57 protein-coding genes and 2 tRNA genes (2 of these 59 cut by a window edge) are annotated in these 54036 nt (G+C 71.1%); 28 read left to right on the top strand and 31 right to left on the bottom strand.

What is annotated here, in order from left to right; all coding sequences use genetic code 11:
* Together ACIBK1_RS23275 and ACIBK1_RS23270 are read right to left on the bottom strand one after the other, a co-directional pair.
* A protein-coding gene (locus ACIBK1_RS23275) for a hypothetical protein (protein ID WP_396737582.1) crosses the window boundary here: on the bottom strand, positions 1-64 show its 5' end (the start). It extends 74 nt beyond the left edge of the window; the window shows 64 of its 138 coding nt (coding positions 1-64); it begins with the start codon at positions 62-64; its stop codon lies off the left edge, out of view.
* Positions 65-290: 226 nt separating this feature from the next.
* Positions 291-367, bottom strand: a tRNA-Lys gene (locus ACIBK1_RS23270).
* Between the two features lie 160 nt (positions 368-527).
* Here ACIBK1_RS23270 and ACIBK1_RS23265 point away from each other — a divergent pair.
* Positions 528-890 carry a hypothetical protein gene (locus tag ACIBK1_RS23265; RefSeq protein WP_036405185.1) on the top strand — a complete coding sequence of 121 codons (363 nt, stop codon included), beginning with the start codon at positions 528-530 and terminating at the stop codon, positions 888-890.
* 149 nt (positions 891-1039) lie between these two features.
* On the opposite strand, the gene ACIBK1_RS23260 is transcribed toward ACIBK1_RS23265, so the two are convergent.
* On the bottom strand, positions 1040-1636 hold the full coding sequence (locus tag ACIBK1_RS23260; protein WP_363531045.1) for a nucleotidyltransferase family protein: 597 nt from the start codon (positions 1634-1636) through the stop codon (positions 1040-1042).
* A gap of 55 nt (positions 1637-1691) precedes the next feature.
* Between ACIBK1_RS23260 and ACIBK1_RS23255 the strand changes: the two genes are divergently transcribed.
* Both ACIBK1_RS23255 and ACIBK1_RS23250 read left to right on the top strand, forming a co-directional pair.
* A complete protein-coding gene (locus ACIBK1_RS23255; RefSeq protein WP_030505961.1) occupies positions 1692-2192 on the top strand; it encodes a DUF1360 domain-containing protein in 501 nt (166 codons plus the stop codon).
* A gap of 19 nt (positions 2193-2211) precedes the next feature.
* Positions 2212-2703, top strand: a complete 492-nt coding sequence (locus ACIBK1_RS23250; RefSeq protein WP_030505962.1) for a DUF6328 family protein — start codon at positions 2212-2214, stop codon at positions 2701-2703.
* A 54-nt stretch (positions 2704-2757) separates the two neighbouring features.
* On the opposite strand, the gene ACIBK1_RS23245 is transcribed toward ACIBK1_RS23250, so the two are convergent.
* Positions 2758-3720 (bottom strand): LLM class F420-dependent oxidoreductase, encoded by a 963-nt coding sequence (locus ACIBK1_RS23245; protein WP_363531049.1) that lies wholly within the window; start codon positions 3718-3720, stop codon positions 2758-2760.
* A gap of 120 nt (positions 3721-3840) precedes the next feature.
* Here ACIBK1_RS23245 and ACIBK1_RS23240 point away from each other — a divergent pair, with 120 nt between their 5' ends.
* Complete coding sequence (locus ACIBK1_RS23240) at positions 3841-3990, top strand: GPGG-motif small membrane protein (protein WP_167530303.1); 150 nt, start codon at positions 3841-3843, stop codon at positions 3988-3990.
* 83 nt (positions 3991-4073) lie between these two features.
* On the opposite strand, the gene ACIBK1_RS23235 is transcribed toward ACIBK1_RS23240, so the two are convergent.
* From ACIBK1_RS23235 to ACIBK1_RS23225, 3 genes are all read right to left on the bottom strand, one after another.
* Positions 4074-4802 carry a metallophosphoesterase family protein gene (locus ACIBK1_RS23235; RefSeq protein WP_197042432.1) on the bottom strand — a complete coding sequence of 243 codons (729 nt, stop codon included), beginning with the start codon at positions 4800-4802 and terminating at the stop codon, positions 4074-4076.
* Positions 4799-5044 (bottom strand): BON domain-containing protein, encoded by a 246-nt coding sequence (locus ACIBK1_RS23230; RefSeq protein WP_030505965.1) that lies wholly within the window; start codon positions 5042-5044, stop codon positions 4799-4801. Before ACIBK1_RS23230 ends, ACIBK1_RS23235 begins: the two co-directional genes overlap by 4 nt.
* A 338-nt stretch (positions 5045-5382) precedes the next feature.
* A complete protein-coding gene (locus ACIBK1_RS23225) occupies positions 5383-5514 on the bottom strand; it encodes a hypothetical protein (RefSeq protein ID WP_275409723.1) in 132 nt (43 codons plus the stop codon).
* A gap of 59 nt (positions 5515-5573) precedes the next feature.
* On the opposite strand from ACIBK1_RS23225, the gene ACIBK1_RS23220 reads away from it, so the two are divergent.
* Both ACIBK1_RS23220 and ACIBK1_RS23215 read left to right on the top strand, forming a co-directional pair.
* Positions 5574-6782 (top strand): glycosyltransferase, encoded by a 1209-nt coding sequence (locus ACIBK1_RS23220; protein WP_363531055.1) that lies wholly within the window; start codon positions 5574-5576, stop codon positions 6780-6782.
* Positions 6783-6807: 25 nt separating this feature from the next.
* Positions 6808-7737, top strand: a complete 930-nt coding sequence (locus ACIBK1_RS23215) for a glycosyltransferase family 9 protein (RefSeq protein WP_396737576.1) — start codon at positions 6808-6810, stop codon at positions 7735-7737.
* Here the strand turns inward: ACIBK1_RS23215 and ACIBK1_RS23210 are convergent.
* The gene (locus ACIBK1_RS23210; RefSeq protein WP_081903256.1) at positions 7697-8788 is read right to left on the bottom strand and encodes a DNA topoisomerase IB; all 1092 of its coding nucleotides are present in this window, start codon (positions 8786-8788) and stop codon (positions 7697-7699) included. The two genes, ACIBK1_RS23215 and ACIBK1_RS23210, sit on opposite strands and share 41 nt — an antisense overlap.
* A complete protein-coding gene (locus ACIBK1_RS23205) occupies positions 8785-9837 on the bottom strand; it encodes a glycosyltransferase family 9 protein (protein WP_030505969.1) in 1053 nt (350 codons plus the stop codon). The genes ACIBK1_RS23210 and ACIBK1_RS23205 overlap by 4 nt, the downstream gene beginning before the upstream one ends.
* Before the next feature lie 274 nt (positions 9838-10111).
* Between ACIBK1_RS23205 and rfaE2 the strand changes: the two genes are divergently transcribed.
* The 5 genes from rfaE2 to ACIBK1_RS23180 all read left to right on the top strand — a co-directional run bounded on the left by rfaE2 (position 10112) and on the right by ACIBK1_RS23180 (position 15140).
* On the top strand, positions 10112-11557 hold the full coding sequence (gene rfaE2 / locus ACIBK1_RS23200) for a D-glycero-beta-D-manno-heptose 1-phosphate adenylyltransferase (protein ID WP_036405083.1): 1446 nt from the start codon (positions 10112-10114) through the stop codon (positions 11555-11557).
* A 10-nt stretch (positions 11558-11567) separates the two neighbouring features.
* Positions 11568-11816: a hypothetical protein gene (locus ACIBK1_RS23195; RefSeq protein ID WP_143734538.1), complete on the top strand. Its 249-nt coding sequence runs from the start codon at positions 11568-11570 to the stop codon at positions 11814-11816.
* A gap of 10 nt (positions 11817-11826) precedes the next feature.
* A complete protein-coding gene (locus ACIBK1_RS23190) occupies positions 11827-12819 on the top strand; it encodes an SDR family oxidoreductase (RefSeq protein ID WP_030505972.1) in 993 nt (330 codons plus the stop codon).
* A gap of 77 nt (positions 12820-12896) precedes the next feature.
* Positions 12897-14735: a transketolase gene (locus tag ACIBK1_RS23185; protein WP_030505973.1), complete on the top strand. Its 1839-nt coding sequence runs from the start codon at positions 12897-12899 to the stop codon at positions 14733-14735.
* Positions 14736-14849: 114 nt separating this feature from the next.
* Positions 14850-15140 (top strand): hypothetical protein, encoded by a 291-nt coding sequence (locus ACIBK1_RS23180; RefSeq protein ID WP_396737571.1) that lies wholly within the window; start codon positions 14850-14852, stop codon positions 15138-15140.
* Here the strand turns inward: ACIBK1_RS23180 and ACIBK1_RS23175 are convergent.
* Both ACIBK1_RS23175 and ACIBK1_RS23170 read right to left on the bottom strand, forming a co-directional pair.
* A complete protein-coding gene (locus ACIBK1_RS23175; RefSeq protein WP_076438968.1) occupies positions 15100-15492 on the bottom strand; it encodes a ChaB family protein in 393 nt (130 codons plus the stop codon). The two genes, ACIBK1_RS23180 and ACIBK1_RS23175, sit on opposite strands and share 41 nt — an antisense overlap.
* Before the next feature lie 44 nt (positions 15493-15536).
* Positions 15537-15797: a DUF6458 family protein gene (locus tag ACIBK1_RS23170; protein ID WP_030505976.1), complete on the bottom strand. Its 261-nt coding sequence runs from the start codon at positions 15795-15797 to the stop codon at positions 15537-15539.
* Between the two features lie 87 nt (positions 15798-15884).
* Here ACIBK1_RS23170 and ACIBK1_RS23165 point away from each other — a divergent pair, with 87 nt between their 5' ends.
* A complete protein-coding gene (locus tag ACIBK1_RS23165) occupies positions 15885-16406 on the top strand; it encodes a shikimate kinase (protein ID WP_396737568.1) in 522 nt (173 codons plus the stop codon).
* 80 nt (positions 16407-16486) lie between these two features.
* Here ACIBK1_RS23165 and ACIBK1_RS23160 read toward each other — a convergent pair whose 3' ends face one another.
* The 3 genes from ACIBK1_RS23160 to ACIBK1_RS23150 all read right to left on the bottom strand — a co-directional run bounded on the left by ACIBK1_RS23160 (position 16487) and on the right by ACIBK1_RS23150 (position 18602).
* Positions 16487-16954, bottom strand: coding sequence for an ATP-binding protein (locus ACIBK1_RS23160; RefSeq protein WP_051761290.1), 468 nt, complete (start codon positions 16952-16954; stop codon positions 16487-16489).
* A 349-nt stretch (positions 16955-17303) separates the two neighbouring features.
* Positions 17304-18242: an aldose 1-epimerase family protein gene (locus ACIBK1_RS23155; RefSeq protein ID WP_030505979.1), complete on the bottom strand. Its 939-nt coding sequence runs from the start codon at positions 18240-18242 to the stop codon at positions 17304-17306.
* A 123-nt stretch (positions 18243-18365) separates the two neighbouring features.
* A complete protein-coding gene (locus ACIBK1_RS23150; RefSeq protein WP_030505980.1) occupies positions 18366-18602 on the bottom strand; it encodes a hypothetical protein in 237 nt (78 codons plus the stop codon).
* Between the two features lie 491 nt (positions 18603-19093).
* On the opposite strand from ACIBK1_RS23150, the gene ACIBK1_RS23145 reads away from it, so the two are divergent.
* Entirely contained in the window at positions 19094-20200 is a 1107-nt protein-coding gene (locus tag ACIBK1_RS23145; protein ID WP_231513737.1) for a cytochrome P450, read from the top strand.
* Here the strand turns inward: ACIBK1_RS23145 and nhaA are convergent.
* The 8 genes from nhaA to ACIBK1_RS23105 form a co-directional block, all read right to left on the bottom strand.
* Positions 20190-21530 carry a Na+/H+ antiporter NhaA gene (gene nhaA / locus ACIBK1_RS23140; protein ID WP_396737564.1) on the bottom strand — a complete coding sequence of 447 codons (1341 nt, stop codon included), beginning with the start codon at positions 21528-21530 and terminating at the stop codon, positions 20190-20192. The two genes, ACIBK1_RS23145 and nhaA, sit on opposite strands and share 11 nt — an antisense overlap.
* A gap of 542 nt (positions 21531-22072) precedes the next feature.
* Positions 22073-24742, bottom strand: coding sequence for an HNH endonuclease signature motif containing protein (locus ACIBK1_RS23135; RefSeq protein WP_396737560.1), 2670 nt, complete (start codon positions 24740-24742; stop codon positions 22073-22075).
* Positions 24743-25384: 642 nt separating this feature from the next.
* A tRNA-Lys gene (locus ACIBK1_RS23130) sits at positions 25385-25461 on the bottom strand.
* Between the two features lie 70 nt (positions 25462-25531).
* Positions 25532-26131, bottom strand: coding sequence for a hypothetical protein (locus ACIBK1_RS23125; protein ID WP_030505984.1), 600 nt, complete (start codon positions 26129-26131; stop codon positions 25532-25534).
* A gap of 1256 nt (positions 26132-27387) precedes the next feature.
* The gene (locus ACIBK1_RS23120; RefSeq protein WP_030505985.1) at positions 27388-27774 is read right to left on the bottom strand and encodes an OsmC family protein; all 387 of its coding nucleotides are present in this window, start codon (positions 27772-27774) and stop codon (positions 27388-27390) included.
* A gap of 4 nt (positions 27775-27778) precedes the next feature.
* Positions 27779-28852: a sensor histidine kinase gene (locus tag ACIBK1_RS23115; protein WP_076438983.1), complete on the bottom strand. Its 1074-nt coding sequence runs from the start codon at positions 28850-28852 to the stop codon at positions 27779-27781.
* A complete protein-coding gene (locus tag ACIBK1_RS23110; RefSeq protein WP_030505987.1) occupies positions 28849-29550 on the bottom strand; it encodes a response regulator transcription factor in 702 nt (233 codons plus the stop codon). The genes ACIBK1_RS23115 and ACIBK1_RS23110 overlap by 4 nt, the downstream gene beginning before the upstream one ends.
* Before the next feature lie 53 nt (positions 29551-29603).
* A complete protein-coding gene (locus tag ACIBK1_RS23105) occupies positions 29604-29879 on the bottom strand; it encodes a hypothetical protein (protein ID WP_030505988.1) in 276 nt (91 codons plus the stop codon).
* Positions 29880-30080: 201 nt separating this feature from the next.
* Between ACIBK1_RS23105 and ACIBK1_RS23100 the strand changes: the two genes are divergently transcribed.
* The 4 genes from ACIBK1_RS23100 to ACIBK1_RS23085 all read left to right on the top strand — a co-directional run bounded on the left by ACIBK1_RS23100 (position 30081) and on the right by ACIBK1_RS23085 (position 32651).
* The gene (locus ACIBK1_RS23100; protein ID WP_030505989.1) at positions 30081-30452 is read left to right on the top strand and encodes a phage holin family protein; all 372 of its coding nucleotides are present in this window, start codon (positions 30081-30083) and stop codon (positions 30450-30452) included.
* A 98-nt stretch (positions 30453-30550) separates the two neighbouring features.
* Complete coding sequence (locus ACIBK1_RS23095) at positions 30551-31450, top strand: amidohydrolase family protein (protein WP_030505990.1); 900 nt, start codon at positions 30551-30553, stop codon at positions 31448-31450.
* Positions 31447-31998, top strand: a complete 552-nt coding sequence (locus tag ACIBK1_RS23090) for a cysteine dioxygenase (RefSeq protein WP_030505991.1) — start codon at positions 31447-31449, stop codon at positions 31996-31998. Before ACIBK1_RS23095 ends, ACIBK1_RS23090 begins: the two co-directional genes overlap by 4 nt.
* A gap of 50 nt (positions 31999-32048) precedes the next feature.
* Positions 32049-32651 (top strand): Uma2 family endonuclease, encoded by a 603-nt coding sequence (locus ACIBK1_RS23085; protein ID WP_396737555.1) that lies wholly within the window; start codon positions 32049-32051, stop codon positions 32649-32651.
* On the opposite strand, the gene ACIBK1_RS23080 is transcribed toward ACIBK1_RS23085, so the two are convergent.
* Positions 32652-34004: an MFS transporter gene (locus ACIBK1_RS23080; protein ID WP_036405097.1), complete on the bottom strand. Its 1353-nt coding sequence runs from the start codon at positions 34002-34004 to the stop codon at positions 32652-32654.
* Positions 34005-34093: 89 nt separating this feature from the next.
* On the opposite strand from ACIBK1_RS23080, the gene ACIBK1_RS23075 reads away from it, so the two are divergent.
* Positions 34094-34885: an IclR family transcriptional regulator domain-containing protein gene (locus ACIBK1_RS23075; protein ID WP_396737551.1), complete on the top strand. Its 792-nt coding sequence runs from the start codon at positions 34094-34096 to the stop codon at positions 34883-34885.
* Positions 34886-35046: 161 nt separating this feature from the next.
* Positions 35047-36105, top strand: a complete 1059-nt coding sequence (locus ACIBK1_RS23070; RefSeq protein ID WP_363528409.1) for a LacI family DNA-binding transcriptional regulator — start codon at positions 35047-35049, stop codon at positions 36103-36105.
* Here the strand turns inward: ACIBK1_RS23070 and ACIBK1_RS23065 are convergent.
* Positions 36035-37468, bottom strand: coding sequence for an MFS transporter (locus ACIBK1_RS23065; protein WP_396737548.1), 1434 nt, complete (start codon positions 37466-37468; stop codon positions 36035-36037). The two genes, ACIBK1_RS23070 and ACIBK1_RS23065, sit on opposite strands and share 71 nt — an antisense overlap.
* Before the next feature lie 79 nt (positions 37469-37547).
* On the opposite strand from ACIBK1_RS23065, the gene ACIBK1_RS23060 reads away from it, so the two are divergent.
* Positions 37548-38552, top strand: coding sequence for an ArsR/SmtB family transcription factor (locus ACIBK1_RS23060; protein ID WP_396724074.1), 1005 nt, complete (start codon positions 37548-37550; stop codon positions 38550-38552).
* Positions 38553-38597: 45 nt separating this feature from the next.
* Here ACIBK1_RS23060 and ACIBK1_RS23055 read toward each other — a convergent pair whose 3' ends face one another.
* The 3 genes from ACIBK1_RS23055 to ACIBK1_RS23045 all read right to left on the bottom strand — a co-directional run bounded on the left by ACIBK1_RS23055 (position 38598) and on the right by ACIBK1_RS23045 (position 41736).
* Positions 38598-39491 (bottom strand): carbohydrate ABC transporter permease, encoded by an 894-nt coding sequence (locus ACIBK1_RS23055; protein ID WP_083744611.1) that lies wholly within the window; start codon positions 39489-39491, stop codon positions 38598-38600.
* Positions 39488-40372: a carbohydrate ABC transporter permease gene (locus tag ACIBK1_RS23050; RefSeq protein ID WP_231513740.1), complete on the bottom strand. Its 885-nt coding sequence runs from the start codon at positions 40370-40372 to the stop codon at positions 39488-39490. The genes ACIBK1_RS23055 and ACIBK1_RS23050 overlap by 4 nt, the downstream gene beginning before the upstream one ends.
* An 80-nt stretch (positions 40373-40452) precedes the next feature.
* Positions 40453-41736: an ABC transporter substrate-binding protein gene (locus tag ACIBK1_RS23045; RefSeq protein WP_030505999.1), complete on the bottom strand. Its 1284-nt coding sequence runs from the start codon at positions 41734-41736 to the stop codon at positions 40453-40455.
* 228 nt (positions 41737-41964) lie between these two features.
* On the opposite strand from ACIBK1_RS23045, the gene ACIBK1_RS23040 reads away from it, so the two are divergent.
* Positions 41965-43869 carry an ABC transporter ATP-binding protein gene (locus ACIBK1_RS23040; protein ID WP_396737545.1) on the top strand — a complete coding sequence of 635 codons (1905 nt, stop codon included), beginning with the start codon at positions 41965-41967 and terminating at the stop codon, positions 43867-43869.
* A 58-nt stretch (positions 43870-43927) separates the two neighbouring features.
* Here the strand turns inward: ACIBK1_RS23040 and ACIBK1_RS23035 are convergent, their stop codons facing one another.
* Complete coding sequence (locus ACIBK1_RS23035) at positions 43928-44320, bottom strand: MerR family transcriptional regulator (RefSeq protein ID WP_030506001.1); 393 nt, start codon at positions 44318-44320, stop codon at positions 43928-43930.
* Between the two features lie 155 nt (positions 44321-44475).
* On the opposite strand from ACIBK1_RS23035, the gene ACIBK1_RS23030 reads away from it, so the two are divergent.
* From ACIBK1_RS23030 to ACIBK1_RS23015, 4 genes are all read left to right on the top strand, one after another.
* On the top strand, positions 44476-46185 hold the full coding sequence (locus tag ACIBK1_RS23030) for a pentapeptide repeat-containing protein (protein WP_396737542.1): 1710 nt from the start codon (positions 44476-44478) through the stop codon (positions 46183-46185).
* A 45-nt stretch (positions 46186-46230) separates the two neighbouring features.
* On the top strand, positions 46231-47142 hold the full coding sequence (locus ACIBK1_RS23025) for an aldo/keto reductase (RefSeq protein ID WP_396737539.1): 912 nt from the start codon (positions 46231-46233) through the stop codon (positions 47140-47142).
* A 249-nt stretch (positions 47143-47391) separates the two neighbouring features.
* On the top strand, positions 47392-48147 hold the full coding sequence (locus ACIBK1_RS23020) for an ABC transporter ATP-binding protein (protein ID WP_030506004.1): 756 nt from the start codon (positions 47392-47394) through the stop codon (positions 48145-48147).
* Complete coding sequence (locus ACIBK1_RS23015; protein ID WP_051761294.1) at positions 48132-49868, top strand: hypothetical protein; 1737 nt, start codon at positions 48132-48134, stop codon at positions 49866-49868. The genes ACIBK1_RS23020 and ACIBK1_RS23015 overlap by 16 nt, the downstream gene beginning before the upstream one ends.
* A 28-nt stretch (positions 49869-49896) precedes the next feature.
* On the opposite strand, the gene ACIBK1_RS23010 is transcribed toward ACIBK1_RS23015, so the two are convergent.
* A complete protein-coding gene (locus tag ACIBK1_RS23010) occupies positions 49897-50487 on the bottom strand; it encodes a TetR/AcrR family transcriptional regulator (protein WP_030506006.1) in 591 nt (196 codons plus the stop codon).
* A 122-nt stretch (positions 50488-50609) separates the two neighbouring features.
* Here ACIBK1_RS23010 and wrbA point away from each other — a divergent pair, with 122 nt between their 5' ends.
* Both wrbA and ACIBK1_RS23000 read left to right on the top strand, forming a co-directional pair.
* Positions 50610-51218 (top strand): NAD(P)H:quinone oxidoreductase, encoded by a 609-nt coding sequence (gene wrbA, locus ACIBK1_RS23005; protein WP_030506007.1) that lies wholly within the window; start codon positions 50610-50612, stop codon positions 51216-51218.
* 8 nt (positions 51219-51226) lie between these two features.
* Positions 51227-51541 carry a YciI family protein gene (locus tag ACIBK1_RS23000; RefSeq protein ID WP_036405103.1) on the top strand — a complete coding sequence of 105 codons (315 nt, stop codon included), beginning with the start codon at positions 51227-51229 and terminating at the stop codon, positions 51539-51541.
* 139 nt (positions 51542-51680) lie between these two features.
* Here the strand turns inward: ACIBK1_RS23000 and ACIBK1_RS22995 are convergent, their stop codons facing one another.
* On the bottom strand, positions 51681-52325 hold the full coding sequence (locus ACIBK1_RS22995) for a TetR/AcrR family transcriptional regulator (RefSeq protein ID WP_076439026.1): 645 nt from the start codon (positions 52323-52325) through the stop codon (positions 51681-51683).
* A 76-nt stretch (positions 52326-52401) separates the two neighbouring features.
* Between ACIBK1_RS22995 and ACIBK1_RS22990 the strand changes: the two genes are divergently transcribed.
* Entirely contained in the window at positions 52402-53682 is a 1281-nt protein-coding gene (locus ACIBK1_RS22990) for a GH1 family beta-glucosidase (RefSeq protein ID WP_396737534.1), read from the top strand.
* Here the strand turns inward: ACIBK1_RS22990 and ACIBK1_RS22985 are convergent.
* Positions 53664-54036 carry the 3' end of a coiled-coil domain-containing protein gene (locus ACIBK1_RS22985; RefSeq protein WP_051761295.1) on the bottom strand. Its footprint extends 536 nt past the window's final position, so only the last 373 of its 909 coding nucleotides appear in the window; the start codon falls outside the window, past its right edge; it ends in the stop codon at positions 53664-53666. The genes ACIBK1_RS22990 and ACIBK1_RS22985 overlap by 19 nt on opposite strands.

Raw genomic sequence — 54036 nt, 5'->3', positions numbered from 1 at the left:
GGTCCGGTTCGCTGTCCGCGGCCAGCTCACCCTGCCGGAGCCCACGGGCGAGCAGGGCGAGCAAGGCAAGCAGGGCAGGCGGGGCGAGCAGTTCGTTCCTGCAGCACTGCGCCCTTGCAGGGCCAAGCCCGCTTCGGCCCTTACGCACCGTGACCCCGGACGCCGGGCGCGGCAGTTCCGCTCGGCTCTGCCGGCACGACGTCCACGCGTCACCGGCCGCCCGGGAAAAACGAAACCTGCGGCCCCCGGGGCGTCGCCGCCGGGAAACCGCAGGTCGCGAAGGATGAATCTGGTGCGCCGCCAGGGACTCGAACCCCGGACCCGCTGATTAAGAGTCAGCTGCTCTAACCAACTGAGCTAGCGGCGCCCGCACCACAAGACTAGCGGCACCCGGAGGTGTTCCGCGCCATGTGCGACTCCGCGCCCGGAAAAACGGCGCGACCAGATCATGTCCTGCCGTTACGTGTCCGGGATGTTCCCCTTCTCCCCTTCGGGTACGTGGAGTGACGACGAAGGGAGTGACCACCATGACACCCGATCTCTGGTCGTACTCCGACACCGTGTCGGGCACGGGACAGCAGATGGACATCGCCGGATACGACGTGCAGGCCGTGGACGGGAAGATCGGATCCGTGGACGAGGCCACCTACGAGGCAGGCCAGAGCTACATCGTCGTGGACACGGGCCCGTGGATCTTCGGCAAGAAGGTCATGCTTCCCGCGAGTGTGGTGACGAGGATCGACTTCCAGGACCGCAAGGTCTTCGTCAGCCGCACCAAACAGGAGATCAAGAATGCGCCGGAGTTCCACGAGACGGCGATGAGCGACCCGGGCTATCGGGACCGTGTCGGGGAGTACTACGGACGTTTCCCCCGCACTTCGTCCATGTGAGTGACAGTCCCCGCGTGCGATATATGTGAGGGGGCCGCGCCGTCACAGCGCGGCCCCCTCTCTGCGGGCGAACCGGCGAGCCGGACCCCGCCCGGCCCCTCCTCCGCATGGACCGGAGCGCGGACCGGACGCGGATCCGGGCGCGGCGTTCAGGGCCAGGTGCTGTCCGCCCGCGGTGTCGTAGGGGCGATGATGCGCAGCCGCTCCAGGAGCGTGACGAACGTCGAGGCGTACGGCGACGGTGCGGCGACCGAGGCGACCCGGTCCCAGTCCACCTGCTCCCGCATGGCGCGGACCATGGGAAGCAGCGAGCCGTAGTCGCAGGCGTGCTCGGACAGCGGCAATATCCAGGAGATCACAAGGTCGGTGGCTTCGAGGACGGGCAGGCTCAACGCGGCGGTGTTGATCGACTCGGCTCGGGCGATCATGGCCTCGGTCACGGGCCTGTCGGCCAGCGAGAAGATCAGGTCGACGAGGATCCCCTCCTCGTCGAACGCCTTGACCAGCCAGTCCTCCGGTGGTTTCGCGGTCCGGAAACCCAGGCTCTCCAGGGTTTTCAGCGCGAGCGGGACGTCTTCCTCGACCAGGGCGAAGTCGACGTCATGCAGTGATGGCGCGGCGCCCCTCGCATAGCCGGCGCAGCCTCCGGCCAGGGCGAACCGCACCCCGGCCTCCTTGAGACCGGCCCCGGCGCGCTTGAGCGTCTCAAGAATCGCGTCGGTGACTTCGTGACTGTGACTACCCACTCACGTCGCTTGCCCAGCCATGTTCGCCGCAAACAATCCCGGGTAGGGCGCGCTCATGACCGAGACCCTCCAGGAGATCAAGCGCGAGTACGAGGGGGAGGACAACCGTCCGCTGGCCTCGTACACACGGGTTCTCGCGGTATACGGCGGCGCCGTCACGGCGCTGCTCGCCGCCGCGAAGCTGACGGGCCGCAGGCCCCCAGAGAAGATCAAGGTGATGGACCTCATGCTGATGGGGCTGTTCACGCACCGGCTCTCGCGCACGCTCGCGAAGGACCCGGTCACCAGCCCCATCCGTGCTCCCTTCACCCGTTACGAGGGCCTCTCCGGACCGGCGGAGCTCAAGGAGAAGGTCCGCGGTCACGGGTTGCAGCACGCCGTGGGCGAGCTGCTGACCTGCCCGTTCTGCCTGTCCCAGTGGGTTGCGACAGGATACGCGGCGGGCACCGTGTTCTTCCCCAGGGTGACCCGGCTGGCCGGGGCCACCATGGCGGCCGTGGCGATCTCCGATTGGCTCCAGCTCGCCTACGCGCGCCTGATGAAGGCCGCGGAATGAAGCCAGGCGAGGGGGAGGCATGAGCGAGGTGCTCGAGCCTCTGGAGAACACCGGCGAGAGCCGCAAGGAGCGCGTCGACCGCGAGCTCGGCGAGCTGCTGCAGGGCCTGCGGGTGGCCGCGACGGGCGTGCAGGTGCTGTTCGCGTTCCTGCTGACGCTGCCGTTCTCCTCCGGCTTCGGCAAGATCGACACGACCGGGAACTGGTTGTTCTACCTGGCGGTCGTCAGCGCGGCGGTCGCGTCGATCTGCACGATCGCTCCGGCGACCCAGCACCGGATCCTGTTCCGGTCGGGGCTCAAGGAGCTGCTGCTGCGCCGGGCCAACCGGCTGGGCGTGGCCGGCGGGCTGGCCCTGGCCGTGTCGATGACCTGCTCCACCGCCCTGGTTCTGGACGCGTTGACCAGCCCGGGGCCCGCCGCGCTGGTCGGCGCGGGAGTGGCGCTGCTGTGCGCCTGGCTGTGGTTCGTCCAGCCGCTCCTGTCGCTGCGCCTGGTCAAGAACCAGGACTGAAGACGAGAAGAGCGCGACCGCGGTGCCCGCGGCCGCGCTCCTGCGCGCCTCCGGTCAGCGCCGTTCCCGGAGGCGAGGCAGGATCTGCGTCGAGTAGAACTCGAAGAACCCCTCCTGGTCCTTGCCGATCTGCGAGATGTAGACCTCGTCGAATCCGGCGTCCACGTACTCGCGGATCGCGTTCAGATGCGCCTCGGGAGAGGGCCCGCAGGGCGTCGACTGAGTGGCGGCCTCCTCCGTGACGAGCTGCGAGAGCTGCTCGAAGTGCCGCGGCAGCGGCAGGAGCTGGGCTGCCTCGCCCGGGATCCCCTGGTTGGGCCAGAGCCTGTGGACGGTCTTGCGGCCCTCGGCCTCGTCGTGCGCCCAGCACACCTTCAGCCCGGCCGCGCACGGCTTGCCCTCGCCGCCCGCCTTGTGGAACGCCTCGACCATGTCGGCCGCGGGCGCGGTGTGGATGTAACCGTCGCCGAGCCGTCCCGCGAGCTCGACCGACTTGGGCCCGAAACCCGAGACGTAGATCGGGGGAGGCTGATCGGGCAGCGAGTACAGCCGGGCCGTGTCCACCTCGTAGAACTCGCCGTGGTAGGTCACCAACTCGCCCGTCCACAGCTCCCTGATGACGTCGAGGGCCTCCTCCAGCATGCGCTGGCGCTCCTCGGCCGGAGGCCACTGGTCGCCCAGGATGTGCTCGTTCAGCGCCTCGCCGGTGCCGACCCCCAGGCGGAACCTGCCGTCCAGCAGGATCTGGGCGGTCGCCGCGGCCTGGGCGATGATCGCCGGGTGGATGCGGATGATGGGGCAGGTGACCGCGGTGGTCACCGGCAGCGACGTGGCTTGCGAGATGGCTCCGATGACGGACCACACGAACGAGCTCTCGCCCTGCTCGTCCAGCCACGGGTGAAAGTGGTCGGAGATCCACAACGCCTCGAAGCCGGCTTCCTCGGCGAGTTTCGCCTGACGTACGAGCTCCTTGGGGTCATGCTCCTCGCTGGACAGGAAATATCCGAAAGTGGTCATGTATCACCAGATGCCCGAATATTGTCAAGCAAACGTAACAATGGGTGCTTCAGCGGCAAATTCGATCGGTGCCAGTGCTCGATGATGTTACGAGACCCTTTGCAGGGGCAGTGGAGGGCCATGGCTACTCTGCTTTGGATCATCGCCGTGGTACTGGTCATCGCCGGGATCTACGTCATCCTGGCCCGTCGGGACATCCTCTGGGGGATCGTCCTCATCGTCCTCGGATTCCTCGTCGGCCCCGGGGGCGTCAGCATCTTCAATCCCTAGCCGCAACCTCACTCAACGCTACTCGCGGACACCGAGACGGCGGCCGGCCAAAGGAGGCCGGCCGCCGTCTCACGGCCGGGCGCTCAGCAATGGTCGCCGTTCAGGCAGTAAACGGTGTACGCGTGCTTGATGACCGGAAGGGCGACATTACGCACCCGGATTCCGCCGGGAGTGACGCCCTTTTCCGTACCCGCGTGCGCGTGACCGTGAATGAAAAGATCGGCGCCCTCGGCGTCGGCCGCCTCCGCCAGCATGTAGCTGCCGAGGAACGGATAGATTTCCGGCGGCTCGCCCATCAGCGTGTCCTTGACCGGTGAATAGTGGCTGAGCACGATCTTGTGGTCGGCGTCCAGTTCCTTGAGCGCGCGCCGCCACCGCTCGGCGATCTCCTTCGTGTGCCGGACGAACGCCTTGGTCTCCGGCTCCCCGAACTCGCTCGCGCACTTCCCGGCGAAACCGCCGCCGAAGCCCTTGCCTCCGGCGACTCCGAGTCGTACGCCGTCGATGGGGACGACCGTGCCCTCGTCGTCGAGGACGACGATGCCGGCGTCACGGAGGAGATCGATGATCTCCTGATCGCAGTCGGAGTGGTAGTCGTGGTTGCCGAGCACGGCGACGACGGGGATGGGCAGGCCGCTCAGCTCCTCGGCGACCACCCGGGCCTCGGGGATCGTGCCGTGCCTGGTCAGATCGCCTCCTACCAGCAGCACATCCGCGCGACGCTCGATGCCCTCGATCTTCTTGCGATAGTGGCCGCGCAGATCCTCGCCCAGATGGATGTCGGCGACAGCGGCGATCCGCAGCTCCCTCACAGATGTTCCTCCTCTCCCGGCTCCCGCACCTCCACCAAGGTGATCTCGTTGTGCACCCGCAGGCCCGGAGCCGCCTCCCGGGCGACGTTCTCGATCTGGTGCCGCCGCTCGTCACAGGAGACCTGTCCGCGCAGGTAGACCTCTTCTCCTCGTACGTCCACCCGAATGCCCAGCTCGGTGGTCCGATCGTCCTCCGCGAGAGCCCGCTGGACGCGGGCCGCGACATAGTGCGGCGTCTCCATCTCTTCCCCTCGTGTCCCCCTCGGTTCCGTATCGCTAGCGCTGCCCGGCCCTTTCCGGGCGAAACCATTGGTTTGACGGGCGCGAGCGTGGATATGGTTGTCAGTGTTCCTGGTGCCTAAGACGCAGGTACCTCCTTGGCGTGAGCATGCCGTGATGGAGGAGCGTCTTGGGAACAAGCCACCGGATTTCCCCCCGCCCTGAGCCGGCCCTTGGGCGAGGGACCGCGGGCACTCCCTCCATCGGCCCCTGCACCGGCCCCTGCGCCGGTCCCTGTGTCGCCACCCGTGCCATCCCCTGCCACTTACGCAGCCAATCACGCAGCCAATTTCGCGGCCGGTCACGCGCCACCGTCCTCGCGGGCCGCGCACCCGCCCTCCACCGTCCCGCCGCGGCTCGCCATGCGTGCGCCCGCGGCCTCCGCACGCCCCGGCCGGCCGCCGCCCCCGTTCCGGTCGCCGGGCCTGCTCACCTGGACTCCCTGACCCCCGAGCCGGGTATTCGCCACTGCCGCTCTTGGAGGAACCCCCAGTGAAGATCGCCATGGTCTCGGAGCACGCCAGCCCGCTCGCCACCCTCGGCGGTGTCGACGCCGGCGGCCAGAACGTCCACGTCGCCGCCCTCGCCCGGGAGCTCGCCCGCGCCGGTCACGAGGTCACCGTCTACACCCGCAGGGACCGCGAGGACCTGCCGGAAACCGTCGCCTTCGGCCCGGGTGTGGACGTCGTCCACGTTCCCGCGGGCCCCGCCTCCGAGATTTCCAAGGACGAGATCCTTCCCTGGATCCCCCACTTCGGGAAGTGGCTGCACGACCGGTGGCTGTTCGACCGCCCGGACATCGTGCACAGCCACTTCTGGATGAGCGGGCTGGCCGCGCTCGCCGCGGCGGAGAAGCTGCGCATCCCGGTCGTCCACACCTACCACGCGCTCGGCAGCGTCAAGCGGCGTCATCAGGGCCCGGTGGACACCAGCCCGCGGGAGCGCATCCAGGCTGAGGCCGACATCGCGCGGCGGGTCGACGGCGTCATCGCGACCTGCAACGAGGAGGTCGACGAACTGATCCGCATGCGGGTGCCGCGCCGCGCGACCCGGGTCGTCCCCTGCGGCGTGGACGTCACCACCTTCCATCCGCACGTCGAGCCTCTGGAGCGGCCGGAGCGCCCGCGCCTGCTGTCGGTCGGCCGGCTCGTGCCGCGCAAGGGCCTGGAGACCACCATCAGGGCGCTGCAGTACCTGCGGGACGCCGAGCTGGTCATCGCGGGCGGCCCCCCGGCGGCCGAGCTGCACCATGACCCCGAGGTCACCCGGCTGCGCTGGCTCGCGACCCAGGCGGGCGTCTCCGACCGAGTCCGTTTCCTGGGCCGGGTCGAGCGTGACACGCTGCCCTCGCTGATGCGCTCGGCCGCCGCCGTCGTGTCCGTGCCCTGGTATGAGCCGTTCGGGATGGTCGCGCTCGAGGCGATGGCCTGCGGCGTCCCGGTCGTCGCCTCCGCGGTCGGCGGCCAGAAGGAGACGGTGGTCAACAACGTGACCGGTCTTCTCGTGCCGCCGCGCAAACCCACCGTGCTGGCGAAGGCGCTGCGCAAGCTGCTCGACGACCGGGTGCGGCGCACGGCGTACGGCATCGCGGGGGCCGACCGCGCCCGCGCGAGATACGCCTGGAGCCGCATCGCCGCCGAGACCCTGGCCGTCTACGACCGGGTTCTGTCCACCCGGGAGCTGGAAAGGAGCGCTTCTTGATCCTGCCGATCCCCGGGGTGAGCCGGTGACGTCGACGGCCCTCGTGCTGCGTTCCGGCGGCATCGGGGGCCTGCTCACCGTCGTGCCCGCGCTGCGCGCCCTGCGCCGCCACGGACTGCGCGTCGTCCTCGCCTGCCCGCCGGAGCTGAGCGAGCTCGCCGCGCTGACCGGCGCGGTGGACCGGATCCTGCCCGCGTGCGGGCTCGCGCCGCTGTCGTGGCCCGGGCCCGGCGAGGAGGCCTCCGATCAGCCGCCGCTCCTGCCGGACCTCGCCGTCAACCTGCACGGCCGCGGGCCGCACAGCCACCGGATCCTGCTGGATCTCGGCACGCGGCGCCTGTGGGCGTACGCCAACCCGGACGTCCCCTGGATCAGGGGGCCGTGGTGGGACCCGGGCGAGCACGAGGTGATGCGGTGGTGCCGGCTGCTCCAGTGGCACGGCGTGCCGGCCGATCCCGAGGACTCGGCGCTGCCCACTCCCCTGACCGCGAGCCCCGCGCCGGGGGCCGTCGTGATCCACCCCGGCGCGGGCGGCACGTCGCTGCGCTGGCCCGCCGACCGGTTCTCCGAGGTGGCGCGGATGCTGACGGACGAGGGCCTGCCCGTCGTGATAACCGGCAGCTCGCGGGAGCGGCCGATGGCCCTGCTGGTCGCGACCCGGGCGGTGCTGCCGCCGCAGATCGTGCTCGCGGGCCGCACCTCGCTCCGGGAGCTGTGCGCGCTGGTCGCCGGGGCCCGGCTGGTCATCAGCGGCGACGTCGCGATGACGCGGCTCGCCGCGGCCTATCGGACGCCCTCGGTGCTCGTGTCCACGGCGGACCCGCGGCACCCGGTCCTGCAGGATGGCCCGCATCTCGGCGGCCCGCATCTCGACAGCCCGCATCTCGACAGCGCCGTCCCCGCCGCCCAGGTGGTCAACGCCGCCGTGCGGGCGCTCCGCGCAGGAGTTCGATGACGGCCTCCTCGACCGGCCCGTGGGTGGCGAGCCGGCCCTCGCCGGTGTCCTCGCCCAGCCGTTCGAGAGGGATCGTCCGTCCCTTCTCGTACAGCGCGACGACGCGTGGATCCACGTAGGAGGCGCGGCAGACCGACGGCGTGTTGCCCAGGTATTCCGACACCTCCTTCATCACCCGGGAGACGGCCCGCTTGCGCCCCGCGCCGCTGCGTACGGGGCGGGAGACGGCGAGCCCGACCGCGGCCAGCACCGTGGCGTGCCAGGTGCGGAAGTCCTTGGCCGAGACGTCGGTGCCGAACGTCTCCTTCAGGTAGGCGTTGATGTCGGCGCTCCGCACGTCCACCCAGCCCTCGTCGGTGCGGTAGCGCAGCAGCTCGCCCCGGTGCCCCTTCGACAGCGCCGTCAGCACCGCGCACACGTCGGCGTCGGCCAGCACCTGCTCCCGCTCCTTGCGGCCCTTGGCCAGGTAGCGGCACACGACCTCGCCGTCGCCACACTTCACGTGCGAGGTCTTCAGCGTGGCCAGGCCGAAGGAGTCGGTGTACTCCTCCCCGCCGACCCGGAAGAATCCGATGTCGAGCATGCGCGCGGCGGCGGCCAGCACGCGCTCGCGGCTCAGCTCGTCGCCGCGCAGGTCGCGCGCGACCCGCTCACGGAACGGCGGGAGCCGCCGGGCGATCTCCAGCACGTGGTCGAACTTGGCCTCGTCCTGCTGCCTGCGCCACTCGTCGTGATAGCGGTACTGCCGCCGGCCCGCCGAGTCGGTGCCCACGGCCTGGAGGTGGCCGTTCTGATGGGCGCAGATCCACACGTCGGTCCAGGCCGGCGGGATCGCGAGGGCCCTGATCCGGCGCAGGGTGGCGCGGTCCTTCACGGGACGGCCGGAGGCCCAGGTGTAGCTGAACCCGCGCCCGCGGCGCCTGCGGCGGATGCCCGGCTCGCCCGGGTCGCTGGGCCGCAGCTCGACGGGCGGTGTCTCGAAGACCTTGGCCTTCTCGGCGAGCTCCGAAGGGGACTTCCGCGCGGGAGCCTTGTGGGCGACCGCACTCATCGCAGCAGCTCCCACGCCTGGTCGAGCACCTCGTCCACGCTCACGTCACCCACCCACGAGACGTCCTGGTGACCGCACTCCCGCATGCCCAGCTTGGGGTCGGCGGGCGTCCCGCAGACCGGGCAGCCGGACGTCCAGGAGATCAGCGGCCGCTGGTGCCCCCGGCTCAGCGGGCCCCAGTTGATCATGTTGCCGCACCAGTAGATCCCCACGGTGGGGGTGCCGGTCGCCGCCGCCAGGTGACGCGGCCCGGTGTCGTTGGAGACGAGCAGGTCGCAGGCGGCGTACAGGGCCGTGAGCCCGCCGAGGGACAGCTCTCCGACGACGGCCCTCGCGGGGGTCTGCATCTGCGCGACGACCTTCTCGACGACCTCTCGCTCCTCCTCGACGCCGGTCACCACCACCGGCCGTCCGAGGCGGTCGGCGACCTCGGCGAAGCGTTCCGGCGGCCATCTCCTGCGCCGGTCCCCCGCGCCCGGGTGGATCGCCACCAGTCCCCGAGGCACCTTGCCGAGCGTGCGGTTCAACTCGGCCCAGTCTTTTCTCACGACCGCGATGCTCGGCTCGATCTCGGTGGCGGCCGCGCCGAGCAGCCCCGCCACCTCCAGGTAGCGCAGGGTCTCGTGCTGGTAGTGGACGTACGGCACCCAGCGGTCGAGCGGCGCGGCGTCGGGGGTGCGCAGGCCGGCCGTCACCCGGGCGCCGAGGCGGCGGATGAACGGATTGGAGTTGCGCCCGCCGCCGTGCATCTGGACGGCCAGGTCGAACCTGCGCCGACGCAGGTCGTCGTACAGCTCCTCGGGAGCGGCGGACCCGTCGTGCGGGGAGGAGACGCCGGCGATGGGCGGCAACGCCACCACTTCGTCCACCGGGCCCGGGCGATCGCGCAGGAACCGTGCGTGCCATTCACGGCCGAGCAGAGTGATCTTGGCGGCGGGGTAGGCCCGCCTGAGCGCCCCGATGGCGGGCAGCGCCAGCAGCAGGTCGCCGAGGGCGTTGGCCCTCAGCACCGCGATCCGTTCGACTCCTTCCACGAGCAGCGCGCTCATGCGTCCCCCTCGCCTGGTGGCTTGAGGTCTCGTCCGATTCGCTCGCTTCGCTCGCTCATGGGTGCGAGCCGCCCCGCGGACGGACGACCACCCGCTTCGTCCCGTCGTGCATCGGACACCCCCCATTCGTCCGGCCCGCCGGCTGACCCCCGGCGAAGCACTCGTGTGGAGCGACGTCTGATCCCGGTTACCCCGGTGCGGCGGCCCCAAACCGCGCGGCCGGGTCTGCCGTGCCTGTTGTTTCCCCAGCGTCTGCGGGGGTAGCCGCCGAGGTATGACGGAAGAGACGCTCAACCGTTTCGGTGAAGTCACGGCCGTCGTCGTCGGGGACGTGATGCTCGACTCGTGGCTGCGGGGCCACACGAAGCGCATGGCTCAAGAGGCCCCGGTGCCGGTGGTGACCGTCGAGCAGATCGAGGACCAGCCGGGCGGCGCCGCCAACACCGCGGTGAACCTGGCCGCCCTGGGCGCACGGGTCCACATGGTGGGTGTCACCGGCGCCGACCCCGCCGGGGCGACGCTCAACGCGACCCTGGGACGGCTCGACATCGAGGGCCTGGTCATCGTGCGGAGCTGGCGGACCTCGGTCAAGCGCCGGGTGCTGACCGACGGCCAGATCGTGGCGCGCTACGACGAGGAGGACGCGGCGCCGCTGCCGGAGGCGGCCGAGCGCGACCTCATCGAGCAGATCACCCGGCTCGCCGCGGACGCGGACGTCATCATCGCCTGCGACTACGGCGGCGGGGTGTGCACCCCGAACGTCCGCCGGGTGCTGTGCGACCTCAGCATCGACCGCAGCGAGGGATCGCGGGGCGCGCCGATCCTGGTTGTGGACGCCCACGACGTTGCCGCCTGGCGGGACTGCCGGCCGACGGCCGTGCTGCCCAACTTCGCCGAGGTGCGGCGGCTGCTGGGCGAGGGGGACGACCACGACCGGGTGGCGTTCCTGTCCGCGCGCTCGGAGGACCTCATCGAGGCCACCGGCGCCGACCTCGTGGTGACCACGCTGGACGGCGAGGGCACGCTGCTGCACCGGCGCGGCAGGCAGCCGCACCGCACGTACGCGACCCCCGCGCCCGACACGATGAGCATCGGCGCGGGCGACACCTTCACGGCGGCGTTCTCGCTCGCCCTGGCGGCGGGCGCGGAGCCCGATCTCGCCGCCGACATCGGCCAGGCGGCGGCGAGCGTGGTGGTGCGCCGTCAGGGGACGGCCGCCTGCTCCCGCGAGGATCTGCTGCAGGCGCTGCGCCCCGGCACCGCGCTGCCGCCCGAGCGGCTGGCCGCGTGCCTGGAGCGCGACCGCGCCGAGGGCAAGCGGATCGTCTTCACCAACGGCTGCTTCGACGTGCTGCACCGCGGCCACGTCGCCTGTCTGGAGGAGGCCGCCCGGCTCGGCGACGTGCTGGTCGTCGCGGTCAACGGCGACGACGGCGTGGCCCGGCTGAAGGGGCCGGAGCGGCCGATCAACCGGTGCGAGGACCGGGTGGCGGTGCTCGCGGCGCTGGGCTGCGTGGACTACATCACCGTCTTCGACGAGGACAGCCCGACCGAGCTGCTGCGGCTCGTGCGGCCGGACGTGTACGTCAAGGGCGGCGACTACCACCCCGACCTGCTGCCCGAGGCGGAGCTGGTCAGGGAGCTCGGCGGAGAGGTGCGGGTGCTCGGCTATGTCCCGGATCGCTCCACAACGGCGATAGTGAACCGGATTCGAGGGTAGAGGGGGCTCCATGACCGAAGAACAACGCTCTCCGACCGGCAAGCCCATGGTGGAGGCGACGCCGATGGACGTGATCCGTGTCCGTATCGCGTCGTTCGCATTGGTCTTCTGCTTCGCCGTTCTGGTGCTTTCCTTCGTCGGGCGCATCTGGGTGCTGACCGCGGTCGTCGTGGCGATCATGGCGGTCATCGCGATCTACATGGCGTCCGCCGTACGCAAGCAGAAGAGGCTGGGCGGCGGGCCGCAATCGAGAGGATGACGAGGTGAGCCTGAAGGACAAGGTCGTCGTGGTGACCGGCGCGAGCGGCGGCGTGGGCCGCGCCGTGGTCCGGCAGCTCGGAGCGGAGGGCGCGAAGGTGGCGCTCATCGCGCGTGGAGAGGCGGGCCTCGCCGGCGCGGCCGTGGACGTCGGAGCGGAGGGCGGCATCGGGAAGACCTTCGCCGCCGACGTCTCCGACTACGACCAGGTCCGCCAGGCCGCCCAGCGGGCCGAGGCCGAGCTGGGCCCGATCGACGTGTGGATCAACATCGCGTTCACGACGGTGTTCGCGCCGTTCCTGGAGATCACCCCCGAGGAGTACGAGCGCGAGACCAAGGTGACCTATCTCGGCTATGTCTGGGGCACCCGGGTGGCCCTGGAGATGATGAAGCCACGCGACAAGGGCGTCATCGTGCAGGCGGGCTCGGCCCTGGCCTACCGGTCGATCCCGCTGCAGTCGGCGTACTGCGGCGCCAAGCACGCGATCGTCGGGTTCACCGAGTCGGTGCGGACCGAGCTGCTCGCCGAGGACTCGGGCGTGAAGATCACGGTGGTGCAGCTCCCGGCGCTGAACACCCCGCAGTTCGACTGGGGGCTGAACCGCATGCGGCGGCACGCGCAGCCGGTGCCGCCGATCTACCAGCCGGAGATCGCCGCCGACGCCCTCGTCTACGCCGCCGAGCACCCGGAGCGCAAGGAGTACTGGGTCGGCGGGATGACCGCCGCCACGATCATGGGCCAGCGGGCGGTGCCCGCGCTGCTCGACCGCTACCTCGCGAGAACCGGGGTGAAGTCGCAGCTCACCGGCGAGAAGGCGCCGACCGGGGTGTCCAACCTGTGGGAACCGGCGGACGAGGACAAGGACTACGGCGCGCACGGCGGATTCGACCGGCGGTCGCACGGCCGCAGCGTGCAGTTGTGGATGTCGCAGCACCGCCGTCTGATCATCGCCGCGGGCCTCGGGCTCGCCGCCGTCGCCGGTCTCGGCCTGCGCCGCCGCTGACGATCCACGTTTCTGACATATCGCGGTACGCACCTTTTGCGACGATACGAAGGGGCGTACCGGGGTAGTCGAGGGCGATGGACGAGCTTGACTACCGCTTCCTGTGCGAACTCTCGGCCCAGCTCCGGGTGGACTCGGTCCGGGCCGCCGCGGCCGCCGGCTCGGGACATCCCACGTCCTCGATGTCGGCGGCCGAGCTGATGGCCGTACTGCTCGCGCGTCACCTGCGCGTCGACGCCGCGGATCCCGCCAACCCCGCCAACGACCATCTCGTCTTCTCGAAGGGCCACGCCTCACCCCTCCTGTACGCGATGCTCAAGGCCGCCGGGGTCGTCACCGAGGAGGAGTTGCTGACCTTCCGGAGGCGCGGCAGCCGCCTGGAGGGCCATCCCACGCCCCAGGTGCCTTTCGTCGACGTGGCCACCGGCTCGCTGGGCTTCGGCCTGCCGGTCGGGGTGGGGCTGGCGCTGACCGCGCGGAGGCTGGACCGCCTGCCGTACCACGTCTGGGTGTTGTGCGGCGACAGCGAGCTCGCCGAGGGATCGATGTGGGAGGCGTTCGAGCACGCCGGGCACGAGGGGCTGAACAACCTCACGGCGATCATCGACGTGAACCGGCTCGGCCAGCGCGGCCCCACCCGGCACGGCTGGGACCTCGGCGCGTACGCCGCGAGGCTCGGCGCCTTCGGCTGGCACACCATCGAGATCGACGGCCACGACCCCGGCCAGATCGACTACGCGCTCGCCGACGCCCGGGCGACCCGGCGCCGCCCGACGGCGATCATCGCCAGGACCTGCAAGGGCCGCGGCGTGTCGTCCGTGGAGAACCGAGAGGGCAAGCACGGCAAGCCGCTTGAGGACGCCGAGCAGGCGCTCGACGAGCTCGGCGGGCCGCGTTCCCTCACCGTCAAGGTCACCCCGCCGGACGCCCCGGCCACGCCGTACCAATATGCCGGCGGCACGCTCGACCTGCCGAGATACGAGCTGGGTGAGCGGGTGGCCACGCGGGCCGCCTTCGGCGAGGCGCTGGCCGCGCTCGGCACGGCGCGAGGCGACGTCGTCGCGCTCGACGGCGAGGTGGCCGACTCGACGAAGCTGGAGGCGTTCGCCAAGGCGCACCCGGAGCGGTTCTTCGAGTTCTACATCGCCGAGCAGCAGATGGTGGCCGCCGCCATCGGCATGGCCGCCCGCGGCTGGACCCCCTACGCCGCGACGTTCGCCGCCTTCCTCACCAGGGCGTACGACTTCGTCCGGATGGCGGCGGTGAGCCGGGCCGGCATCTGCCTGGTGGGATCGCACGGCGGGGTGTCGATCGGCGAGGACGGGCCCTCCCAGATGGGGCTGGAGGACCTCGCGGCGTTCCGCGCGGTGCACGGCAGCACCGTGCTGTACCCCTGCGACGCGAACCAGACGGCCCGGCTGGTGGCGGACATGGCCGACCTGGAGGGCGTCCGCTACCTGCGGACGACGCGCGGCGAGACACCGGTGATCTACGGCCCGGACGAGGAGTTCCCGGTGGGCGGCTGCAAGATCCTGCGCACCGGCGGCCAGGCGACCGTGGTGGCCGCGGGCATCACCGTGCACGAGGCCCTGGCCGCCGCCGACCTGCTCGCCGAGGACGGCGTCTCCGTCACCGTGATCGACGCGTACTCGATCAAGCCGCTCGACTCGGCCGAGCTGGTCGAGGTGGCCAGGGCGACCGGGAAGGTCGTCACGGTGGAGGACCACTGGCCGGAGGGCGGGCTGGGCGACGCCGTGCTCGCGGCGCTCGCGGACGCGCCGGCGCCGGTGCCGGTAGCCGTGCGCAAGCTGGGCGTGTCGCGGATGCCCGGCAGCGCGACCTCCCAGGAGCAGCTGGAGGACGCCGGCGTCGACAGGGGCGCCATCCGCGAGGCCGTGCTGTCCCTGCTCCGCTGACCGCTCGATCGAGGACTCAGCCGAACGCTCGGTCGAACGCCGCTACCGGTGGGCGGCGAGGGCGCGGGCCGTCGGCGTCCCCGCGTCCCGCGGGTAGTCCGCCACGTGCCCCCGGTGAACGCGGCGCTTCTGGCCGGTCTCGCCGAGGCGATCAACGACCGGGAGGTCGTGCGGTTCGATTTGCCGGACGACGCGGCCCTGGCGTGCCTGCGTCAGGGCCTCAACGCGGACCGGCGGCGCGTGCGGCTCGTCGTGCGGGCGCGGCCCGACCAGGTGGCCGACGCGCTGAAGATCGAGGACCGCCGTCCACGTGAGAGCGCCGCCGGCCGCCCTCGTGGGGCGGCCGGCGGCGTGACGGAAGAGGTCAGCGAGCCTTGGCGGTCGCCTTGCGGTTGGCTTTCTTGATGGCGTCCACGAGCTCGTCCTTGGTCATCTTCGATCGGCCCTGGATGCCGAGGCGGCTGGCGACGTCGTAGAGATGCTGCTTGGAGGCGTTCGCGTCGACGCCCTCGGCGGTCTTGCCCTGCTTCGGCGTGCCCTTCCTCGCCTGCTCGTCCGACGGTCCGCGCCCCTCCTTCTTCTCCCAGTGGTCGCCCACCTTCTCGAAGGAGTGCTTGAGCGCGGCGAACGCCGTACGGTGGGCGCGCTGGCCCTCGCCGTACGTCTCGACGGCGGAGTCGTGCGCCTTGATCCAGGTCTCCTGGGCCTCCTTGGGCGAGCGCTCCAGGGTCGAGGGCAGTTCCTTACGTCCTGGCATGGTCCATGCCTCCCTTCAGACCGTCGGAAGTCCGTTGGAGGGGGTCAGATGGTGGGGTCGTCGTAGCGCCGCTCCTCGTACACGTGGCGGCGGGTGGCGGTGGCGTCCACGGGGGCGGCGGCGGTGACGGTGGTCCTGCGGCGGACCGTCGTCAGGCGCCAGATGCCGAAGAGCAGCCCGGCCAGACCGCCCACCATGAGGATCACCCCGATCACCTGGATGTCGAGGCCCGCGATGGTGAAGTCGACCGCCCAGGTGAGGATGGCCCCCAGCATGATGAGGATGATGCTTCCGGCGATGGTCATGGCGTTTCCTCCTTCGCCTTCTGCTCTATCCCCTCCACGGATTCCAAACGTCGCATGTGGGTGCCCGGATAGGGCACCATGCGAGTCATGACCGATATCCCCATTGTGGTGATGGGACTCATGGGCGCGGGGAAGAGCACCGTCGCCCGGCTGCTCGCCGACGCGCTCGGCCGTCCCATGCGCGACAGCGACGCCGATCTGGAGGCCAGGTACGGCACGACCGCCGCCGCGATGGCCGCCGGTCTGGGCGCGGACGAGCTGCACGCCCGAGAGGCGCTGGTGCTGCGGGAGGCGCTGGCGGCCCGTCCCACCCCTGTCATCGCCGCCGCCGCCAGCACCGTCGAGGACCCCGAGACGCGCCGCGCGCTGGCCCCCGCCTTCGTGGTCTTCCTCGACGGCCCGCCCGAGGTGCTGGCCGAGCGGATGAAGTCGAGCCCCCACCGCCCGCACTTCAAGCCCGACCTCGTACGCATGCTGACCGAGCAGCGCGACCTGCGGTTGCCGGGGTTCCACGAGGTCGCGGACCTGACGGTCGACCCCTCCACTCACGAGCCCGAGGAGATCGCGGCCGCGGTGCTCGCGCGTCTCGACGGCGCGAAGACCCCCTGAAAGGCCCTGCGGCAAGGCCCTGCGGCGACGACAGGCCCGCCCGCTCCCGGGCGGGCCGCCGCGTGTGTCAGCTCGGCGGGTCAGCCGACGGCGATGCGCATCTGGTGCGGGACGACCGGCAGCGGCGACGGGCTGCCCGCCCCTGCGAGGAACCAGACGGTCTTGCCGCCCCGGCCCGAGCCGGCCACTCCCCAGTCGTCGGCGAGTTCGTCCACGATGAGCAGGCCACGGCCGCCGATCGAATCGACGTCCGCCTCGCGCTGGTGCGGCACGCCGTCGCCCTGGTCGAAGACCTCCCCGTACACCCAGGTGCCGTTGCTGCCGAGCCGGAGGGTGAAGACGTTCCCGCCGTGCCGTACGACGTTGGAGGCGAGTTCGCTCACGATGAGGGAGCAGTCGTCCACGAGCTCGTCCAGGCCCCACCGGCCGAGCTCGCGGCGGACGAGAGCGCGCGCCTCGGCGACACTCGCGCCGACGGCGGGCAGGAGGCATTCCGCGGTCCAGACGGGGGCCGGGTCGACCGGCGCCGTACCGAAGGGGAGAGTCACGCGCGCCTCCTTAGGCTCATGGGAGCGCTCCCACGGCTCAAGATACGGCACGCAACGCAGTCATGTGAATTCAAAGAAACAAGATTGTTTCCGGTCAATGCCCGATCCGTGATGGGCGCGAAGGAGGAAACGCCGTCGCTCTTCCGCGCTGCGCCGGGAGTGCGCACGTCAGCGGCGCCGCACTCGGCGCTCCCGGCCGCCACCCCGCGACCACGGAACGTGCCCACACAACTGGGGTCACCGTGAAAATAGCTGAAATACGACCATCCCCGACTTGCGATGCGCGCAGACCGAATCATCTCGCGTGTCCACTGTGAGGCATAAGGACATTTTCGTCCGAACTGTCCTCTCACCCGAGCGCGGTGATCCCCCAGCGATGGGCGACCCGCTCCCCCGGGGCCAGGCGCACCAGGCACTCGCCGGTCGCGAAGGCGTTCGGCGGGCAGCTCATCGGCTCGACCGCCACTCCGGCCCGCCGGTACGGCTCGGCCAGCGTGTCCCCGGTGAAGACCTGGAGCCATTCGACGCCGGGCGCGGCCCACATCTCCACGCCCCGCGAGCCGTCGGCCGTCCGGAGCCGGGCCCGCACCAGCCCGTCGCCGTCGCGCCGCAGGGACGTGTAGGGGGTGTCGAGCACCGTGCCGCCGATGCGGCGTCCCACGCGGAAGTCGTACTCCGTGCCCTCGACAGGGCGGCGGCCGACCGGGATCTGCTGCTCGTCCACCGGGGTCCACTCGGCCGCGGGCACCTCGAGCACGGCGTCGTCCACCGTCTCCTCGCCGAGGGTGAGGTAGGGGTGCGCGCCTATGCCGTATGGCGCCACGCCCTCTCCCACGTTGACGGCCGTCACCTCGACCTCCAGGCCGGCCTTTCCCAGGGCGTACGCCGCGGTCAGGTCGAGCACGTGGGGATAGCCGAGCTGCGGGAACAGCCGCAGCCCGAGCCGGATCGAGGCGTCGTCCCGGTCGAGGACCGTCCAGGGCATCAGGCGGGCGAAGCCGTGCGCGGCGTTGCCGGTCCTGGGCTCGGTGATCGCGAGCTGCCTGGTCTCGCCGTCGAAGTCGTACCTGCCGTCGCGCACCCGGTTGGGCCAGGGCAGCAGCAACTGCCCGGCGCCGCCCACCGGCTGCGCATCCGCGGGGTACGACATGACCAGCGGCCGCTCGTTGTACGTCAGGGCCCGGAGGCCTCCGCCCACCTCGGTGACGGTCGCCGCGTATCCGTGCGCGGCGATCGTGTGCTGCGTGCCGGTCGGGGGGACGGGTTCGCGAACCGCAGGTTCTGTCATGAGAGGGATTTTCCCATCCATCCCATGACCCTCGCAGGGGCCTTGCGGAGAGGGCTCAGGGCCGAGCTGCGACGGGTTCCTGGGGCGTGAGCCCGGCAGCGGGGCCGGGCCCACGTCTGGGCGTCACGAGGAGAGCGTCTGGCCCGTCAGGCCCTCCTGCGCGGTGAGCAACGCGCGCAGTTCGTCCGCGCTCTCGCCGCATGCGGTCATGATCAGGCCCCGGTCCATCTCGATCCGGGACAGCGACCTGGTCAGCCGGGTCGCGTACCAGCGGCCGGCGTCGCTCCTCCAGATCGACCAGCGACCGGCGTACTCGCTGCTCAGTTGTCTCCAGGCAGCGTCCTCGGCTGAGAACCGCACTCGTCACCACCTCCAGGCTCTGTGCCGGGAGACAACGGTGTGCTCATCCGGACACGATTGGTAGTGAGAAGCGGTCTCCCCCCTCCGGCGGCGCCGCCACCCCGGCCCCGATGAAGATCTTCCGCCGGTTGCGGTGACTTCACCACGACTTGATCCCCGTTCCTCCCGTACCACCCGTCTCATGCCGGGCCGCCGGAACGGCACTGGTGTTCGTGGGGCATGGGTGGCTGGGCACGAGAAGGCGACCTGAACAAGCGCGGCCTGAACGAGCGCGGCCTGAACGAGCGCGGCCGGGCACGAGGCGGCATCCGCGGCAAACGTCCCTTATCCGGTCATGACAGACATGGTTTTACTACCTTGCCGGACAGAGAGTCAGGGGAGAAATTCGAGAGGGCCGACATCCGACGAAGGGAAGGTCACTTATGCCCGGACTCCCGCGACTGCCGTTCGAGCGGCCGGACGTCCTGGGGATATCCCCCGGCTTCGGCGAAATGCGAGCGAGAGCGCCGATCACCAAGGTCACGACCGCCATGGGCGACGAGGCGTGGCTGATCACGGGCTACGAGGAGATACGGCAGGTGTTCGCCGACGACAGGTTCGGCCGTTCCCACCCCACCCCCGAGACCGCGGCCCGCCTGTCGAACAACGCCCTGCTCGGCGGCCCGACCGGCGAGTACGCCAAGGAGCGGTCGGTCCACAAGGAGATGCGGCGCCTGCTCACCCCCGCGTTCTCGGCCCGCCGCATGCGGAGGTTGTCGGACCGGATCGGCTCGCTGGTCGAGAACCTGCTCGACGGGCTCGCCGAGCAGGGCCCGCCCGCGGACCTGCACGCCGGCCTGTCGCTCCCGCTGCCGATCCAGGTGATCTGCGAGCTCCTCGGCGTGCCGTACGAGGACAGGGACAGGTTCCGGGCCATGGCCGAGGCGATGACCGACCTGACCGATCCCGAGCGATCCGCCGCCGCCCAGCTGGAGATGAACACGTACACCTACGAGATCGTGAAGGCGAAGCGGGACGACCCGGGCGAGGACGTCTACTCCGACCTGGCGAACGCCTCGCTGCCGGAGGACGACGTGGCCAGGATCGCGGGCGGCCTGCTGTTCGCCGGCCACGAGACCACGGTCAACCAGATCGACTACGGCGTGCTGCTGTTCCTGCGCAACCCCGCCCAGCGTGACGCGCTGATGCACGACTCCACCCTCGTGGACGGCGCGGTCGAGGAGATCATGCGGGTGGCGTCGCCGAGCGAACACGGGCTGGTGCGCTACGCGCACGAGGACGTCGAGGTCGCGGGGGTGCGGATCCGGGCAGGTGAGCTGATCATGCTGTCCACCCCGGCGGCCAACAGGGACGAGCGCGCCTACCCCGACCCCGACACGTTCGACATCCGGCGGCGCGATCCCCAGCCGCACGTCGGGTTCGGCCACGGGCCGCACCACTGCCTCGGGGCGTCCCTGGCCAGGGTCGAACTGCGCGCGGTCTTCGGCTCCCTCTTCACGCGCTTCCCCACGCTGGCGCTCGCGGTGCCGTACGAGGAGCTGAAGGCGCACACCGACAGGCTGGCCGGAGGCTTTCAGGCGCTGCCCGTCACTTGGTGAACGTGGACCCGGCCGCGAACCCGTCGGCGTCGGTGCCGGCTTCGGTGCCGGTGCCGGCGTCGGCTCCGGCTTCGGCTTCGGCTTCGGCTTCGGCGAGTCGCCGGTACGCGCGGTCGCGCAGCCGCAGCACCACCGTCGCCAGCAGCGCCGCGACCAGCGAGCCGGTCAGGACCGCCAGCTTCACCTGGGCGTCGCGGGCCGTGCCCAGCCCGAACGCCAGCTCGCCGACGAGCAGGGACACCGTGAATCCGATGCCGGACAGGATCGCCAGCCCGCCGACGTCCACCCACGCCAGCCCCTCGTCGATGTCCGCGCGGGTGAAGCGGGCGGTCAACCAGGTGGCCGCCATGATCCCCAGCGGCTTGCCCACGACGAGCCCGACGACGACGCCCAGCGACACCGGGTCGGCGAGCAGGTTCGTCACCCCGCCCAGCCCGCCGAGCGACACCCCCGCGGACAGGAACGCGAACAGCGGCACGGCCACCCCGGCCGAGATCGGGCGGAACCGGTGCTCGAAGTGCTCGGCGAGCCCAGGCCCCGCCTCCGGGCCGCCCGCCTTCTCACTGCGCAGGACGGGAACGGCGAAGCCGAGCAGCACCCCGGCCACCGTCGCGTGCACGCCCGAGGCGTGGACCAGCCCCCAGGTCACTGCGGCCAGCGGGAGCAGCAGCCACCACGAGCGAACCCGCCGTTGCACCAGCACGGTGAAGACGCCGAGCGGCACCAGCGCCGCCAGCAGCGGCAGCACCGACAGGTGCGACGTGTAGAACACCGCGATGATCACGATGGCCAGCAGGTCGTCCACGACGGCCAGCGTCAGCAGGAACGTGCGCAGCGCGGCGGGCAGTCTCCGCCCCACCACGGCGAGCACCGCCAGCGCGAACGCGATGTCGGTGGCCGTCGGGGTCGCCCATCCCCGCACCTCGCCGTCCATGAGCGAGTTGACCAGCAGGTAGAGCAGGGCCGGGACGATCACACCGCCGACCGCCGCCGCGACCGGAACGACGGCCCGGCGAGGATCGCGCAGATCCCCGGCCACGAACTCGCGCTTGAGTTCAAGGCCGGCGACGAAGAAGAAGATCGCCAGCAACCCGTCCGAGGCCCACTTGGCGAGGCTGAGGTCCAGGTGCCACTCAGCCGGCCCGATCGTCGCCGAGCGCAGTCCCGCGTACGCCTCCGACCAGGGCGAGTTGGCGAAGACGAGGGCCGCGACGGCGGCGATCAGGAGCAGCGCGCCGCCGATCGTCTCCTTACGGAGGATGTCGGCGATGCGCCGGGTCTCGGCCCGGGAACTGGGACCAAGAAGGGACAGACGGCGGCTCGGGGCCATGGGCGCTCCGTTTCCGGGCTCGGTTCGACGACCGCCGACCAGACTTCCCGGCACCCCAACCTCATCTTATGGGCGAATCGGATCGAATCATCGCCACTGCACCCCCGCTGCGCCTTTCGTCCCACGGATTCTCCTCGGAGAGCGCCCGCTCACGGGTGCCGGCGACGGCAGGTTCTCGATCCGCGCCACGACGCGGTCGACGGTGACGGTCACAAGGAGGCGGACATCCCGAGCCCATCCGGCCCAGTCGACTTGGCGCGGCCGGCCCGGCGGCGGAGCCGGCGCGGGCTCGCGCGGCGCAGGGCGGCCCTCGGGAGGCGACCCGGCCCAATCGACCCACTCGGCCCCTCCCACCGGCTCGGCTGTCGCCCGGTACCTGCTCGCCCTGTGCCTGGCTCGCCCGGTACCTGCTCGCTCGATGCCTTGCCGCCCCGTGCCTGCTCGCTCGGTGGCTGGTCGCTCGGCGGCCTGGCCGTTCCGTGTTCGACCGCTCCATGTTCGACCGCTCCGTGTCCAGCCCTGCCTGTCGGTCCTGGGAGGTGTCAGAACGGCGGTTCGTCACGTTCGTCTCCGAGCAACGATCCGTGCGTCCCGGCCTCGCCCTCCGGCTTCGGTGGCGTTGCTACTCCCGTCTGCGCTTGGGGAGCCTCCTGCGGAAGCGGTGGTTCGCTGGCCGGACTCATGGTGGGGGTGTCGGAGAGGTCGCCGAGGTACCGGTAGGCCGGTGTGTTGGTCTGACTGCGGGGATGAGGACTGCAGGTGGTGATGATGATCTTCGGAAGAGGGCTGGGATAGCGGTGCCCCAGCGGGCTGGTCCAAACGACCACGTGCGGGCCGGCGGTGCTGACGCGCCAACCGCCGTGGTGCCGGGCGCGGTGGTCGTGGCGGCAGGCCAGGTGCAGGTTCTCCGCCTTCGTGGGCCCCTGCTCAGCCCATGGGAGGATGTGGTCCTGGTCGGTCCGGGTGGCGGGCGTGCGACAACCGGGCCAGGAGCAGACCCGGCCCCGGATTTGCACATATCGTCGTAACGCCGCTCCGGCCTGACGCCGCCGCTCCGAATCCGCCGCGCCGTCCGCCAACCCCTCTGCTCGCCCGTCCGCCATGCCGTTCCCGTACCGGTCCTCGTGCCGGGCGTCTGCCTCATCACGGTCCTGTATGGCAGCACTCTGGACGGGGCCGCCCAGGGCGGCGCCGTCGAATGCGGTGCTATCAGGTGCAGCACCGGCGGACACGGTGTCGACGGCCACGGTGTCGTCAGAAGCGGTGGCGGCCTCGCCGGTGGTCAGGAGGAGGGCGGCGTGCGCGGACAACTCCGCGACGACCGGCGCCCACGCTCCAAGGACGCCGGCGGGCTGGGCGGCCAGCATCCGCAGGTGACTGAGGGTGATCTGTAGTTCGACGAGACCGCTACGCCGCCGGTCACGGGCGGGGCGGTTCCGGCCGGGGGTGTGGGGGCGGGCCCGGGTGAGCCCGGTCAGCGCCAGATGGCCACTGTCGTAGCAGATGGCGTATCGCCACTGACCGGCGAGCATGCCCTCGACGATGCGCCGGGCCAGGCCGGGGTGGATAACCCCCCAGCCAGGCAGATGGGCGGGATGCTTGTCCAGGCCGAGCAGCGTGGTGAGCTCCACCCGGATCTCTCGCACCATCCACCCTCCGGCGCTCGGCCGGGCATCGGCATCCGCCTGAGCACGAGCTTGGGCATGCCGGAACCCCGCCCTGGCGGGCCCGGATTTGTCGGACCCAGCCTTAACGGACCCAGCCTTGTCGGGCACGAGCCTGCCGGGACCGGCCTGACCAGACCGAGCCTTACCGGACCCAGCTATGTCAGGCACGAGCTTGTCGGGCACCCGCTTGTCAGACTCGGCCCCACCCCGCCCTGTCTGGTGATCCGGCGTAGGCGCACGAGGCGCTGTTCCCTCCGGCCCTGAGTGGTATGGCTCCGTTGAGTGTGAGCCGCTTGCGGGCGACAGTCCGTCCGCCCCATCCTCCGAATGGCTACCCGTCTCGGCGTCACGATCGTCCTCGGCCGTGCCACCGTCGGCGTCGGCGTCCGCGTCGGTGAAACCGTCAGCGCCGCTGGCCCCGCCGATGCGACCGCCACCCGACTCATCAAGGTCACCGTCAGGACGCATGCCACGGCCTCCGGGGTGGTCAGGGCCGTCACCACTGCCCCTGCTACTGCCGCCGACGCTGGTGTCACCGTCAGGAAGGTTGGGGTCGTCGGTGCCAGGGCGCACGCCGCCACGGCCTCCGGGGTGGTCAGGGCCGTCATCGCCGCCCCGGCTACTGCCGCCACCACTACTGCCGCCGACGCTGATGTCACCATCGGGCGCGTCACCGTCATCGTCCTCTTGGGCGGCGAGGCTGTCGTGAAAGGGGTGGGAGAGGACGTGGGTGACGATCTCCTCATCCGACATCCCCTCGAACGTGCCGTCCAGGCTTCCGAGGAAGAGGTCCACCCGGATGTGGTCGATTGGACGACGGTCGCCGGCCCGCTTACACGCCCGCGCCAATTCGTCGATTCGGTCGCACCCGGCCGCCGCCCGATCCAGTGGCAGATCCAGTCCGGACACGGTTGCGGTGCCGTCCTCAGTGCGAGTCCCCACTACGCGGCGGCGGCGTACCGCCTCGGTGTAGCGGCGCTCGGCCCAGGCAGGATCGATCGCCAACGCCAGGCGCTGGATCCGCTCGATCAACTCCCCCACCGTCCAAGAGGACGCCTGGGGCACGAGCTGGTCGCACACCAGAGCGGCCTGCTCGTCGGTCAACCCCACGGTCCAACGGACGAACGCAACCGCCCGGGGTTCGTCCAAGATCCCGGCCAGCATCGCCTCGCCCAGGATCGGCAACCGGCGGTGAACATTCCACGCCAGCTCGAAGGTTGAATCGGCGCGGCGGCGTGACCACACCAGTGCCGCCCGCGCCTCATCCGGGCCGAACTCGTCCGGCACCTCCAACCGCACCACATCGTCGCCCGAGAACGAGTCCCGCAGTCCCACCTCCAGCAAGGTCCGCAAGAACCACGCCCGGTCATGGCAGACCTGCCGGTAGGCCGCCTTGAGCACCTCCACCGTGTCGAACCCCGAGACGCGCTCCACATTCACCTCGGCGAGCAGCCCGGCCAGTTCGACACCTGGAGGTGTCATCGTGAGCCCGTCCGGAATCGGAACCGCAGTGCGCGGCGGCGGAAACGCGCCGGCTCCGCTCACCCTGTGCGGAGAGGAGGAGCGGGCGCGATCAGAAGCGGACGGCACAGGCGGCGAAGTGGGCGCGCCAGGCGCGCGAGCGACGGACGGGACGCTCTGCCCGCACCGTCCCTGCGTCCTGGGCGGCGTGGAGGGCACCTGAAACAAGGTGGACGCGGACGGGCCTGGCATCGGCGGGGACCTCCTTCACAGGCCGAAGACGAAAGCATCATGGGCTCCCGGTCACCTGGACCGAAACTTACTCACACAGACTCGGCTACTTCATCAACCGGCACAGAGGCCACAGACCCAGAACGCCAACCACACTCATCCGTAACAACTACTTCAGAGGCTAACCGAACACACGCTCGAAAACAAGCTTGACCAGCACAAACGTGGGATCACAACCGACGCCCTATCCACAAGCCGAGATCGAGCGAGCGGAGCGGAGCGGAAGACGGCACGCGGAGGACGGGGCCCGGAAGACGGGGAGCCGAAGGCCACGCGGGGAAGGCGGGGGGCACGACAGGCCACGCGGGGAAGGCAGGGGGCGGAAGGCGCCGCGGGGAAGACGGGGGCACGGAAGACGGCGCGGGGAAGGCAGGGCGCGGAGGGCCGCAGAGATAGAGAAAGCCCAGATCGGCTATGCCGACCTGGGCTTTCATCTGGTGCGCCGCCAGGGACTCGAACCCCGGACCCGCTGATTAAGAGTCAGCTGCTCTAACCAACTGAGCTAGCGGCGCCCGCGATGTCCGTAACCTTAGCAGTCCCGCGAAGGTCGCGCACATCGCTCAGTGATCGGTATGTCGTGGCTCAGCTCCGCCAGGCGCCGCTGGAGAAGGGCACCGGCTCGCCGCGCAGGCCCGGCCCGTCGCCCCACTTGGTGATGACGTACTGGATCGGGATGTGGCCCTCGTCGCCGCTGACGCTCAGCGTGTCCTCGTTCCAGGTGGTGCCGGTGAGCTCGGCGAAGGTCTTGCCGTCGATGTCGAGCATGACGCCGCTGTCCGAGGGAACGCCCGGGCCGCGGTCGCCGATGAAGAACTTGGCCTTCTTGCCCTTGTAGAAGATGTAGCCCTCGGTCCCGAGCGGCCAGCTCGGGCTGGCGAACAGCCCCTGCTGCATGGGTGCGCCGATGGCCGGCGTGCCCGTGTCGCCCTGGCGGCCCGAGGCGTCGTCCCAGAAGTAGGAGCCGGTGGTGCTGCCCTGGAGCAGGACCTCTTCGTGCGTCGGAAGGGCGAGGGAGGGCTGGAGCGCCGGCAGGGCGGCGGAAACGTTTGCGGCCTCCTTGACCGGCTGCTCGACGGGCGCGGGCACGGCGGCCACGAGGGACGCGGTGACGGCCGCCGCACCGACAAGCGTCGCCGCAGCGGTGAGGCGTCGGTTGCCACGCAGGCCAAACAGAGTCTTCATCAGGGCTGGGGATCTTTCGTGAGACGACAAAGAATGGCCATGCGTCATCTAGGGACCTGCGTGCGGCAGACCACGAAGACGGGCCACGTGTCCGGGCGGAAGAAGTCGGTCACCCGGAGGCGTGTGCGCTGAAGCTATGGCGATCGGCCGGAAGGCCGTCGTGAGTCAGACGTGTGATCCGAGATGCCTTGGCTCAGAGGTCGGTGTGGGGTCACCCACGGTGATCTCCTCTCCAAGTCCAATCCAGCCACCGGTCGGCGGCAAATAGGACACTACAGGACGAGTCAGGACGAAGCAAAGTATATGTCGCATAGCTCCCAGAAGATCTACCCCTGGCCCTGTTTACCCCAAGAGGGCCCACCGCTCGCCGCCTCACCTTTGTGATGTTGACGGTGCGTGACCGCAGGCGCGATCCACACACGGTAAAGCGCAGAGGCCGTACGGCAAGAGACCACAAAGGAAATCACCGGGGACGGCGCGCTGAAGCAGCTCACAGCAAAAGCGGAGCCGCCGAGCGAGAGGAAGACCGCCGGTTTACCAAGGCAAAGGTCGTTTTCCCCGGGATGGGCCGGGACGAGCCCCGCTCCGCGCAAGGACGGGGAGGGGATTATCGGACTCTGCCGGGACGGCGGGAGCGAGGCCCGTTCGCTGGCGAGGACGCAGAGGACACTGTCGGACTCACCGAGGGCGGCGGCCGGGCCGAGGCCTGTTCCCTGTCCATTGCACTGTCCATCGACGTTCACCGTGGTTGGAGGCCGGGGCGTAGGCCCGGACACGGATGAAGCGGAGCGGACCGGAGCGAAGGCCCGGACACGGAGCGGACCGGAGCGAAGGCGCAGACGGGGGTGGGGCGGAGCGGGCCGCACCGAAGGGCCGGACATGAGTGGAGCGGTGCGGGCTTCGCGGAGGATCGGAGCTCGGCGCAGTGTCCGACCCGGCCGGAGCTCGTGGACACCCCACCGGCGAGGAGGGGACGACGGGGCGGAGAACGGGTACAGGACCCTGGAAATGCCGGAGCCGGGCAGTCCCCCAACTGCCCGGCTCCGGATCAAAGCGGTTCCGCCAGGAATGCCCTCCCCAAAGGCACCGGCGGGCCCCCGCTTTCTGGACGCGGTTCCCCCATCCGCGTCCTTTATTAAGAAAGTCTGTCGCCCTCTCCCGAGGACCTGCTTCAACAGTACAAGCGGCCCTGTCATGAACTCGTCATAGGCAGGTTGATTTCCGGCCTACATCCGAACGGGCTCCGGCCGCCCGTGCTACTTCCCGAGGTCCAGCCTGACCTCGGTGCCCTTCTGGAGCGACCGGCTCACCGTGCAGTGGCGCTCGTGGACCCGCTCGGCGACGGCCTCGAAGACCTCGCCGGTGTCCTCCGCAGGCAACTCCACGTCGTAGGTCACGGTGACCGAGCGCAGCAGCGTCGGGCTCTCCTTCTCGGCGGAGACCTCGACGGCCAGCCGTACGAGCCGGTGGCCGCGCTTGGCGGTGAGCGGCTCGACCGTCATGACGTTGCAGCCGCCGACGGCCGCCAGCAGCAGCTCCACCGGGGTGAACAGACCGTCACCGGAGCCCATCGTGATCTCGGCACCGCGCTCGTTGCGGGCGACGAACCCGTCTTCGGTGCGCTCGACGCGTACAGAGCCCATGACCTCACCCTACTGGCAGCGCCAGCCGGACGAGCGTCCCTCCACCGGGGGCGGTACTGGCCGACACGCTACCGCCGTGGCTGTCCACGACCTGGCCCACGATGGCCAGGCCCAGCCCCGATCCGGGCAGCGACCGCGCCGAGGGCGCGCGGTAGAAGCGGTCGAAGACGTGCGGCAGGTCATCCGGGGAGATGCCGGGCCCGTGGTCGCGCACCGTCAGCACGCCGCCCCGCAACGACACCTCGACCAGGCCGCCGGACGGGCTGTACTTGGCCGCGTTGTCGAGCAGGTTGGCGACGGCCCGGGCGAGCCGGTCGGGCACTCCCCGCACCACCGTCGGCTCCGCCGACAGGGAGTACGCCGTCGACGGCCAGTGCCTGGCCGCCCTGGTGACCTCCCGCTCCACAAGCTCGTCGAGGTGCACGCTCTCCACGAGCACGGCGGGCTCCTCGTCGCGGGCCAGCTCGACCACGTCGGAGACGAGCGCCGTGAGCTCCTCCAGGCCGCTCATCACGGCCCGGCTCACCTCCTCGTGGACCTCCTGCGGCAGGTCACCTCTCATCAGCAGCTCGATGTTGGTCCGCAGGGCGGTGAGCGGGGTGCGCAGCTCGTGGGAGGCGTCGGCGACGAGGCGCTTCTGCGACTTCGCGGAGCGTTCCAGAGCGTCGAGCATGGTGTTGAAGCTGCGGGCCAGGCTGCCGAGCTCGTCGTCCCCTGTCACGTCGATCCTGGTGGTCAGATCCCGGGTGGTCGCCACCCGTCCCGCCGCGTCCTTGAGCGCGTTGACCGGCCGCAGCGCCGCCCGGGCGGCCAGCCAGCCGAGCGCCCCCGACAGCACCAGGCCGCCGAGCGCCACGGCGAAGAACGGCCAGCCCAGGTCGTCGACGTCGGCGAGGGCCGCCAGCACGCCGTTGGGGGGCGCATCGCCGTAGCCTCCGTAGCGCTCGTACGTCCCGTAGTGGTCCATCGCCCAATCGACCCGGCGGCAGGTGATGACGTAGGCGGCCACGATCGCGACGATCACGCTGACCGCGCCGGCCAGCGCGGAGGCCATCGCGAGCCGCCACCGGAGCTTCACGGCTCCTCCCCGGTGGGAGAAGCGGTGGGCTCCCTGAGCGCGTACCCGAGGCCGTGGACGGTGTGGATCAGCCGCGGCTCGCCCCCCGCCTCGGTCTTCTTGCGCAGATAGCCGATATAGACCTCCAGCGGGTTCGACCCGGGCCGGAAGCCGTAGCCCCAGATGCGTTCGAGGATGAGCTGCCGGGTCAGCACCTGGCCGCCGTTGCGGATCAGCAGATCGAGCAGGGCGTACTCGGTCCTGGTCAGGTCGATGAGCCGCCGGCCGCGGCGGGCCTGCCTGCTGTCGGGCAGCAGGACCAGGTCGGCGAACCCGGCCTCAGGGGGTGGCGCGGCGCGGCGCAGCAGGGCGCGCACCCGGGCGAACAGCTCCTCCAGCGCGAACGGCTTCACCAGGTAGTCGTCGGCTCCCGCGTCCAGGCCGGCCACCCTGTCGCCGATGCCGTCCAGGGCCGTCAGCATGAGCACGGGCAGCCGGTTGCCGTCTCCGCGCAGCGTCCGGCAGACCTCGATGCCGTTCATGCCCGGCATGAGCACGTCGAGCACCACGAGGTCGGGCGCCGCACCGTCGATGGCGTCGAGGGCGTCCATGCCGTCCCCGGCGGTCGCCACGCCGTACCCCTCCACGCGCAGCGCCCGCGCGATCGCGTCGCGGACCTCGGGTTCGTCGTCGACGACCAGCACCTGTGTCTTGACCACGTCGCCATTGTGACGTGCGGAGATGAGAAGTTGCTGAGCGTTCGTCCCTTTGCTCAGGCGTCAGGGTGTTTGGACAGATACTCGACATAGACCGGCCGGAGCGCGTCGCCGAGCTCGCCCTCGCCCGCCCCGATCGCGTCACTGAGCAGCGCCGAGACCCTGCTGAGGTCGTTCGCGGTCTCGTCGCTGTTGCCGCTCGCGGCCTCGGCCGCCGGGATGACCTTCAGCAGATCCCACAGGAATCCCAGGTCGCCGTGCCGTACGGCGTAGCGCACGGCACGGTCGTGCAGCTCCTTCGCGGGGAGCGACTCGAGCTCTTCCACGTCCATCCGATCTCACCCCCAACTCGTCGGTTTCCCCCAGGTTTGCCGCTTATACCCCCGAGGTGGGAGAAAGACCGCCGAAATCGGACCGGCTTTTTACCGTCCCCCCGGCCCTCGGCACAGCTCCTCCCACCCTCGACGCGGGCCGCCCATTCCGGCCACCCGCGAAGCGCGCACTCTTTGCCGTGCCATGGAAGGATTCTTGAGGTGAAGGTCCTACTCAAGATCATCGTGGTGGCCGCGGCCCTGTGGGCGTCCACCAAGCTGGTGGACGGCATCACCGTCAGCGCCGGCTCCACCGCCAAGCAGATCGGCACCCTCCTCGCGGTCGCGCTGATCTTCGGCCTCGTGAACGCCGTCATCAAGCCGATCATCAAGACGATCGGCTGCGCGTTCTACGTGCTCACGCTGGGGCTGTTCGCCCTGGTGGTGAACGCCGCCCTGCTCCTGCTCACGAGCTGGCTCGCCGAGCAGCTCGACCTCCCCTTCCACGTCGACGGATTCGTGGCCGCCTTCTGGGGCGCCATCGTCGTCGGCGTGATCAGTTGGATCCTCAACATGATCCTCGGCGACGACTGACCGGCCCGGGGCGGGTGCGTCATCCGCCCCGGGGTCACACCTGACGCGAAAGCATGTATTCTCAGTAGGGAATTAGTACTTCGCGAAGGAGCCGGCCGATGAGCGTGGACGTGCACCAGCACCTGTGGACGCCGTCCCTCATCGACGCGCTGCGCCGCCGCACCCGCCCGCCATACCTGGACGGATGGACGCTCGTCCTCGACGGCGAGCCGCCGTACGAGGCGGATCCGGCCGACCACGACGTGGAGATCCGGCGCAAGCGCAACGCCCACCTCGACCTCGCCCTCGTCTCCCTGTCGAGCCCGCTCGGGATCGAGCACCTGCCGCCGGAGGAGGCGTGGCCGCTCATCGACGCCTATCACGCCGACGCCCGCGCGCTGCCCGCGCCGTTCGGGGCCTGGGCCGCCGCCCCGGTGACCGACCCCGATCCCGTACGGCTCTCGCACGCCCTCGACCAGGGCCTGGCCGGGCTGCAGCTTCCGGCGACCGTGCTCGGCGACGCCCGCGGGCTGGCCCTGGCCGCCCCGCTGCTCGACGTGCTGGAAGAACGCGGCCTGCCGCTGTTCGTCCACCCCGGTCCCGCTGCGGCGGCGGGCCCGGCGTGGTGGGCCGCCGTCGTGCCGTACGTGCAGCAGATGCACGCCGCCTGGTACGCCTTCGAGGCGTTCGGCCGGCCCCGGCATCCCCGGCTGAAGGTGTGCTTCGCGCTGCTGGCCGGGCTGGCCCCGCTGCACAGGGAGCGCCAGCTGAGCCGGGGCGCCACCGGTCGCGGCCTGGTGGATCCCGACCTGTTCCTCGAGACGTCGTCCTACGGCCCCCGGGCCGCCGACGCGGTGATCCGCGAACTCGGGATCGACGTCCTCGTCGCCGGGAGCGACCAGCCGTACGCCGAGTCGGCGTGGCCGGACCCCGGCGACCCCGCACAACGAGCTGTCGATCATGCCGTCCGCGTGGCCAATCCCGGCCGCCTGCTGTCCCGGAAGGAGTCGCACCAATGAGCACGCCCACGATCCAGGAAGGCGCGCTCTGTGCCTCCTCGTCCGGTCCCTTCGTGGACCTGCCCGCCCGCGCGCTCGACCGCCGCGAGCTGCTCGCCCTGGTCGAGGACCTGGCCGCCCGGCCCGAGCTGTGGCGTCACCACCTCGGCTTCGAGGGCGCGCAGGACGGAGGACGCCACTACGTCTCGCTGCACCGCGACTCGTACGTGGACGTGTGGCTGCTGTGCTGGCGGCCCGGTGACGACACCGGCTGGCACGACCACGACGTCTCCTCCGGCGCGGTCCGCGTGGTGGCCGGCGAGCTGAAGGAGTGCAACCCGCGCATCGGCGGCGTCCACCTGGAGACGCCGGTCGTGGAGGGCGAGGCCTTCTCGTTCGGGCCCGACCACATCCACCGGCTGACCGGCGAGGCGCCCGGCTCGGTCTCGATCCACGCGTACTCGCCACCGCTGTGGCGCATGGGGCAGTACTCCATCACCGATGACGGGACCATGCGCCGTCTTTCGGTCGGGTACGCCGACGAATTGCGCCCGCTCGACCCGGCTTAGGGCGACGCGAGTAGTTCGTTCATCACAGACGGTGACGCTAGGCTTCTGCCATGACCAGCGTGCTCGATGACTGGCTCCAGCCCCGCCCGGGAGGCGGGGCCGGGGGCGTCTCCGATCGGTTCTCCCGGCTCCGGCCACCCGCCGCCGAGCGGCGGGACGGCGAGGACCGCGCCGATCAACCCGACGCCGGCCTCATCCCCACGAGCCCCCAGACCCGATTCCACGAGCGCATGACCTACGGCCTGCGCACGGTCCTGAACGCGCAGGTCCCTGGCGACCTGGTCGCGGTCAGCCGGATGGACGTCCTGCTGGGCCCCGATCGGCGCGCCCGTCCCGACGTGTCCCTGGTGGACGACCTCGCCGCCTCCGACGACCGGAGGACCTGTTACCTCGCCGAGGAGGTGCGCCTGGTCATCGAGGTCGTCGGCCCCGACTCGGCCGAGCCGGACCGCGACATGCGGCCGCGGCACTACGCGGCGGCCGGCATCCCCAACTTCTGGCGGGTCGAGAGCACCGACTTCCGGCCCTTCGTCTACTCCTTCGAGCTCGACGCCGACGGCGCCGGATATCAGGTGACCGGCGTCCACCACGCCCGCCTCGCGGTGGACTCCCCCTTCCCCATCACCATCGACCTCGATCGGCTGCCGCGCTGACTATCCCGCCTGTTCCGGCGCCGGGCGGGCGGCGAGCATCCCCGACACCAGTTGGAGGGCGCACGCCCCGAGCCCGGCGAGCAGGGGCACCGTCCAGCCGCCGGACAGCTCGTGGAGCAGGCCGAACGCGAGCGGCCCGATCGCGGCCAGCAGGTAGCCGCTCGACTGGGCGACCGCCGACAGCGCGGTCACCGAGGCGGGATCGGGCGCCCGCAGCGTGATGATCAGCAGGGCGAGCGCGATCGAGGCCCCCTGGCCGAGCCCGAGGACGATCATCCACAGCCACGGTGTGACGGTGGGCGCGAGCAGCACCCCCAGATATCCGGCGACGGTCAGCAGCACCGCCGCGGCCACGTGCGGCGCCTGGGAGCGGGCCCGGCCCGCGTGCAGGGGGACGACCAGCGCCGCGACGATCTGCACGAGGTTCGTCAGGCCCAGTAGGTATCCCGCCTCGTCGGCGGGCAGTCCGGCGGCCTGGAACACGGTCGGCAGCCAGGCCAGCACGACGTAGAAGGTCAGCGACTGCAGCCCCATGAACGCCATGACCGGCCACGTCGCCGGCGCGCGGAGCAGCGTCGCGTACGGCCGGCGGCCGGGGTCCCCGGGCTGGGAACCGCGGGCATCGCGTGCCTCAGGGGACGACGGCGCCGGAGACGCGAGCTGCTGCGCGCCCGCCGCCGCTCGTGCCGTCTCGGCCGGGGGGACCTCCGGCTGGGCCGCCTTCGTCCGGGCTCGCGGCTCCGGAGGCGGCGCAGCCTTCGTCCGGGTCCGCGGCGGCCGAGGCGGCGCAGCCTTGGTGAGCGCTGCCCGCCACAGGGCCGCCGCCAGCAGCGCGAGCAGGGCCGGCGCCCCCGCCGCCGCCCGCCAGCCGGTCTGCCCCGCCAGCGGGACCATCGCCGCCGAGGCCGCCGCCGCCCCGCTCACCATGACCGAGACGTACAGGCCGGTGAAAAGCCCGACCCGGTCCGGGAAGTGCTGCTTGACGAGCCCCGGCATGACGACGTTCATGACGGCGATGGCCGTGCCGGCCAGGGCCGCGCCGCAGTACAGCGCGGGCACGCCGTCCGCGCTGCGCAGGGCGACGCCGGCGGCCAGGACGAGCAGGCCGGCGAGCAACGTGCGGTCCAGCCCGATGCGGGCGGCCAGCGCGGGCGCGACCGGGGCGAGCAGGCCGAGGCACGCCACCATCACCGTGGTGATGGCGCCGCCTCCGGCGGGGCTGAGACCGAGGTCCCGCATGATGGCAGGGAGGAGCGGTGACACGCCCGCGAGAGCGGGCCTCAGGTTGAGCGCCGCCAGGACGAATCCGGCGATGAGCAGCGCATCCCCGCGGCGAACCACGATCTCCCTCATCACCCGCCAAACCCTACCGGCGCGGTGTCGCGAGGGCCGTCCGTCCCCGGCCGCCCTGGCGCTAGGGTTCGGTCGGGAGGTGGGCGGCCATGGCGGAGGAGCACGTCCAGTCGCTGGCCCGGGGTCTGGCGGTGATCCGGGCGTTCGACGCCGCGAGCCCGGAGCTGACGCTCAGCGAGGTGGCCCGCAAGACCGGTCTCACCCGGGCCGCGGCGCGCAGGTTCCTGCTGACGCTCGCGGACCTGGGCTACGTGCGGACCGACGGGCGGCTATTCGCGCTGTCTCCCCGGGTGCTCGAACTCGGCTACGCCTACCTGTCGAGCCTCTCCCTGCCCGAGGTCGCGCTGCCGCACCTGGAACGGCTCGCCGCAGAGGTGCACGAGTCGGCGTCGGTCTCCGTGCTGGACGACACCGACATCGTCTACGTGGCCCGCGTGCCGACGGCCCGGATCATGCGGGTGACGATCGCCATCGGCACCCGCTTCCCCGCCTACTGCACCTCCATGGGCCGGGTGCTGCTCGCGGGGCTCCCTCCGGAGGATCTCGACGCCTACCTCGCCCGCGCCGCCCTGGAGCGGCTCACCCCGCACACCACCACCTCGCCGGACGCCCTGCGCGCCGCGCTCGACCGTGTACGGGCCCAGGGCTGGGCCATGGTGGACCAGGAACTGGAAGAGGGGCTGCGCTCGATCGCCGCGCCGATCAGGGACCGCGGCGGCCGGGTGATGGCGGCCGTCAACATCTCCTCGCACGCCAGCCGCACCACCGTGGAGTCGGCCCGCCGTGACCTGCTCCCCCCGCTGCTCGCCGCCGCCGCCGGGATCGAGGGCGACCTGCACGCCACCGGAGGCGCGAGCCGCGCACAGCCCGGCAGTCCGTGACCCGCGCCGCCCACCCGCATACCCGGCCCCCGCACCCGGCCCCGCGCCCGGCCCCCGCGCGCTCGGCCCCCGCACGCCCCCACTTCCCCACAAAAACGACCAACTTTCACCAGAAGAGTGACAACGTTGTCTAGGGTCGTGAAATGGGAGATGATCCCTGCGTGGAAGAGACGAGACGCGGCCGTCCGACCATGAACGACGTGGCCGCCGCGGCCGGTGTGGCACTCAAGACCGTCTCCCGCGTCGTCAACAGCGAGCCCGGCGTCAACGCCGCGACCGCGAGCCGCGTGCAGGCGGCGATCGAGCGCCTCGGCTACCGCCGCAACGACAGCGCGCGCATCCTGCGCCGGGGCCGCACGGCGAGCATCGGCCTGGTCATCGAGGACGTGGCCGACGCCTTCTACTCCAGCCTCAGCCGCGCCGTCGAGGACGCCGCGCTGCACCACGGCTATCTGCTGTTCACCGGGTCGTCCCGGGAGGACGCGGCCCGCGAGCGCGACGTCGTGCTGGCCTTCTGCGCCCGCCGCGTGGACGGGCTGATCATCGTGCCGGCGGGGAGCGACCACAGCTACCTCGCGCCCGAGCTCGAAGCCGGGATCAAGGTGGTCTTCGCCGATCGGCCGCCGGGCGCGGGATGCGAGGCCGACACCGTCCTGTGCGACAACGTGGGCGGGGCCCGCATGGGCACGGCCCATCTGATCGCGCACGGCCACCGCCGCATCGCCTTCCTCGGCGACTCCCCCCGGATCTTCACCGCCGCCGAACGGCTGCGCGGCTACCGGCAGGCGCTGGCCGCCGCCGGCCTGCCGTACGACGAGGGCCTGGTGGCCATGGGGCCTGCGGACCCGGCGCGGATGCGGGCCGACCTGACCCGGCTGCTCACGGCGTCCGACCCTCCGACCGCGTTGCTGACCGGCAATGGCCGCACCACCGTGGAGACCCTGCGTGCACTGGCGTCGCTCACCGACGCCGCCGACGCGGGCGCCGCGGCCGGCCTCGCCCTGGTGGGGTTCGACGACTTCGAACTGGCCGACCTGCTGGGCGTCACCGTGGTGGCCCAGGATCCCGCCCGGCTCGGCCGTACGGCCGCCGACCTGCTGTTCATGCGCCTGTCCGGGGACGAGGAGCCGACCTGCAGGATCGAGCTGGCTACGCGGCTGGTTCCGCGGGGCTCGGGCGAGCGTCCTCCCCTCCCCCTCCGGGACCGTACGGCGGGCTGACCCGCCCCGACCGGCCGCCGCGCGGATCCCCCCGCAGATCGCCGCGCAGATCGCCGCGCAGATCTCCACGCAGATCTCCACGCAGCGCGAGCACGACGGCGATCACGCCGCAGCCCGACAGCGCGATGGCGAGATGGGCGGGCACGAGCTCGGCGACGGCGCCCACGGCGGCGGCGCCCAGCGCCTGGGCCGTCATCAACCCGGAGGTCTGCAGGCCGAACGCCTGCCCGCGCGCGGCCTCGGGAACCGTATCGAGGAACCGGCGCTGGACCCCCAGGTTGTAGGCGAGCCCCGCCGCGGCCAGGAACGCCAGCGCCGCCGCCCCGGCGACCCCCGGACGGGCCGCGAACCCGAGCAGCGGCGCGCCCAGCAGGAGCGCCAGCGGGAGGGTCAGCCGTTCGCGCGTGGCGGGCGCGGCGAACCTGCCGACGGCGAACTCCCCCACGCCCATGCCCGCCGCCGCGGCGGCCAGCACGACCCCCGCGCCCCACGCCGATCCCTCACCCGTGAGGTAGGGCACGTAGACGGCCTCCGCACCGACCGAGAGCATCGGCGGCAGCCACCCGGCCAGCAGCAGTCCCCGGACGGCCCGGTCGGCCAGCAGCGCCCGGTTGACCCGCAGCGTCGTCCGTACGGCCCCCGTGTCCCGAGCCGAACGCGTGTGCCGAGTCGAACGCGCCTGTCGAGTCGAACGCGTGGGGCGGGGGGAACGCGCCGGGCGGTCGCGCAACCCCCACCGGGTCAGCGCCGCGCTGCCCAGCGAGAGCGCGGCGGTTATCAGCAGCGCCCCGTGCGGGCCGGTCACGACGAGCAGGCCCCCGCCGACGGCCAGGCCGGCAACCTGCGCGCCCGCCGAGGTCGTGGTGAACACGGCGCGGCCGAGCACGTACGCGTCCCCCGCCAGCACGTCGGGCAGCACGGCGGCGCGCGCGGCCGAGAACAGGGGTGCGGGCACCCCCGCCGCGAACACCAGCGCAAGCATGACCCCGATCGGCAGGTCGCCGAGGCCGAGGCCGCCGATACCGAGCACCAGGCACGTGACCACCCGCAGGAGGTCACCCGCGACCATGAGGGCCCGCGGTCGCCACCGGTCGGCGAGCGACAGCAGGAGCATCCCGCCCGCCACCTGCGGCAGGAACCCGATCATGTACGCCAGCGCGGCCAGCCCGGGCGACCCCGTCCGCGCGTAGACGAGCACGGAGAACGCGAGCATCTTCACCGTGTCGCCCAGGACCAGCAGAAGCTGGCTCCCGAACAGCACACGGAACTCCGCGACGGCGAAACACGCCCGGAACGTCGATCTCTCCTGGTTCGCAGCCTCGTTCGCGGCCTGGTTCGCGGCTTGGTTCGCGGCTTGGGTCACGGCGCACCTCCCGGCGCCCATGCTCGGCGCGGGACCCCCGGACGCGCTAACGTTTCGGAAATGGCCGAAGGGTGAGCGTGTGTACCGGATCGAGGTGAGCCCGCAGGACATCGCCGCCAGCCGGTTCGCGATCTCCCCGCTCAACGAGACCATGCACGCGATGTGGATGCTGTCGGGCCGGATGCAGGCGGGCGCGCACGCGTCCTGGGCCGCGACGGCGCGTCCCCGGTTCGCGCGGCTGCTGTCCGGCAGCCCGGGAGCGCGCGCGATGGTCGCGCTGTTCCGGCAGGGCGCCTACATCGCCGACTTCATCGCGCCGCCGCCCACCGGGATCGACGTCGCCTTCGCCGAGGAGATCGCGGCGATGCGGGCCACGCCCCTGGAGCGGGCGCGGGCCGAGATCGCGATGTCCCTGGACGGGCGGCCGCCGCCGCCCGCCGAAATCATGGAGGTCCTGGAGGACGACGACGTGGTCGCGCTCCTGGCCGACGGGATCGAGCGCACCTGGACCGAGCTGGTCGCGCCGCAGTGGCCCCGCTTCCGGGCGATCCTGGAGCGCGACGTGATCCAGCGGGCCGGGCGGCTGGCGACGTACGGCTGGGCGGCGGCGCTCGACGACCTCGGCCCGCGGGTCCGCTGGCGACCGGCGTCGGCCCGCATCGAGGTGGCGGCACCCGGCGGCCGGGACGAACGGCACCGGCTCGGCGGCCGCGGCCTGCTGTTCCTGCCCAGCCTCTTCGTCCGCAAGGTGATCGCCTACCTCGACGAGGCGTGGCCGTACGCGCTGGTGTATCCCGCCCGTGGGGTGGCGGCGGCGCAGCCGCGGGCGGGCGGCGCGTCCGCGCTCGCCGGGCTGGTCGGCAGGTCCAGGGCCCGGATCCTGGCCGAGCTGGAGACCCCGGCGACCACCACGCAGCTCGCCGCCCGCCTCGGGCTGGCGCTGGGCACGGCCGGCGGCCACCTCACCGCGCTGCGCGCGGCCGGGCTGGTCGCCGGCGCCCGGGTCGGACGGCAGGTCCTCTACCGCCGCACCCCGCTCGGGGACGCGCTGGTGGCCGGCCGCCTCGACTCCCTCGGCTCCTGAGACTCGGCTCCTGAGACTCGGCCCTTGAAAGTCAGCCCTTGAGACTCAGCCCTTGAGCGCGCCCGCCATGAGGCCGCGCATGAAGAACCTGCCGAGCAGCACGTAGATGACCATCGTGGGGATGGACGCCAGGATCGCCGCCGCCATCTGCTGGCTGTACGGCGTCGTCACGGCGCCCGCGATGTTGTTGAGCATGACCGTGGTCGGCCAGGAGCTCGGCCCGGTGAGGAAGACCGCGAACAGGAAGTCGTTCCACATCGAGGTGAACTGCCAGATGATCACCACGGCGAACGCCGGGCCGGAGACCGGCAGCACGATCGACCAGAGCGTCCGCAGCATCCCCGCGCCGTCGACGCGGGACGCCTCGATGAGCTCGTCCGGGATCGTGACGTAGTAGTTGCGGAAGATCAGCGTGCAGATCGGGATGCCGTACACCACGTGGGCGAGGACCAGGCCGGGGATGCCGCCGTACAGCTGCACGCCGAGCGTGTCGCCCACGTTCACCATGAGCTGCACAAGCGGGATCATCACGCCCTGGTAGGGGATGAACATGCCGAACAGGAACAGCGTGAACAGCACGTCGGCGCCGGGGAAGCGCCACTTGGACAGCACGTACCCGTTGAGCGCCCCGAGGGCGGCGGAGATCAGCGAACCGGGGACCGCGAGCAGGAAGCTGTTGACGATTCCGGGTTCGAGCTTCTCCCAGGCGACGCTCCACGCCTCGGTCGTCCACACCTTGGGGAGGTTCCACGCCTGCGTGGGGTCGGCCTCGGTGAGCGGCTTGAAGCTCGTGACCAGCAGCACGTAGACCGGAATCAGGAAGACCAGGACGAACAGCAGCAGCAGGACGAGCCGCACCCACATGCCGGCCCGGCCCTTGTCGCGGACCGGGGCGGCGGGCGCCGTGCGCGGGGCCTTCTCGGCGACGTGCGCGGTCATGAGCGCTTCCCCTTACGGGCGTCCCAGATCAAATAGGGCACGACGAAGACGGCGACGGACAGCACGATGTAGGACGCGATCGTCGCGCCCTTCGCCGGGTCGTGGGAGTCGTAGACCGCCGTCCACATGAACGTCGCGGGCACGTCGGTGATGATCTGCTTGCCCGACACCGCGACGACGAGGTCGAAGACCTTCAGCGAGATGTGGCCGAGGATGATCAGCGCGGACAGCGTCACCGGGCGCAGCATCGGCAGCACCACGTGCCGGTAGACCCCCCACTCGCTGCAGCCGTCCACCCGGGCGGCCTCGCGCAGCTCTTCCGGCACGCCCCGGAACCCGGCGAGGAACAACGCCATGATGTATCCGGACATCTGCCAGACCGCCGGGAGCGCCATGGCGGCCATCCCCCAGTCGGGATCGCGGAACCACTGCCATTGCAGGAAGTCGAGCCCGACATAGTGGAAGAGCCGGTTGAGCCCGACCGCATGCTCACCCGTCGCGCTGTTCATCAGCCAGCGCCAGACCACGCCGGTGGCGATGAAGGAGACGGCCATCGGGAACAGGTAGACGGCGCGGAAGCCGCTCTCCGCCCGGATGCCCTTCTCCATCAGGAAGGCGAGGAACCAGCCGAGGACGAGCGCGCCGCCGACGAAGACCACGGTGAAGACGATCGCGTGCCGGACCGAAAGGCCCCAGCGCTCCTCGCTCCAGATTCCGGTGAAGTTCTCCAGCCCGACGAAGTTGCCGGGGATCTCCGCGATCTCGTCGTGCTTGTCGGTCATGGCGAGCTTGAAGTTCCAGCCGAGCAGGCCGTACACGAAGACCGCGATGAGGATGATCGACGGCGACACCAGGAGTAGCCCGGGCAGCCATCTGCGCACCCGTGTCACTTGTACCTCTCAGGAGTCGAGTACGGCCCACGCCGTTGTGGACCCGGCGTGGGCCGTACGAGGAGATCAGCTCACTGACCGCTGTTCTTGGCCGCCGCGACCAGCGCCTGCTGGAACTTGGCGACGTCGTTGTCCTGCTGGAACAGGCCGACCGCGTCGGTGATGGCCTGACGCCACTGGTCGTTGGCGACCACGCCGTGCTGGATCGAGCCGGCCAGCTTGTCGCTCGCCCACTGCTCCAGGTCCCACGACAGGTAGTCCTTGTAGAGGGACTGGTCGGCGTCCTTGCGGGCCGGGATCGAGCCCTTCAGCGGGTTGAACGCGTCCTGGCCCTCCTTGCTGGCGGCCACCTTCAGCCACGCGATCGCGCCGTCGCGGTTGGGCGCGCCCTTCGGCAGGGTGAAGCTGTCGGACAGCCACATGAAGGTGCCGTCCGTGCCCGGCGACGCGGCCCAGTCGAAGTCCTTTTTCGACTCCTTGCCGAGGCCGCCCTCCGGCGGGTTGTGGAAGTAGCCGTAGGCCCAGTCGCCCATGATGTTGAAGGCCGCCTCGCCGTCGGCGACCTGCTTGGCCGCCGGCTGCCAGTCGTCCTGCGGGCTGCCCGCGTACGACAGGATGGTCTTGAAGTTCTCCAGCGCCTTGGTCACGTTCGCGTTGGACCAGTCGGCGTTCGCCGTCCACAGGGCGTTGTACGCGTCGGTGCCGAGCGAGCCGAGCAGCACGGACTCGAGCAGGTGCACCAGGGTCCACTGCGAACCGATCGACAGCGGGATCTTCCCGGACTTCTTCACCTTGTCGAGGTCGGTGATGAACTCCTCGACGGTCTTCGGCGCGCCGTCGATGCCGGCCTTCTTGAGAACCGAGGGGTTGAACCACAGCACGTTCGACCGGTGGATGTTCACCGGCACGGAGTACACCTGGCCCTGCACCGAGATCTGGTCGATGAGCTGCTGCGGGAGGACTTCCTTGAGCTTCAGCTCGTCGTACAGGAAGTTCAGCGACTCCAGCTTGCCGCTCTTGATGTAGCCCTGGAGCTCCGCGCCGGCGTGGCCCTGGAAGGTGTCCGGGGGCTGGTTGGCCTGCAGCTTGCTCGACAGAAGCGCGCGGGCCTGGTCGCCCGAGCCGCCCGCCACCGCGGCGTCGAAGAACTCGAAGTTCGGGTTCTGCTTGGCGAAGATCTCACGCATCGCCTTGAGGCCGTCGGCCTCACCGGGGCCCGTCCACCACGAGAAGACCTCGACCTTCCTCGCGGCCTGACCGCCTCCACTCTCCTGCTTGTCACCGCCACCACAGGCGGAAAGAGTGAGCAGACCCGCAACAGAGACCGCGACGGCCGCCATCCACCGTCGTCTCATCGCAACATTCCTTTCCTGCTTTTCACGAGGATTTCGGGCCCCCGAAGACACATATGGCTGACAACGTTGTCAGCAGGCCCAATCAACCCACTTTCAGCGGCACGCCGTCAAGTTTGTGCCGATAACGTCTCTGCATACCGGCCCTGGCTAGGTGTTAGGGGCGTGCGTCAAAGCGATCGGCGCGGCCGGGTGCGGGAAATTGTCGGCGCCGGCGCTCACACTGCAGGCATGACGGTCACACAACAGGGGGGACCTGATCATCTGTCGGAGGACGACCTGCCGGACATGGCGGACGTCGAGTCTCCGCAATGGGCGCGACACTTCGGCACGATGGCGGGGCTGGGCTTCCTCACGGTCGCACGGCGGCTGCCCCGGCTGATCCGGCAGGCGCTGGGCATCGCCTGGGAGGCGAGTCCCCGCGACACCGTGGCCACGGTCACGCTGAGCACACTCGGCGGCGTCTTCACCGCCTTCGGCCTGCTCGCCACGACGGGCGTGCTGACCGCGCTGTTCCAGGCGGGCCCGACTCCGGAGCGGATCCGGGCCGCGCTGCCCAGCCTGCTGCTCGTGGGCCTTGCCGCCACCGCGCGCACGACCCTGCAGGCGGGCGCCGGTTGGGCTCAGTCCCGGCTCGAACCGCAGGTCAGCCGGATCACGGAAGAGCGCCTCTACACCCTGACCAGCCGGGTCGAGCTCGTCTGCTTCGACGACCCCGAGTTCCACGACGCGCTGCAGCGGGCCCGCATGCGCGGCATGCAGATGGCCGAGATGGTCGTGAGCACGGCCATCGACACGCTGGCGGGCCTGGTCGGCATCGCGGCCGCGGCGGGCGTGCTGGGCGTGCTGCACCCCGTGCTGCTGCCGCTGCTCCTGCTCGCGGTCGTCCCCGACGCCTGGGCGGCCGTACGGGCCGCGCGGATGCGCTACACGACCGCCCTGGTGCTCGTCCCGGCCAGACGGCGCAAGTGGATCATCGAGGAACTGCTGGCGGACAAGGACACCGCGGCCGAGGTCCGCACGTTCACCATGCGCGGCTTCCTGCTGCGGATGTTCGACACGGTCGCCCGGGGCGAGCAGCAGGTCATGCTCGACCTCGCGCGGCGGCAGACCGTCGCCCGCGTCCTCGGCGAGGCGCTGGGCGGCCTGGGGCAGGGCATGGTCTACGTCGCGCTCGGGCTGCTGCTCGCGGCGGGCGCGGTGCCCCTCGCGGTGGCCGGCACCGCGGTGCTCGCCATCCGGTCCGGGCAGACCTCGCTGTCGAACTTCATGTACGCGACGAACCGGCTCTACGAGGAGGGGCTCTACTTCACCGACTTCCTGGACTTCATCGCGCACGCCGAGGGCCGCATCCCGCCCGCCCGCGACCGGACGGCCCCCGGCGACTTCGGCCGCATCACGGTCGAGGAGGTCACCTTCTCCTATCCCGCCGCGCCGGCCCCCGCCCTGCGCGGGGTGTCGGTCCGCATCGAGCGCGGGGAGGTCGTGGCTCTCGTCGGCGAGAACGGCTCGGGCAAGACGACCCTCGCGAAGATCCTCGCCGGGCTGTACGAGCCGGACGGCGGCCGCGTCCGGTGGGACGACGCCGACCTGGCCGAGGTCGATCCCGACAGCCTGCGCCGCAGGATCGCGGTCATCGCCCAGGACCACACCCGATGGCCGCTGACCGCCCGCCACAACATCACCATGGGCACGGAGAAGGGCGAGACCGAGGTGACCCGCGCCGCCGAGGTCGCCGGCGCCGACCAGGTCATCGCCGAGCTCCCGTACGGCTACCGCACACTGCTCGACCGCCGGTTCAAGAACGGCCACGAGCTGTCGGGCGGGCAGTGGCAGCGGATCGCCGTGGCCCGCGGGTTCTACCGGGACGCGCCCCTGCTGATCTGCGACGAGCCCACGGCCGCCCTCGACGCCAGGGCGGAGCACGCGTTGTTCGAGCGGATCCGGGAGCACGCCGACGGCCGGACCGTGCTGCTCATCACCCACCGCCTCGCCAGCGTGCGCTACGCCGACCGCATCTACGTGCTCGACCACGGCAAGGTCCGCGAGCACGGCACGCACGAGGAGCTGATCGCCCTCGACGGCCTCTACGCCGACCTTTACAACCTCCAGGCCGAGGCCTACCGCTCGGCCTGAACCATCCGCCCGAGCCACCTGCCCGGCCGCTCGCCAGGGGGCCGGGCAGGCGTGCGTCTCAAGAGGCCTGCTCGCAGTCCGGGAGCATGTCGCGCATGGTGAGCACGTCCTTGTAGTACTGGATCTTCCGCTGGATCCCGCCCTGCTTCTGGCGCAGGTCGGCGATCTGGGCCTCGACCTTCCGGTCGTGCTCCTCCAGCAGCGCGATCCTGTCCTCGACGGTGTGCTCGCCCTGCCGTACGAGCTGGGCGAAGCGCAGCATCTCCGCGATCGGCATGCCGGTGTCGCGCAGGCAGCGGATCATGCCGAGCCAGCTCACGTCGTCCTCGCTGAACCGCCGCTGGCCTGCCGCGTTACGGCCGACCGGCTCCAGCAGCCCAATCCGTTCGTAATACCGAAGGGTGTCGAGGCTGAAACCGGTCTCCTCGACGACCTGTCCAGGTGTGTACACGGCCACACCATTGATCCTGGCACATCGTCTTTTCTGTAGGTGTTTCGCAAGCGGATCGCAACCCGCGGCTTTATAACGGGTCGTGCACGTATGATCCGGTGCCCGCGTCTCCCCGGGGAGCGTTCGGGCGGCGTCCCCGATGGAGCCAGTGAGAAATGCCCGGCACCCCCCGCTCGACGGCCGCCTCGGTGACCCTTATCGCCGCGGTTCTGCTGTCGATCCCGATGACCCCTGCCGCGACCCCTGCCGCCGCGGCGACGCCCGGCGACCGCCTTCCCTGCCGCCCGGGCAGCGGCCCGCATCTCGCCGGCCGGGACCTCACCCGCATGACGCTGCCCGCCGACCTGTCCTGCGCGGACCTGCGGGGCGCCAAGCTCGACGGCCTGACCGTGCGGAGCCTGCTCACCGGGGCCGATCTGACCGGAGCCTCGCTCAAGGGCGCCCACCTCGGGTACGCCCAGATGGCCGGGGCCAGGCTGCGCAAGGCCGACCTGTCCGAAGCCGAGCTGTACTACGCGGACCTGCGCGGCAGCGACCTGCGCGAGGCCACGATGGACGACTCCTCGCCCTACTACGCGCACTTCGAGGGGGCCGACCTGAGCGGGGCCACAATGGTGCGGGCCAAGACGTACGACGCGCAGTTCGACGACGCGAAGCTGGTCGGCGTCGACCTGACCGACGCCGCCGCCTACGGCGCGGACATGCGCCGGGCCGACCTCAGACGGGTCAAGGCGGCGAAGGCCAGGCTCTACGGCGCCACCTTCATCAGGACCGTTTTGCGGCAGGCCGATCTCAGCGGCGCGCAGTTGTACGAGTCGGTGATGACCGGCGCGGACTTCAGGGGGGCCGACCTCACCGGGGCGGACCTGCGGGATGTCAGGGACGCCCGGCTGGCCGGGAGCAAGGGCGTGCCCAGGTTCCTGCCGGCGCCGGACCCGTCGTGCGAGCCCGGCACCGGTCAGGACTACCGGGGCTGGGACCTGACCGCGGTGACGGACTTCCCCGACGACCTGAGCTGCGCCGACCTGACCGGCGCCAAGCTGGACGGCGTCGACCTGACGGGGGTCAAGCTGAACCGGGCGATCCTCCGCGACGTCTCCGCCGCCGGGGCGAGCCTCCGCTCCGCGAAGGGCGCCGACCTGCGGGGCGCGCGGCTGCGGCGGGCCAAGCTCGGCAGCGCCGACCTCGCGGGGGCGGATCTCTCCCGGGCCGACCTGTCGGACGCGGCGCTCGGCAGCGCCACTCTGACACAGGCCAAGCTGGTCGGCGCCGACCTCCGTGACGCGGAGCTGATCAGCGTGACGGCCGACCAGGCCGACTTCACCAGCGCGAGGATGGACCGGGCATACCTCCACTACGGCAAGTACCGCGACGCGGTCTTCCGCAAGGCCGTCCTGACCGACGCCGATCTCAGCGATGCCGAGCTGCGGGGCGCCACCTTCGAGGGCGCCGAGGTCACCGGGCTGAATCAGGACTTCGCCGAGGACATCGACCTGTCGGGGTCCTCCAGCCGCATGTCCGCCGGCTGGCTGATCTTCTTCGGCGTCACCGGTCTGGTCGCCTTCTGGATCGTCGCCGGGCTGACCACGGCCAGGGTGCGGCGGAGGAGAGCCGCCAGGGAGGCGGCCGCCGAAAGAGCGGTCCGGTTCGAGGACGCCAGACGCGTCCAGGAGGAGAACGTGACCCGGCTGGGCGAGGAGATCGACAGCGTGGCGGACCGGACCGGCGAGGTGGACTGGAACGCGGTCCTGGACGCCTACGACGCGGCGAAGGAGGCGCTGGCGAGGGCCCACGACATGAGCGACCTGACGGACGTCGAGACCATCGTGGCGCGCGGTCGCAAGGCCCTCACCCGCCGCCGGTGAAAGCCGCTTGTGCTGGAGTGCGCTCCAGGCGGCAGGGTGATCGGTATGAGAATCGCTCTGGGGACCATCCCCTTCGGGACCACCGTGGACGAGGCGACTTCGTTCGCCATCCTCGACCGCTTCGTCGAAGGCGGCGGAACGATCCTCGACACGGCCAACAACTACCCGTTCTGGCAGGAGGGCGCGACCGGCGACGAGAGCGAGGCCACCATCGGCCGATGGCTCGCCTCGCGGCGCAACCGGGACCAGGTGGTGATCAGCACCAAGTGCGGCGCCCGCCCGTCGGTGCCCGGCGCCCGTACGCTCGACGCCGCCGAGGGCCTGTCCGCCGGTGTGGTCAGGGCCGCGATCGACGGCAGCCTGCGGCGTCTCGGCACCGATCACGTGGACGTCTACTGGGCTCACATCGACGACAGGTCAGCACCGCTTGAGGAGACGGTCGCCGCCTTCGACGAGCTGGTGCTCGCCGGCAAGGCCAAGGAGGTGGGCGCGAGCAACCACGCGGTGTGGCGGCTGGATCGGGCCCGCTCACTGGCGGCGGCCCGCGGCGCCACGCGCTACAGCCACGTGCAGCTGCGCCACTCCTACCTCCGCCCCCGGCCCGGCGTACGGCTGCCCGAGGGCGGGCACACCCTGGTCACCGAGGAACTGCTCGACTACGTGCGCTCCGAGGGCGACCTGACGCTGTGGGTCTACACCTCGCTGCTCGCGGGCGCGTACGCCGGCAAGCCGCTGCCCGAGCACTACGACCACCCGGGCACCACCAGGAGGCTGGCCGTGCTGGACGAGGTGGCCGGCGAGCTCGGCGCGACGCGCAACCAGGTCGTGCTCGCCTGGCTGCGGGCGCAGGACATCATCCCGATCGTCGGCGTCAGCTCGGTCGCCCAGCTCGACGATCTGCTCGCCGACGTCAAGCTCGACGGCGAGCAGATCGCCCGCCTCGACGCCCCCGCCTGACGCCGGGGCTCGCCCGCGCCCGCGAAGGGCGCCTGCGAAGGGCACCTGGGAAGAGCGCCTGCGGCGGGAAGCCGAAGCCTGCCCCGCCGCAGGCGCCCTCGGCCGGTAGATCTTGTCGAACGTCGGGGGAGCGTTTAGGGTCCTGAACGTGGCATCCGGAGAGCGGACGCTCACGGAGGACGCCTGGTGCCGCGCATCCTGGCGCAGACGACCGCCATGACCTTCTCCCTCGCCACCCCGGAGCACATCATGACGCCAGCGCTGGAGATCAGCGGGCTGACCAAGCGTTTCGGCGACAAGCTCGCCGTCGACGCAATCGATCTCAGCGTCCCCCAGGGCTCCTTCTTCGGGCTTGTCGGTCAGAACGGCGCCGGCAAGACCACCACCCTGTCCATGGCCGTCGGCCTGCTGCGACCCGACGACGGCAGCGCCAGGATCTTCGGCGAGGACGTCTGGGCCGCTCCCGAGCGAGCCAAGGCCATGGTCGGGGTGCTGCCCGACGGGCTGGCCATGCCCGAGCGGCTGACGGGGCGCGAGGTGCTCACCTATCTGGGCCTGCTGCGGGGGCTCGACAAGGAAGTGGTGGCGCGACGGGCCGAGGACCTGTTGGCCGTGCTGGAGCTGGACGGCGTGGACAAGACGCTGGTCATCGAGTACTCGACCGGCATGCGTAAGAAGATCGGGCTGGCCACCGCACTGCTGCACGCGCCGCGGCTGCTGGTGCTGGACGAGCCGTTCGAAGCGGTCGACCCGGTGTCGGCCGCCACGATCAAGACGATCCTGCGCGGCTTCGTCGCGGGCGGCGGCTCGATCGTGTTGTCCAGCCACGTCATGGCTCTGGTCGAGCAGCTGTGCGACCGCGTCGCGGTGATCGACAAGGGGACGGTGGCCGCCGCCGGCACCCTGGACGAGGTACGCGGCGCGAACTCCCTGGAGGAGACCTTCGTCGAACTCGTCGGCGAGCAGGACAACGGGCTCAAGGAGCTGTCGTGGCTGTCGCACTGACCACGGTCACCATGGCCCGGATGAAGGTCGCGATGCTGCGCCACGCCTTCCGTGGCACGCGGGCGCAGACCGCGGGCACGGGCGCGGTGCTCGGCGCACTGCTCGCGGCGGGCACGATCTATCTGGCCTTCACCGATCCGGACCTGCTGGCGGCCGGGTACGCGGTCTGGCTGCTGGGCTGGATACTCGGCCCGATCTTCATGGGCGGCGGCGACGAGACGCTGCGTCCCGAGTACTTCTCGCTGCTGGGCCTGTCACCGCGCCGGCTGGCGGCCGGGCTGCTGGTCTCGGCCTTCGTCGGCGTGGCGCCACTGGTGAGCCTGACCGCCCTGCTCGGGCTGCTGGTCGCGGGAGTCAGGCTCGGCGTCGCCAACGCCCTGGTGGCGGTGCCGGCGATGGCGCTGCAGCTGGCTGTCTTCGTGCTGCTGTCGAAGGTCTCCGTGGCGGTGGTCGGGCTGGCGCTGCGCACCCGGCCGGGAGCGATCGTCTCCGGCCTGCTCAACGGCGCGATACTGGCGGCGCTCGGCCAGATCTGGGTCTTCTTCATGCTCTTCGGCCAGACCGGTGTGCCCGCCGTGGTCTGGTACCTGCCCTCCGGGTGGGGCCTGCTGGCCGTCCGGGGCGAGTGGTGGGCGCTTGGAGCGCTGGCCCTCCTGGCGCTGCTGCTCCTGGGCGCGTGGGCCGCGCTGCTCAGCAGGCGTGCGGGCGCCGCGCGACCCTCCACTCGGGGCAGACGCCCGATGCGGCCGGCGACCGCCAACGGCGCGATCGTCGCCAAGGAGCTGCGCACCTGGTCGCGCGACCTGGTTCGCAACCACCAGCTGACCTTCGCGTTGTCGTACGGCGTCTGCTTCGCGGCCAGCCCGCTGGTCCTCGGCTGGGACGGCATGCTGCCGTACGCGGGTCCGATCTTCATCGTGATGGCCGCGGCCATGACCTCCAACCTGTACGGCACCGACGGCACCGCGCTGTGGCTGACGCTGATGACACCGAGCGCGAGCGACGTGCGCGGCAGGCAGCTGGCCTGGCTGTCGGCACATGCGCCGGTGGCGATCGTGCTGACCGTGGCGTTCACCGCGGTCACCGGTGGGCCGTGGCCCCTGATCCTGGCGCTGCTGCCCGCCCTGCTGGGCGGCGCGACCGGGCTGGTGCCGCTGGTCTCGGCGTACGGGCTGGTGCCCGGCACCGACCCGCATCGCCGCGCGGGCAACCCGCTGCGCATCAGCGAGGACGACGGCGGTCTGACCGGGCTGGCCTATCTGATGCTGGCGCTGATGCTCCTGACGGCCGTGCCGGCAGGCCTGGTGGCGATCTGGTACGGCTGGGCCGGCGTGGCCGTCGGCGTCGTGACCGGCGTGTTGTGTCACTGGGGCTTCGGCCTGCTCGCCGAGCGGCGACTGCGGTCGCAGGGCCCGGAACTGCTGGACGTGATGCGGACCGGCCGCAAGCCGCAGGCGACGATGAAGTTCCGCTTCGAGCAGCTGTCCAAGACGCACAAGACGATCGCCTGGTGGTGCTTCGGCTTCGGCGCCATCCCGCTGGTCCCCCAGGGCATCATCGCCGCCGTCTTCGTGGCGAACGGCATGCTGCGCCACACGTGGTTCCTGGCCACGTACATGCCGCCTGGGCTGCGTTATCCGGTCGCCGCCGCCTTCGTCGTGCTCGGGCTGGCCATGTACGGCACCGGTGTATGGGTCGTCAGGCCACGGTCATCCCGATGATGCGGGCGGCCGTCCCTCTGGGAGCCGGCTAAAGCCCGAGCAGGCTGTCGAGGCCGGCCTTGATCCTGTCCTTCGTCACTCCACGGTCCGCAGTGAGGTGCGCGAACAGGCTCGGCACGAACGGCGCGAGCAGCAGGTGGGCCAGGATCGTGGGGTCCGATTCCGGTCTCATCTCGCGCAGCAGCATGGACACGTGCGTATGCATGGTGAGGTACGCGCCGCTCTGATAGCGGGCTCCCGGTGAGGCGCTCTCCGCCGCCGCCATGATCTCGCCCTGCTCGATGACCCGGTCGGCGACCGTGTGGAGGAAGGCGCGCAGCCGCTCGGCGGGCGGGGCGCCGGGGCCGAGGGGCGGTGGACCGGTCATGAAGGCCTGCTGGAAGCGCTGCTCGCCGTCGTCGAGCACCGCGAACAGCAGGCGGCTGACGTCGCCGAACCGGCGGTAGACGGTGCCGACGCCCATGCCCGCGGCGTGCGCCACGGCGTTCATGGTGACGGCCGCCGGGCCCTGCTCCGCGATCAGGCGAGCGGTCGCGTCGAGGATCTTCCGCCGGTTCCGAGCGGCGTCCGCGCGCTCCGGCGGGGCCTGTCCGGTGACGCGAAGCTCGGTGCGGGGCATGTCCCGAGGCTACCGGACCGGAGATCCAGTCTCCGGTTTGCGAACCGGATTGTTATCCGATTTACTGCCTTCGAAGCGGATAGCTATCCGCTTGATCGTCGTCGTTCGGAGGAGACGTCATCATGAGTGCCAAGATCGCCGTCATCTATTACTCGGCCACCGGCAACGTCCACCAGCTCGCCAAGGCGGTCGCCGAGGGCGCGGAGAAGGCCGGCGCCGAGGTCCGGTTGCGCCGGGTCGCCGAACTGGCGCCGGACTCCGCCATCGACGCCAACCCGGCCTGGCGCGAACACGTCGAGGCTACCAAGGACGTCCAGGTCGCCACGCTGGACGATCTGGTCTGGGCAGACGCCTACGCCTTCGGCTCGCCGACCCGTTACGGCAACATCGCCTCACAGCTCAAGCAGTTCATCGACACCACGGGCGGCATCTGGCAGCAGGGCGTCATGGCCAACAAGCCCGCCACCGGGTTCGCCAGCGCCCACAACGCCAACGGCGGCAACGAGTCGACGATCCTCGCCCTCTACAACACCTTCCACCACTGGGGTTCCATCATCGTCTCGCCCGGTTACACCAACCCGGTGGTGTACCCCGCGGGCGGCAACCCGTACGGCACCGCCCACCCGGGCGGCACGGGCGCCCCGTCCGAGGACACTCTCGCGGCCGCCCGCTACCAGGGCGAGCGCCTGGCGACCATCACGGCCAGCCTCCTGGCCGGCCGGGCTGCTTGAATGGCGGCATGCTGCACCTGCTGATCGTCTCCTACACCGGCTCCGAGGAAGACGCCGCCCCCTTCGTTCGCGATCACGTCGGATATCTCGAACGGCACCACGCGGACGGCGTCTTCCTGGTGTCGGGGCAGACGGTGCCGTCCTCGCAGGGCGGCGCCATCGTGGCGTCCGGCGTGGACCGCGAGACCATCGAGCGGATCAGCGCCGAGGACCCGTTCGTCGTGAACGGCGTCGCGACCCACGCGATCACCACAATCGAGCCGGGGCGCGTCCATCCTGCTCTGGCAGCGCCGCTGACCGCCGCGGCGGCGTCGCGCGACTGACCCGCCAGGAGTCATTGCCCATTCCTGTCGTTCCGGTCGTCCTAGAACCCAGCCAGGGCCGACTCAGGGCGATGCATAGGTGTACAGCCCTCCGCCGCTCCGGCTCCGAACTCAAGCCCTTCAGCCGGTCCCCGTGCCGCTAGTGAAGGTGGTCCGAGAGATAGCGGCGGACGAGGCGCTTGCATTCGGCGATGAGGTCGGGGTCGCCGTCGGGGTGGACGCGGAAGGCCAGCTTGAGCACGGCGTCGGCGGCCTCCACGGCGACCACGAAGGCGCGCGACAGGCCGTCGCCCGGCGCCACGCCGAGCCGGTCGACGATGAGGGAGCGCAGACGGTCGGCGACGACCACGTTGTTCTCCAGCGCCTCATCGAGCATCCGCTGGGTGCCGGGCAGGGCGGGGCCGCCGGGAGCGGCGAGCACCTCGCCGAAGTCCACCACCCCGAAGCCCGGCGTGGTCCGCTTCATCCGGACGAACTCGTCGACGACCATATCCACGGCGTCGGTCCAGTCGGACGGCGGCGCGGCGGCCAGCCGGGACGTGATCCGGTCCAGGTACGCCTCCAGGTTCCGCAGCGCGAGCGCGCGGACCAGGCTCTGCTTGTCGGTGAAGAACTGGTAGAAGGTCCCGATCGGCACCTCGGCCTTGCGGGCGACCTCCTTGGTGGTCAGGGCGGCGTACCCCACCTCGTCGAGCAGCAGGGCGCACTCGTCCAGCATGCGCCCGACCCGCTCCTGACTGCGGCGCTGCGCCGGCCGTCGGCGCAGCGCTCCCCCTGTCGTCATTCCGCCATTCTCTCCCGCTTTTCGGTCAACCGAGTTAACATGAGTTTCCCTCATATTAGCTGAGAGAGGCGGCACTATGTTCCTCTGGGGCACGGCCACCGCGTCCTACCAGATCGAAGGAGCGGTGAACGAGGACGGCAGAGGGCCCTCCGTCTGGGACACCTTCTCCCACACGCCGGGAAAGGTCCGCGACGGGCACACGGGGGACGTGGCCTGCGACCACTACCACCGTTACCCCGAGGACGTGGCGCTGATGGCCGGGCTCGGCGTCAACGCCTACCGCTTCTCCATCGCCTGGCCGCGGGTGATGCCCACCGGCGCCGGCCCCGTCAACCAGGCCGGTCTCGACTTCTACGACCGTCTGGTGGACGCGCTGTGCGAGCGCGGCATCACCCCCGTGCCGACGCTCTTCCACTGGGACCTGCCGCAGGCGCTGGAGGACGAGGGCGGCTGGCTCGACCGCGACACCTCCCGCTGTTTCGCCGACTACGCCGCCGTCGTCGCCGAACGGCTGACCGACCGCGTACGCATGTGGATCACGCTCAACGAGCCGTTCGTCCACATGGTGGAGGGATACGGCCTGGGCATACACGCCCCGGGCAGGGGGCTCATGTTCGACGCGCTGCCGGTGGCCCACCACCAGTTGCTCGGGCACGGCCTCGCCACGCAGGCCCTGCGGGCGGCCGGCGCGGAGCAGGTACTGATCACCAACAACTGCACCCCGGTCTGGCCGGCCTCGGACTCACCGGAGGACCTGGCCGCCGCCCAGACGTACGACATCCTGCACAACCGGCTGTTCAACGACCCGGTCCTCACCGGCGCCTACCCCGACCTGACGGCGTTCGGCGTCGAGATCCCGGTGAGACCCGGCGACCTCGATGCGATCGGCCAGCCTCTCGACGGGCTGGGGATCAACTACTACAACCCCACCCGGATCGGCGGCCCCGGCGGGGACGGCCTGCCGTTCCGGTTCGAGGAGATCTCCGGCGTTCCCACCACCGCGTTCGGCTGGCCCGTCGTCCCCGACGGCCTGCGCGAGCTGCTCGACTCCCTCAAGGCCAGGTACGGCGACGCGCTGCCGCCCGTCTACATCACCGAGAACGGCTGCTCCTACGACGGCCTGGACGACCAGGAGCGGATCGCCTACCTCGACGGCCACATCACGGCGATGCGCCGGGCGAACGTGGACCTGCGGGGCTACTTCGTCTGGTCGCTGCTGGACAACTTCGAGTGGGCCGAGGGCTACCACCAGCGGTTCGGCCTGGTCCACGTCGACTTCGACACCCAGCAGCGCACCCCGAAGGCGTCCTACCACTGGCTGCGGAAGTTCCTGGAGGCTCAGAGCACCGACACGTGAACGTGGTCGTAGTGGTTGGCGGTGATGCCGCCGCGGTCGGACATCATCCGCCAGCCGGCCCGCGTACGCATGTCGTAGTAGCGCTGCTGCCAGATGATGTACATGATCCCGTACTCGCTCGCGTGCTGGATGCACCACTGCGCCAGAGCGTCGCCGCGCTCCTTGGCCACGGCGTCGGGCATGCGGCCGCCGCCGCTCATCATGAAGTCGCAGGCCCGGCCCTTGCCATGCTCCCCCGGGTCGCCGACCCGCAGGCAGCCGACGCCGAAAGGCATCGGGAACTGCGACATGATCGAGTTGCGCACGGTGATCAGGCGCTGCGTCAGGCCGCTCCCGGCGTCGGGCGTCTGGAAG

Origin of the sequence: Microbispora rosea (assembly GCF_044460045.1) — a bacterium.
GTDB classification, from domain to species: Bacteria; Actinomycetota; Actinomycetes; order Streptosporangiales; family Streptosporangiaceae; genus Microbispora; species Microbispora rosea.
This window is presented reverse-complemented; position numbering and strand designations above follow the sequence as displayed.

Coding starts and splice junctions, on each gene's coding strand:
- rfaE2 (WP_036405083.1), top strand. CDS start 10,112: ATGACGGAAGAGACGCTCAACCGTTTCGGTGAAGTCACGGCCGTCGTC.
- ACIBK1_RS23075 (WP_396737551.1), top strand. CDS start 34,094: ATGGCGGAGGAGCACGTCCAGTCGCTGGCCCGGGGTCTGGCGGTGATC.
- ACIBK1_RS23120 (WP_030505985.1), bottom strand. CDS start 27,774: ATGGGCTCTGTACGCGTCGAGCGCACCGAAGACGGGTTCGTCGCCCGC.
- ACIBK1_RS23155 (WP_030505979.1), bottom strand. CDS start 18,242: ATGACAGAACCTGCGGTTCGCGAACCCGTCCCCCCGACCGGCACGCAG.
- ACIBK1_RS23210 (WP_081903256.1), bottom strand. CDS start 8,788: ATGAGTGCGGTCGCCCACAAGGCTCCCGCGCGGAAGTCCCCTTCGGAG.
- ACIBK1_RS23055 (WP_083744611.1), bottom strand. CDS start 39,491: ATGACCGCGCACGTCGCCGAGAAGGCCCCGCGCACGGCGCCCGCCGCC.
- ACIBK1_RS23185 (WP_030505973.1), top strand. CDS start 12,897: ATGGACGAGCTTGACTACCGCTTCCTGTGCGAACTCTCGGCCCAGCTC.
- nhaA (WP_396737564.1), bottom strand. CDS start 21,530: ATGGCCCCGAGCCGCCGTCTGTCCCTTCTTGGTCCCAGTTCCCGGGCC.
- ACIBK1_RS23205 (WP_030505969.1), bottom strand. CDS start 9,837: ATGAGCGCGCTGCTCGTGGAAGGAGTCGAACGGATCGCGGTGCTGAGG.
- ACIBK1_RS23230 (WP_030505965.1), bottom strand. CDS start 5,044: ATGGAGACGCCGCACTATGTCGCGGCCCGCGTCCAGCGGGCTCTCGCG.
- ACIBK1_RS23145 (WP_231513737.1), top strand. CDS start 19,094: ATGCGAGCGAGAGCGCCGATCACCAAGGTCACGACCGCCATGGGCGAC.
- ACIBK1_RS23165 (WP_396737568.1), top strand. CDS start 15,885: ATGACCGATATCCCCATTGTGGTGATGGGACTCATGGGCGCGGGGAAG.
- ACIBK1_RS23085 (WP_396737555.1), top strand. CDS start 32,049: ATGACCAGCGTGCTCGATGACTGGCTCCAGCCCCGCCCGGGAGGCGGG.
- ACIBK1_RS23000 (WP_036405103.1), top strand. CDS start 51,227: ATGCTGCACCTGCTGATCGTCTCCTACACCGGCTCCGAGGAAGACGCC.
- ACIBK1_RS23040 (WP_396737545.1), top strand. CDS start 41,965: ATGACGGTCACACAACAGGGGGGACCTGATCATCTGTCGGAGGACGAC.
- ACIBK1_RS23025 (WP_396737539.1), top strand. CDS start 46,231: ATGAGAATCGCTCTGGGGACCATCCCCTTCGGGACCACCGTGGACGAG.
- ACIBK1_RS23105 (WP_030505988.1), bottom strand. CDS start 29,879: ATGGACGTGGAAGAGCTCGAGTCGCTCCCCGCGAAGGAGCTGCACGAC.
- ACIBK1_RS23125 (WP_030505984.1), bottom strand. CDS start 26,131: ATGAAGACTCTGTTTGGCCTGCGTGGCAACCGACGCCTCACCGCTGCG.
- ACIBK1_RS23030 (WP_396737542.1), top strand. CDS start 44,476: ATGCCCGGCACCCCCCGCTCGACGGCCGCCTCGGTGACCCTTATCGCC.
- ACIBK1_RS23175 (WP_076438968.1), bottom strand. CDS start 15,492: ATGCCAGGACGTAAGGAACTGCCCTCGACCCTGGAGCGCTCGCCCAAG.
- ACIBK1_RS23045 (WP_030505999.1), bottom strand. CDS start 41,736: ATGAGACGACGGTGGATGGCGGCCGTCGCGGTCTCTGTTGCGGGTCTG.
- ACIBK1_RS23095 (WP_030505990.1), top strand. CDS start 30,551: ATGAGCGTGGACGTGCACCAGCACCTGTGGACGCCGTCCCTCATCGAC.
- ACIBK1_RS23090 (WP_030505991.1), top strand. CDS start 31,447: ATGAGCACGCCCACGATCCAGGAAGGCGCGCTCTGTGCCTCCTCGTCC.
- ACIBK1_RS23195 (WP_143734538.1), top strand. CDS start 11,568: ATGACCGAAGAACAACGCTCTCCGACCGGCAAGCCCATGGTGGAGGCG.
- ACIBK1_RS23265 (WP_036405185.1), top strand. CDS start 528: ATGACACCCGATCTCTGGTCGTACTCCGACACCGTGTCGGGCACGGGA.
- ACIBK1_RS23240 (WP_167530303.1), top strand. CDS start 3,841: ATGGCTACTCTGCTTTGGATCATCGCCGTGGTACTGGTCATCGCCGGG.
- ACIBK1_RS23170 (WP_030505976.1), bottom strand. CDS start 15,797: ATGACCATCGCCGGAAGCATCATCCTCATCATGCTGGGGGCCATCCTC.
- ACIBK1_RS23245 (WP_363531049.1), bottom strand. CDS start 3,720: ATGACCACTTTCGGATATTTCCTGTCCAGCGAGGAGCATGACCCCAAG.
- ACIBK1_RS23080 (WP_036405097.1), bottom strand. CDS start 34,004: ATGAGGGAGATCGTGGTTCGCCGCGGGGATGCGCTGCTCATCGCCGGA.
- ACIBK1_RS22995 (WP_076439026.1), bottom strand. CDS start 52,325: ATGACGACAGGGGGAGCGCTGCGCCGACGGCCGGCGCAGCGCCGCAGT.
- ACIBK1_RS23255 (WP_030505961.1), top strand. CDS start 1,692: ATGACCGAGACCCTCCAGGAGATCAAGCGCGAGTACGAGGGGGAGGAC.
- ACIBK1_RS23250 (WP_030505962.1), top strand. CDS start 2,212: ATGAGCGAGGTGCTCGAGCCTCTGGAGAACACCGGCGAGAGCCGCAAG.
- ACIBK1_RS23010 (WP_030506006.1), bottom strand. CDS start 50,487: ATGCCCCGCACCGAGCTTCGCGTCACCGGACAGGCCCCGCCGGAGCGC.
- wrbA (WP_030506007.1), top strand. CDS start 50,610: ATGAGTGCCAAGATCGCCGTCATCTATTACTCGGCCACCGGCAACGTC.
- ACIBK1_RS22990 (WP_396737534.1), top strand. CDS start 52,402: ATGTTCCTCTGGGGCACGGCCACCGCGTCCTACCAGATCGAAGGAGCG.
- ACIBK1_RS23020 (WP_030506004.1), top strand. CDS start 47,392: ATGACGCCAGCGCTGGAGATCAGCGGGCTGACCAAGCGTTTCGGCGAC.